Annotated in this window: 55 protein-coding genes (2 of these 55 running past the window's edge); 31 read left to right on the forward strand and 24 right to left on the reverse strand. The window is 56.3% G+C overall.

Translation table 11 applies throughout. From position 1 onward, the window contains the following. The 4 genes in view from gsiA to gsiD are tightly spaced (at most 52 nt apart) and all read left to right on the forward strand, a layout consistent with a single transcriptional unit that may run on beyond the window. Positions 1-628, forward strand: the end of a protein-coding gene (gene gsiA, locus K2184_RS11815; RefSeq protein ID WP_004100530.1) for a glutathione ABC transporter ATP-binding protein GsiA. Its footprint begins 1,226 nt before the window's first position; the window shows 628 of its 1,854 coding nt (coding positions 1,227-1,854); its start codon lies beyond the left edge, outside the window; its stop codon occupies positions 626-628. A 37-nt stretch (positions 629-665) separates the two neighbouring features. Further along, positions 666-2,204 (forward strand): glutathione ABC transporter substrate-binding protein GsiB, encoded by a 1,539-nt coding sequence (gene gsiB / locus K2184_RS11820; protein ID WP_004100531.1) that lies wholly within the window; start codon positions 666-668, stop codon positions 2,202-2,204. A 52-nt stretch (positions 2,205-2,256) separates the two neighbouring features. Further along, complete coding sequence (gene gsiC, locus K2184_RS11825) at positions 2,257-3,177, forward strand: glutathione ABC transporter permease GsiC (protein WP_163525161.1); 921 nt, start codon at positions 2,257-2,259, stop codon at positions 3,175-3,177. A gap of 1 nt (position 3,178) precedes the next feature. After that, positions 3,179-4,090 carry a glutathione ABC transporter permease GsiD gene (gsiD, locus tag K2184_RS11830; RefSeq protein ID WP_017146287.1) on the forward strand — a complete coding sequence of 304 codons (912 nt, stop codon included), beginning with the start codon at positions 3,179-3,181 and terminating at the stop codon, positions 4,088-4,090. Positions 4,091-4,216: 126 nt separating this feature from the next. Here gsiD and rimO read toward each other — a convergent pair whose 3' ends face one another. After that, positions 4,217-5,542, reverse strand: coding sequence for a 30S ribosomal protein S12 methylthiotransferase RimO (gene rimO, locus K2184_RS11835; RefSeq protein ID WP_004100537.1), 1,326 nt, complete (start codon positions 5,540-5,542; stop codon positions 4,217-4,219). Between the two features lie 299 nt (positions 5,543-5,841). Here rimO and K2184_RS11840 point away from each other — a divergent pair, with 299 nt between their 5' ends. Next, entirely contained in the window at positions 5,842-6,321 is a 480-nt protein-coding gene (locus K2184_RS11840) for a hypothetical protein (protein ID WP_026055890.1), read from the forward strand. A gap of 34 nt (positions 6,322-6,355) precedes the next feature. Here K2184_RS11840 and K2184_RS11845 read toward each other — a convergent pair whose 3' ends face one another. Further along, on the reverse strand, positions 6,356-7,597 hold the full coding sequence (locus tag K2184_RS11845; protein ID WP_162098348.1) for an oligosaccharide MFS transporter: 1,242 nt from the start codon (positions 7,595-7,597) through the stop codon (positions 6,356-6,358). Between the two features lie 380 nt (positions 7,598-7,977). Between K2184_RS11845 and bssR the strand changes: the two genes are divergently transcribed. Together bssR and K2184_RS11855 are read left to right on the forward strand one after the other, a co-directional pair. Next, a complete protein-coding gene (gene bssR, locus K2184_RS11850) occupies positions 7,978-8,361 on the forward strand; it encodes a biofilm formation regulator BssR (protein ID WP_023320626.1) in 384 nt (127 codons plus the stop codon). A 103-nt stretch (positions 8,362-8,464) separates the two neighbouring features. After that, positions 8,465-9,577, forward strand: a complete 1,113-nt coding sequence (locus K2184_RS11855) for a PQQ-dependent sugar dehydrogenase (RefSeq protein WP_163525159.1) — start codon at positions 8,465-8,467, stop codon at positions 9,575-9,577. Positions 9,578-9,579: 2 nt separating this feature from the next. Here K2184_RS11855 and K2184_RS11860 read toward each other — a convergent pair whose 3' ends face one another. Further along, positions 9,580-10,206, reverse strand: a complete 627-nt coding sequence (locus K2184_RS11860) for a glutathione S-transferase family protein (protein ID WP_049593369.1) — start codon at positions 10,204-10,206, stop codon at positions 9,580-9,582. Positions 10,207-10,463: 257 nt separating this feature from the next. On the opposite strand from K2184_RS11860, the gene dacC reads away from it, so the two are divergent. After that, the gene (gene dacC, locus K2184_RS11865; RefSeq protein ID WP_016808089.1) at positions 10,464-11,666 is read left to right on the forward strand and encodes a serine-type D-Ala-D-Ala carboxypeptidase; all 1,203 of its coding nucleotides are present in this window, start codon (positions 10,464-10,466) and stop codon (positions 11,664-11,666) included. 30 nt (positions 11,667-11,696) lie between these two features. Here dacC and deoR read toward each other — a convergent pair whose 3' ends face one another. Then, a complete protein-coding gene (deoR, locus tag K2184_RS11870; protein WP_004100552.1) occupies positions 11,697-12,455 on the reverse strand; it encodes a DNA-binding transcriptional repressor DeoR in 759 nt (252 codons plus the stop codon). A 124-nt stretch (positions 12,456-12,579) separates the two neighbouring features. After that, positions 12,580-13,173, reverse strand: a complete 594-nt coding sequence (ybjG, locus tag K2184_RS11875) for an undecaprenyl-diphosphate phosphatase (protein ID WP_004100554.1) — start codon at positions 13,171-13,173, stop codon at positions 12,580-12,582. A 319-nt stretch (positions 13,174-13,492) separates the two neighbouring features. Here ybjG and K2184_RS11880 point away from each other — a divergent pair, with 319 nt between their 5' ends. After that, positions 13,493-14,728: an MFS transporter gene (locus tag K2184_RS11880; protein ID WP_016808088.1), complete on the forward strand. Its 1,236-nt coding sequence runs from the start codon at positions 13,493-13,495 to the stop codon at positions 14,726-14,728. A 47-nt stretch (positions 14,729-14,775) separates the two neighbouring features. On the opposite strand, the gene K2184_RS11885 is transcribed toward K2184_RS11880, so the two are convergent. Together K2184_RS11885 and K2184_RS11890 are read right to left on the reverse strand one after the other, a co-directional pair. Continuing rightward, complete coding sequence (locus K2184_RS11885) at positions 14,776-15,591, reverse strand: Cof-type HAD-IIB family hydrolase (protein ID WP_016808087.1); 816 nt, start codon at positions 15,589-15,591, stop codon at positions 14,776-14,778. Further along, on the reverse strand, positions 15,591-16,793 hold the full coding sequence (locus tag K2184_RS11890) for an MFS transporter (RefSeq protein WP_017146224.1): 1,203 nt from the start codon (positions 16,791-16,793) through the stop codon (positions 15,591-15,593). The genes K2184_RS11885 and K2184_RS11890 overlap by 1 nt, the downstream gene beginning before the upstream one ends. Positions 16,794-16,974: 181 nt before the next feature. On the opposite strand from K2184_RS11890, the gene K2184_RS11895 reads away from it, so the two are divergent. Beyond that, positions 16,975-17,517 carry a TetR/AcrR family transcriptional regulator gene (locus K2184_RS11895; protein ID WP_004100562.1) on the forward strand — a complete coding sequence of 181 codons (543 nt, stop codon included), beginning with the start codon at positions 16,975-16,977 and terminating at the stop codon, positions 17,515-17,517. A gap of 158 nt (positions 17,518-17,675) precedes the next feature. Here K2184_RS11895 and K2184_RS11900 read toward each other — a convergent pair whose 3' ends face one another. Further along, positions 17,676-19,361: an aspartate:alanine antiporter gene (locus K2184_RS11900; RefSeq protein WP_004100564.1), complete on the reverse strand. Its 1,686-nt coding sequence runs from the start codon at positions 19,359-19,361 to the stop codon at positions 17,676-17,678. Between the two features lie 267 nt (positions 19,362-19,628). On the opposite strand from K2184_RS11900, the gene ybjM reads away from it, so the two are divergent. Continuing rightward, entirely contained in the window at positions 19,629-20,012 is a 384-nt protein-coding gene (ybjM, locus tag K2184_RS11905; RefSeq protein WP_004100565.1) for an inner membrane protein YbjM, read from the forward strand. Positions 20,013-20,018: 6 nt separating this feature from the next. Here ybjM and K2184_RS11910 read toward each other — a convergent pair whose 3' ends face one another. Next, positions 20,019-20,282 carry a GrxA family glutaredoxin gene (locus K2184_RS11910; protein ID WP_004100567.1) on the reverse strand — a complete coding sequence of 88 codons (264 nt, stop codon included), beginning with the start codon at positions 20,280-20,282 and terminating at the stop codon, positions 20,019-20,021. A gap of 203 nt (positions 20,283-20,485) precedes the next feature. Between K2184_RS11910 and K2184_RS11915 the strand changes: the two genes are divergently transcribed. The 12 genes from K2184_RS11915 (at position 20,486) to K2184_RS11970 (ending at position 31,555) form a co-directional block, all read left to right on the forward strand. Next, positions 20,486-20,776: a YbjC family protein gene (locus tag K2184_RS11915; protein WP_004100569.1), complete on the forward strand. Its 291-nt coding sequence runs from the start codon at positions 20,486-20,488 to the stop codon at positions 20,774-20,776. After that, positions 20,760-21,482, forward strand: coding sequence for a nitroreductase NfsA (gene nfsA, locus K2184_RS11920; protein ID WP_133497275.1), 723 nt, complete (start codon positions 20,760-20,762; stop codon positions 21,480-21,482). Before K2184_RS11915 ends, nfsA begins: the two co-directional genes overlap by 17 nt. 116 nt (positions 21,483-21,598) lie before the next feature. Continuing rightward, positions 21,599-22,501 carry a 30S ribosomal protein S6--L-glutamate ligase gene (gene rimK / locus K2184_RS11925; RefSeq protein WP_004100575.1) on the forward strand — a complete coding sequence of 301 codons (903 nt, stop codon included), beginning with the start codon at positions 21,599-21,601 and terminating at the stop codon, positions 22,499-22,501. 88 nt (positions 22,502-22,589) lie between these two features. After that, positions 22,590-23,069: a YbjN domain-containing protein gene (locus K2184_RS11930; protein WP_004100577.1), complete on the forward strand. Its 480-nt coding sequence runs from the start codon at positions 22,590-22,592 to the stop codon at positions 23,067-23,069. Between the two features lie 348 nt (positions 23,070-23,417). Then, positions 23,418-24,530 carry a spermidine/putrescine ABC transporter substrate-binding protein PotF gene (gene potF, locus K2184_RS11935; RefSeq protein ID WP_163525155.1) on the forward strand — a complete coding sequence of 371 codons (1,113 nt, stop codon included), beginning with the start codon at positions 23,418-23,420 and terminating at the stop codon, positions 24,528-24,530. Positions 24,531-24,632: 102 nt separating this feature from the next. Then, a complete protein-coding gene (gene potG, locus K2184_RS11940) occupies positions 24,633-25,766 on the forward strand; it encodes a putrescine ABC transporter ATP-binding subunit PotG (RefSeq protein ID WP_004134592.1) in 1,134 nt (377 codons plus the stop codon). Positions 25,767-25,776: 10 nt separating this feature from the next. Further along, positions 25,777-26,730, forward strand: a complete 954-nt coding sequence (gene potH, locus K2184_RS11945) for a putrescine ABC transporter permease PotH (RefSeq protein WP_163525153.1) — start codon at positions 25,777-25,779, stop codon at positions 26,728-26,730. Continuing rightward, a complete protein-coding gene (potI, locus tag K2184_RS11950; protein ID WP_004100585.1) occupies positions 26,727-27,572 on the forward strand; it encodes a putrescine ABC transporter permease PotI in 846 nt (281 codons plus the stop codon). Before potH ends, potI begins: the two co-directional genes overlap by 4 nt. A 57-nt stretch (positions 27,573-27,629) precedes the next feature. Next, a complete protein-coding gene (locus K2184_RS11955; protein WP_004100588.1) occupies positions 27,630-28,118 on the forward strand; it encodes a YbjO family protein in 489 nt (162 codons plus the stop codon). A 42-nt stretch (positions 28,119-28,160) separates the two neighbouring features. Next, positions 28,161-29,291, forward strand: a complete 1,131-nt coding sequence (rlmC, locus tag K2184_RS11960) for a 23S rRNA (uracil(747)-C(5))-methyltransferase RlmC (RefSeq protein WP_163525151.1) — start codon at positions 28,161-28,163, stop codon at positions 29,289-29,291. Positions 29,292-29,369: 78 nt separating this feature from the next. Next, on the forward strand, positions 29,370-30,086 hold the full coding sequence (locus tag K2184_RS11965) for a response regulator transcription factor (RefSeq protein WP_163525150.1): 717 nt from the start codon (positions 29,370-29,372) through the stop codon (positions 30,084-30,086). After that, entirely contained in the window at positions 30,083-31,555 is a 1,473-nt protein-coding gene (locus K2184_RS11970; RefSeq protein ID WP_004100593.1) for a sensor histidine kinase, read from the forward strand. The genes K2184_RS11965 and K2184_RS11970 overlap by 4 nt, the downstream gene beginning before the upstream one ends. 216 nt (positions 31,556-31,771) lie before the next feature. Here the strand turns inward: K2184_RS11970 and artJ are convergent, their stop codons facing one another. The 6 genes from artJ to K2184_RS12000 all read right to left on the reverse strand — a co-directional run bounded on the left by artJ (position 31,772) and on the right by K2184_RS12000 (position 36,386). Further along, complete coding sequence (artJ, locus tag K2184_RS11975) at positions 31,772-32,503, reverse strand: arginine ABC transporter substrate-binding protein ArtJ (protein ID WP_004100595.1); 732 nt, start codon at positions 32,501-32,503, stop codon at positions 31,772-31,774. A gap of 172 nt (positions 32,504-32,675) precedes the next feature. Further along, the gene (artM, locus tag K2184_RS11980) at positions 32,676-33,344 is read right to left on the reverse strand and encodes an arginine ABC transporter permease ArtM (RefSeq protein ID WP_004100597.1); all 669 of its coding nucleotides are present in this window, start codon (positions 33,342-33,344) and stop codon (positions 32,676-32,678) included. Further along, positions 33,344-34,060: an arginine ABC transporter permease ArtQ gene (artQ, locus tag K2184_RS11985; RefSeq protein WP_004100599.1), complete on the reverse strand. Its 717-nt coding sequence runs from the start codon at positions 34,058-34,060 to the stop codon at positions 33,344-33,346. The genes artM and artQ overlap by 1 nt, the downstream gene beginning before the upstream one ends. Before the next feature lie 6 nt (positions 34,061-34,066). Continuing rightward, positions 34,067-34,798 (reverse strand): arginine ABC transporter substrate-binding protein ArtI, encoded by a 732-nt coding sequence (gene artI / locus K2184_RS11990; protein WP_004111833.1) that lies wholly within the window; start codon positions 34,796-34,798, stop codon positions 34,067-34,069. A 19-nt stretch (positions 34,799-34,817) separates the two neighbouring features. After that, entirely contained in the window at positions 34,818-35,546 is a 729-nt protein-coding gene (gene artP / locus K2184_RS11995; RefSeq protein ID WP_004100602.1) for an arginine ABC transporter ATP-binding protein ArtP, read from the reverse strand. Between the two features lie 324 nt (positions 35,547-35,870). After that, positions 35,871-36,386 carry a lipoprotein gene (locus K2184_RS12000; protein WP_004100604.1) on the reverse strand — a complete coding sequence of 172 codons (516 nt, stop codon included), beginning with the start codon at positions 36,384-36,386 and terminating at the stop codon, positions 35,871-35,873. A 117-nt stretch (positions 36,387-36,503) separates the two neighbouring features. Here K2184_RS12000 and K2184_RS12005 point away from each other — a divergent pair, with 117 nt between their 5' ends. Together K2184_RS12005 and K2184_RS12010 are read left to right on the forward strand one after the other, a co-directional pair. Further along, complete coding sequence (locus K2184_RS12005; protein WP_004100606.1) at positions 36,504-36,827, forward strand: heavy metal-binding domain-containing protein; 324 nt, start codon at positions 36,504-36,506, stop codon at positions 36,825-36,827. Continuing rightward, positions 36,824-37,654, forward strand: coding sequence for an N-acetylmuramoyl-L-alanine amidase (locus tag K2184_RS12010; protein WP_016808078.1), 831 nt, complete (start codon positions 36,824-36,826; stop codon positions 37,652-37,654). The genes K2184_RS12005 and K2184_RS12010 overlap by 4 nt, the downstream gene beginning before the upstream one ends. On the opposite strand, the gene K2184_RS12015 is transcribed toward K2184_RS12010, so the two are convergent. The 4 genes from K2184_RS12015 to poxB all read right to left on the reverse strand — a co-directional run bounded on the left by K2184_RS12015 (position 37,651) and on the right by poxB (position 43,079). Next, positions 37,651-38,664 (reverse strand): NAD-dependent epimerase/dehydratase family protein, encoded by a 1,014-nt coding sequence (locus tag K2184_RS12015; protein WP_004100611.1) that lies wholly within the window; start codon positions 38,662-38,664, stop codon positions 37,651-37,653. The two genes, K2184_RS12010 and K2184_RS12015, sit on opposite strands and share 4 nt — an antisense overlap. Positions 38,665-38,760: 96 nt before the next feature. Then, positions 38,761-40,194: a DUF2867 domain-containing protein gene (locus tag K2184_RS12020; RefSeq protein ID WP_115239794.1), complete on the reverse strand. Its 1,434-nt coding sequence runs from the start codon at positions 40,192-40,194 to the stop codon at positions 38,761-38,763. Positions 40,195-40,204: 10 nt separating this feature from the next. After that, positions 40,205-41,206: a low-specificity L-threonine aldolase gene (ltaE, locus tag K2184_RS12025; protein WP_004111844.1), complete on the reverse strand. Its 1,002-nt coding sequence runs from the start codon at positions 41,204-41,206 to the stop codon at positions 40,205-40,207. Positions 41,207-41,360: 154 nt separating this feature from the next. Beyond that, entirely contained in the window at positions 41,361-43,079 is a 1,719-nt protein-coding gene (gene poxB, locus K2184_RS12030; protein ID WP_163525148.1) for a ubiquinone-dependent pyruvate dehydrogenase, read from the reverse strand. Between the two features lie 152 nt (positions 43,080-43,231). Here poxB and K2184_RS12035 point away from each other — a divergent pair, with 152 nt between their 5' ends. After that, positions 43,232-43,666 carry a DoxX family protein gene (locus K2184_RS12035; RefSeq protein ID WP_004100617.1) on the forward strand — a complete coding sequence of 145 codons (435 nt, stop codon included), beginning with the start codon at positions 43,232-43,234 and terminating at the stop codon, positions 43,664-43,666. 452 nt (positions 43,667-44,118) lie between these two features. Here K2184_RS12035 and hcr read toward each other — a convergent pair whose 3' ends face one another. The 4 genes from hcr to aqpZ all read right to left on the reverse strand — a co-directional run bounded on the left by hcr (position 44,119) and on the right by aqpZ (position 48,612). Beyond that, positions 44,119-45,087, reverse strand: coding sequence for an NADH oxidoreductase (hcr, locus tag K2184_RS12040; protein WP_016808077.1), 969 nt, complete (start codon positions 45,085-45,087; stop codon positions 44,119-44,121). A gap of 10 nt (positions 45,088-45,097) precedes the next feature. Next, a complete protein-coding gene (gene hcp, locus K2184_RS12045) occupies positions 45,098-46,750 on the reverse strand; it encodes a hydroxylamine reductase (protein WP_049593362.1) in 1,653 nt (550 codons plus the stop codon). 143 nt (positions 46,751-46,893) lie between these two features. Then, positions 46,894-47,793, reverse strand: a complete 900-nt coding sequence (locus tag K2184_RS12050; protein ID WP_004100620.1) for a lysine exporter LysO family protein — start codon at positions 47,791-47,793, stop codon at positions 46,894-46,896. 123 nt (positions 47,794-47,916) lie between these two features. After that, positions 47,917-48,612 (reverse strand): aquaporin Z, encoded by a 696-nt coding sequence (gene aqpZ, locus K2184_RS12055; RefSeq protein ID WP_004100621.1) that lies wholly within the window; start codon positions 48,610-48,612, stop codon positions 47,917-47,919. Between the two features lie 381 nt (positions 48,613-48,993). Between aqpZ and K2184_RS12060 the strand changes: the two genes are divergently transcribed. The 3 genes from K2184_RS12060 to macB all read left to right on the forward strand — a co-directional run bounded on the left by K2184_RS12060 (position 48,994) and on the right by macB (position 53,885). Then, entirely contained in the window at positions 48,994-50,652 is a 1,659-nt protein-coding gene (locus K2184_RS12060) for an ATP-dependent endonuclease (RefSeq protein ID WP_004111853.1), read from the forward strand. A 174-nt stretch (positions 50,653-50,826) separates the two neighbouring features. Continuing rightward, positions 50,827-51,942 carry a macrolide transporter subunit MacA gene (macA, locus tag K2184_RS12065; protein ID WP_004100624.1) on the forward strand — a complete coding sequence of 372 codons (1,116 nt, stop codon included), beginning with the start codon at positions 50,827-50,829 and terminating at the stop codon, positions 51,940-51,942. Beyond that, a complete protein-coding gene (gene macB, locus K2184_RS12070) occupies positions 51,939-53,885 on the forward strand; it encodes a macrolide ABC transporter ATP-binding protein/permease MacB (RefSeq protein WP_004111855.1) in 1,947 nt (648 codons plus the stop codon). Before macA ends, macB begins: the two co-directional genes overlap by 4 nt. 68 nt (positions 53,886-53,953) lie before the next feature. On the opposite strand, the gene cspD is transcribed toward macB, so the two are convergent. Continuing rightward, entirely contained in the window at positions 53,954-54,184 is a 231-nt protein-coding gene (cspD, locus tag K2184_RS12075) for a cold shock-like protein CspD (RefSeq protein WP_004100627.1), read from the reverse strand. Between the two features lie 324 nt (positions 54,185-54,508). On the opposite strand from cspD, the gene clpS reads away from it, so the two are divergent. Both clpS and clpA read left to right on the forward strand, forming a co-directional pair. Continuing rightward, on the forward strand, positions 54,509-54,826 hold the full coding sequence (gene clpS, locus K2184_RS12080) for an ATP-dependent Clp protease adapter ClpS (protein WP_004100628.1): 318 nt from the start codon (positions 54,509-54,511) through the stop codon (positions 54,824-54,826). 30 nt (positions 54,827-54,856) lie between these two features. Beyond that, on the forward strand, positions 54,857-57,000 hold the 5' portion of the coding sequence (gene clpA / locus K2184_RS12085; RefSeq protein ID WP_004100629.1) for an ATP-dependent Clp protease ATP-binding subunit ClpA. Its footprint extends 139 nt past the window's final position; only the first 2,144 of its 2,283 coding nucleotides appear in the window; its start codon is at positions 54,857-54,859; its stop codon lies off the right edge, out of view.

The raw sequence follows: 57,000 nt of genomic DNA on the forward strand, positions 1-57,000 counted from the left end.
CGACCCACGGCAAACGGTGGGCTATTCGATTATGGAGCCGCTGCGGGTGCATCGACTGCTGGAGGGCGATGCCGCCCGTGAACGGGTCAGCTGGCTACTGGAACGCGTCGGGCTGGAGCCGGAACATGCGTGGCGCTACCCGCACGAGTTTTCCGGCGGCCAGCGGCAGCGCATCTGTATTGCCCGCGCGCTGGCGCTCAATCCGAAAGTGGTGATTGCCGATGAATCGGTATCGGCGCTGGACGTGTCGATTCGCGCGCAAATTATCAATCTGATGCTCGATCTACAGCGTGAGATGGGCATCGCATTTCTGTTTATCTCCCATGACATGGCGGTGGTTGAGCGCATCAGCCACCGCGTGGCGGTGATGTATCGCGGGCGTATTGTCGAGATTGGCCCGCGCCGCGCCGTGTTTGAAAACCCGCAGCACCCCTATACCCGTAAACTGATGGCCGCCGTTCCGGTGGCTGACCCTGCGCATCACCGTCCGCAGCGCGTGCTGCTCTCCGACGAGCTGCCGGGTAACATCTTCAAGCGGGGCGAAGAGGGGATCAGTACACCGTTACAGCAGGTGGGGCCGGGGCACTTTGTCGCCAGAGAGTCCGCCGCCGACGTGCTGGCGCGCTAACAACGACACCAATAATGCAGCATTTCAGGAGAACAACATGACTCAACGCGTATCAGGCAAATGGCTGTTGGCGCTGGGCGTCGCCTCGGCGCTGACAGCCGCTCCGGCTCTGGCCGCAAAAGATGTGGTGGTGGCGGTCGGTTCTAATTTTACGACCCTCGACCCGTATGATGCTAACGACACGCTGTCGCAGGCCGTCGCCAAGTCCTTCTATCAAGGGCTGTTCGGCCTCGATAAAGAGATGAAGCTACAGAACGTGCTGGCGGAAAGCTATACCGTTTCCCCGGACGGCCTGGTGTATACCATTAAGCTACATCCGGGGGTGAAGTTCCAGGACGGTACCGAGTTTAATGCCGAAGCGGTTAAGGCGAACCTCGATCGCGCCAGCAACCCGGAAAACCATCTCAAGCGTTATAACCTGTATAAAAATATCGCCAGCACCGAAGCGGTAGACCCGACCACGGTGAAAATTACCCTCAAACAGCCTTTCTCGGCGTTCATTAATATTCTGGCCCATCCGGCGACGGCGATGATTTCTCCGGCGGCGCTGAAGAAATATGGTAAAGAGATTGGCTTCCATCCGGTTGGCACCGGGCCTTATCAGCTCGATACCTGGAACCAGACCGATTTTGTGAAAGTGAAAAAATTCGCCGGTTACTGGCAGCCAGGGCTGCCGAAGCTGGACTCCATCACCTGGCGCCCGGTCGTGGATAATAATACCCGCGCGGCGATGCTGCAGACCGGCGAAGCGCAGTTTGCGTTCCCGATCCCCTACGAGCAAGCGCCGCTGCTGGAGAAAAACAGCAAGCTAGAGCTGGTAGCCAGCCCGTCAATTATGCAGCGCTATATCAGCATGAACGTGACGCAGAAGCCGTTCGATAATCCCAAAGTGCGCGAAGCGATTAACTACGCTATCAACCGTCAGGCGCTGGTAAAAGTCGCTTTTGCCGGCTACGCCACACCGGCGACCGGCGTGGTGCCGCCGTCTATCGCCTATGCTGAAAGCTACAGCGCCTGGCCGTACGATCCGGCTAAAGCTCGTGAGCTGCTGAAAGAGGCGGGTTATCCGAATGGCTTTACCACAACGCTATGGTCATCGCACAACCACAGCACGGCGCAGAAAGTACTGCAGTTTACCCAGCAGCAGCTGGCGCAGGTGGGCATTAAGGCGCAGCTGACGGCGATGGATGCGGGCCAGCGCGCGGCGGAAGTTGAAGGTAAGGGACAGAAAGAGAGCGGCGTACGCATGTTCTACACCGGCTGGACGGCGTCGACCGGGGAAGCTGACTGGGCGCTGTCGCCGCTGTTTGCGTCGCAAAACTGGCCGCCGACCCTGTTTAATACGGCTTTCTACAGCAATCCGCAGGTCGATAAAGATCTCAATGACGCGCTGAAAACCACCGATGCGCAGGAAAAAACGCGGCTGTATAAAGACGCGCAGGATACTATCTGGAAAGAGTCGCCGTGGGTGCCGCTGGTCGTAGAAAAGCTGGTCTCGGCGCACAGTAAAAATCTGACCGGTTTCTACATCCAGCCGGATACCGGATTTAGCTTTGAACAGGCGGATCTTAAGTAGAGAGTTGTGGGTCCCCGGGCGCAGGCTGCGGGGAATTTGCGCAAGGAGAAGCATGCTCAATTATGTGATTAAACGCCTGCTGGGGCTGATCCCCACGCTGCTGATTGTAGCGGTGCTGGTGTTTCTGTTCGTGCATATGCTGCCCGGGGATCCGGCTCGGCTGATTGCCGGACCGGAAGCCGATGCCCAGGTGGTGGGAATGGTGCGCCAGCAGCTTGGGCTCGATCGCGCGCTGCACGTGCAGTTCTGGCACTATATCAGCAACATTTTGCAGGGCGACTTCGGCACCTCGATGGCTTCCCGCCGCCCGGTGAGCAGCGAAATCGCCAGCCGTTTTATGCCCACTTTCTGGCTGACGATTGCCAGTATGGGCTGGGCGGTCATCTTCGGGATGGCGGCAGGGATCGTGGCGGCCGTGTGGCGCAATCGCTGGCCGGATCGTATAGGCATGGCGCTGGCGGTCACCGGCATCTCGTTCCCGGCCTTTGCGCTCGGTATGCTTTTGATGCAGATCTTTTCCGTTGAACTGGGCTGGCTGCCAACGGTGGGCGCCGACAGCTGGCGGCACTATATTCTGCCTTCGCTCACCCTGGGCGCGGCGGTGGCGGCGGTGATGGCGCGTTTTACCCGCGCCTCGTTCGTCGATGTTCTGCATGAAGACTATATGCGCACCGCGCGGGCGAAAGGCGTCAGCGAAACGCTGGTGGTGCTCAAGCACGGCCTGCGCAACGCGATGATCCCGGTCGTCACTATGATGGGACTACAGTTCGGCTTTTTGCTCGGCGGTTCAATCGTGGTGGAAAAGGTCTTTAACTGGCCTGGTCTCGGACGTCTGCTGGTGGACTCGGTGGAGATGCGCGATTACCCGGTGATTCAGGCGGAAGTGCTCCTGTTTTCGCTGGAGTTTATTCTTATTAATTTAGTGGTGGACGTACTGTATGCCGCCATTAATCCGGCTATCAGGTATAAGTAAGGTGCGATTGCTCAACTGGAGAAGACAAGCGGTTATCAACGCGATGCCGGGGGTTAAACCCGGGCAGATACGTACCCCGTGGCACGAGTTCTGGCGGCGGTTTCGCGGCCAGCCGGTGGCGATGGGCGCGGGGATATTTGTGCTGCTGCTGATTGCGGTGGCGATCGTGGCGCCGTGGATCGCGCCGTTCGATGCGGAAAACTATTTTGACTACGATCGGCTCAATGATGGCCCGTCGATGATGCACTGGTTCGGCGTTGATTCGCTGGGGCGCGATATTTTTAGCCGGGTGCTGGTCGGCGCGCAGATTTCGCTGGCCGCCGGGGTACTGGCGGTATTGATCGGCGCGGCTATCGGCACCGTACTTGGGCTACTGGCCGGGTATTACGAAGGCTGGTGGGATCGCATCATTATGCGCATCTGCGATGTGCTGTTTGCTTTCCCTGGCATTCTTCTGGCGATTGCCGTCGTGGCGGTGATGGGCAGCGGAATGTCGAACGTCATCATCGCGGTGGCGATCTTTTCGATCCCGGCATTTGCGCGTCTGGTGCGCGGCAATACGCTGGTGCTTAAGCAGCAGACTTTTATAGAGTCGGCGCGCAGCATTGGCGCCAGCGACGCTAACATTCTGTTTAACCACATTTTGCCCGGAACGGTATCATCGATTGTTGTCTACTTTACGATGCGTATCGGGGTGTCGATTATCTCTGCCGCCAGCCTGTCATTTCTGGGGCTTGGCGCGCAGCCGCCGACGCCGGAGTGGGGGGCGATGCTGAACGAGGCGCGGGCGGATATGGTGATGGCGCCGCACGTGGCGCTGTTCCCGGCAATCGCGATTTTTCTGACGGTGCTGGCGTTTAACCTGCTGGGTGACGGCCTGCGCGATGCGCTGGATCCGAAGATAAAAGGTTAGGCGTTCGAGGATTGTGCAGCCCGGACAGGTGTCCGGGAAAGCACACCGCACGTTAATCCTGTGCGGTTTTGTCGCCCGGATAGGGCGCATGAGCGCCGCTATCCGGGACAGGTTCAGCGGGCGGAATTAAACCCGGCTGCCCCACAGATCGTATTCGTCGGCGTGTTCGACTTTCACCCGCACAACGTCGCCCGGTTTGACTTTACTTTCGCCGTTGAGGTACACCGCGCCGTCGATTTCTGGCGCATCGGCCATGCTGCGGCCAATGGCTCCTTCTTCATCGACTTCGTCGATCAGCACCATAATTTCGCGGCCAACTTTCTCCTGCAGACGCTCGGCGGAGATCTGCTGCTGAAGCTGCATAAAGCGGTTCCAGCGCTCTTCTTTAACGTCTTCCGGTACCTGATCCGCCAGTTCGTTGGCGGTCGCGCCTTCCACCGGGCTGTACTTGAAGCAGCCGACTCGGTCGAGGCGGGCTTCCTTCAGGAAGTCCAGCAGCATCTGGAAATCTTCTTCCGTCTCGCCCGGGAAGCCGACGATAAAGGTCGAGCGCAGGGTGAGTTCCGGGCAGACTTCGCGCCACTGCTTGATACGCGCCAGCTGACGGTCGGCGGAGCCGGGACGCTTCATCATCTTGAGAATGCGCGGGCTGGCGTGCTGCAGCGGGATATCGAGGTAGGGCAGAATTTTGCCTTCCGCCATCAGCGGGATCACATCATCAACGTGCGGATAGGGATAGACGTAGTGCAGGCGCACCCAGATGCCAAGCTTAGCCAGTTCTTCGCACAGGCTAACCATGCTGGTTTTAACCGGCATACCGTTGTGGAAGCCGCTGCGATGTTTAACATCGACGCCGTAGGCGGAGGTGTCCTGAGAAATCACCAGCAGCTCTTTTACCCCCGCGTCGGCCAGGCGTTTGGCTTCTGCCAGCACTTCACCAATCGGACGGCTGACGAGATCGCCGCGCATGGACGGGATGATGCAGAAGGTGCAGCGATGGTTGCAGCCTTCAGAAATTTTTAAGTAAGCGTAATGACGCGGCGTCAGCTTCACGCCCTGTTCCGGCACCAGGCTCAGGAACGGATTATGTTTAGGCTTCGGCGCGTAGTGGTGGACGTGCTCAAGCACCTGTTCATAGCTGTGCGGGCCGGTAATTTCCAGCACCTTCGGATGCACTTCGCGGATCTGATCTTCTTTTGCGCCCAGGCAGCCGGTGACGATCACTTTGCCGTTTTCTTTCAACGCTTCGCCAATCGCTTCCAGCGACTCCTGCACGGCGCTATCGATAAAGCCGCAGGTGTTAACGATAACCATATCAGCGTTATCGTAGGAGGGAACCACATCATACCCTTCGGTACGCAGTTCAGTCAGGATACGTTCTGAGTCCACCAGATTTTTCGGGCAGCCCAGAGAGACAAAGCCGATCTTCGGCTGAGGGGTGACATTGCTCATAGCTTAAAAAGTGTTCAATTATTGGGATGGTCAGGGCAGGGATTCTACAGAGATCGGCGGAAAGTTTATACTCCTTTTCTTGTTAGCCCGCAGACAGCAGCATCTCTTTTTACGGCGTTGATTATCCGTATTGTTGAGGAAAATAACGCCGTTATTCATCTTTTACCGCCGGAGCCAGCGCAGGGTGGTTTAAATCAGGTTTAAGCCAGAAACAGTAAAATAGTCACTGCTTTGGATTTTCATTTTTTATCAGGTTTCCGATGTTTAAAAAGTTGGGTGGTTCAGCGTGCGCGCTGGTAATGATTGGCACAGCGCCAGTTTATGCCGACGAGCTGGCGTTATATTCAGTGAATACCGGTTCATTTGTCTATCATATGACCGGCAATCACGGCCAATATAACGAAAAATTCAATAATCAATTTTTTTCCGTTGAGCGCAAGCTGTCGGCAGATTCGAAGTACAGCCTGTTAGTCGGGACCATGAAAAATAGTTTTGACGATCGCTGCCTCTCTCTGGGGGCAAGGAGAGACTGGTATGCGGGGACAAATGGCTGGACGTTTAAGGGCGTCTATGCCTACACCGGGGAGTTCTTCTTTAAAGCTTTTAGCGATTGCGGCGATTCAGGTACCTATCGAACGGCGAAGAAACTGACCGGCGTCGGTTTCTCTCCCTATATTTATCATGGCCTGCAGTACAATTTTACCCCTTATTTCGGCGTAGAAACCGGGATTATTATCCCGGCGATATTTGTGGTGAGCGTGCAGTGGAGTTTTCGTTGATTCGCCCGAAAGCCGCTTCCGGGCGAATTGATGATTAATGGCTTTGCGCAACGCCAGCGCCTGGCGCAGACCCCGGCGCGGTCGGTTCTCTATTATCGCGAAGCGTAAATACCGAAATTAACGTAAATACCCCGGCAACACCGCCCAGGATATAATACGTCTGCGCGAAGCCGATAGTGTCATACAAATACCCCGCCAGCGGCGAGTAAACGGCGGTGGCGATGGAGGCGACAAACAGCACCAGCAGGTAAACCGTCGATGACAGCTTGTTGTCGAAGTTGGCGGCAATGAATTTAAATACCGACACCAGGATCAGCGGTTTTTCCAGCGCATGCATCATTTTGACTGCGCCGATCCACACCGGACCCAGCGGGATCGCGGAGCCTACGATACGGACCGACATGATCAGTCCGGCGATGATCAGCGCCCACTTCGCGCCGGTGCGGTTTACAAACCACGGCATCAGGCATAAAAACAGCGTCTCCCCGCACACCTGAATGGAGGCCAGAATGCCGTACCAGCGATTCCCCTCCTCGGGCGTCGGGAACTGCAGGGAAAAGTACTGGGCAAACTGCTGATCGTAGGTATCGTAGATTTGCGTGACGAAAAGGGTGAAGACCAGCAGCATCCAGAACTGCCCGTTCTTCGCCAGCTCAAGGGCATGGGAAACTTTCAGCGCGCTGGTTTTCTGCATCTCCGCTTCGCTCAGTTCGATTTTGGTCAGCATAAAACAGATCGCGGCAATCACAATGGCGATGCTGGCCAGCCAGAAAGCAAGGTTCGGATTGCTGTCGATATACTTACCGACGATCCACGCCGCGGCGGCCCAGCCTAACGATCCCCACATCCTTACGCGGCCATATTCGAACTGGTAGCGCCGCGAAATTTTATCGATATACGAATCGATCACCCCGCAGCCGGAGTTAAAAATAATCCCCAGGTATACCCCGCCGAGTAGCGCGCCCAGCCAGAAGCTGTGCACCAGCAGCGGTGCATATAAATAAATAAAGAACGGACCCACCGGTAGCAGCATGGCGACGAGAAACCAGATGAGTCGTTTTTTCAGGCCGAATTTATCGGAAATAAAGCCAAAGAAGGGCTGCATCAGCAGGGCAATAAAGGCGTTAACCGAGTAGAGCAGGCCGGTTTTCGTGGCGCTAATCCCGAGATGCTGGGTCGTCCAGATAACAAAGAATGCCATGGTCGAGGACCAGGCGAAGAGGTAGAGGAAGTCGAAAAGACTCAACAAGATATAGTTTCTTCTGCCGGGATTAATCATTTCTGTTCCTTCAAGCGATAGCGTCAAAGGTTACAAGCAAGATAGAGCAACCTGCTGCGACCTGTTTTGTTATACGTATTACATATTTGTGAGGTGATATGACACCCGGCGACATTTTCAGGCAATGTGAATGGCGCTAATTTGTGATCATTGCAGCAAAAAAATAATTTTTCATCACATGAAAAAGAATTGATCTTGATTGAGAGCGTATAACATTTTTGCTTGAAGGGCGCAGGTTGAGCAGGCGAGGATTATAATCTTAGTTGTAACATTGTAAATAATGTTAATGACCTGAGAATTATTGATCTCACACAGCGTTTTGTACAAAAAATAACCATATTATAATTATGGTGAAGGACGATAGAGGAGGAACTGAGATGAACGTTGACAGACTGTATCGTAACCTGATGAATAAGCTGATTAATGCCTCCATTGATCTTGATGCTTATTTACAGTTGCGTAAAGCAAAAGGCTATATGTCAGTCAGCGAAAACGACCATCTACGTGATAACTTGTTTGAACTGTGCCATGAAATGCGTGAATACGCGCCGCGCCTGCAGCATGCCGTTGCGCCGGAGGAAAAGGAAGCCCTGCGCCTTGCGGGCGAAGCCGTCGCTTCCGCGGCGGTATGCCTGCTAAGCGGACATCATGATTGCCCGTCCTACATTGCGGTCAACGTAGATAAACTGGAAAGCTGCCTGGCGGTATTGCGGCTAAACATTCAGAAATTGAATGATTTTGCCCCCATTACCCACGCCTGAGACAGGGGGAGCCTGCTCCCCCTGATTAATGTTATGTAAAAATCCCTTCCCGCTTCCCCACGCTGGCTACCCTTATCAGCATTGCTGACAAAAGGAGTATGCCATGCACCAGACCGTCACCCTGATAGCGCTTACCACGCTGTTGTTACCCACTGCCGTCCTTGCCGCCCGGGAGCGCGTGGAGGTGTTGCAGAACCAGCTCGAACACCCGTGGGCGCTGGCCTTCCTGCCGGACGATCGCGGTATTTTGATTACCCTGCGCGGCGGCGAACTCAAGCTCTGGCAGCGCGACAAAGGCCTCTCGTCGGCGATCCCGGGCGTACCGCAGGTCTGGGCTAACGGGCAGGGCGGTTTGCTGGACGTGGCGCTGGCACCGGACTTTGCCCAGTCGCGCCGGGTCTGGCTGAGCTATGCCGAGGGCGGGGATGAGGATAAAGCCGGGACCGCGGTGGGCTATGGCCGATTGAGCGAGGATCTCCAGCGTCTGGAAAACTTCCAGGTGGTGTTCCGCCAGCAGCCGAAGCTCTCGACCGGCAATCATTTTGGCGGACGGCTGGCGTTCGACGGTCGTGGTCATCTGTTTATCGGTCTCGGAGAGAATAACCAGCGTTCAACCGCTCAGGATCTCGATAAGCTGCAGGGAAAAGTGGTGCGGCTAACGGCTGATGGCAAGGTCCCGGCCGATAATCCTTTTGTCGGCCAGTCTGGCGTCAGGCCTGAAATCTGGTCTTACGGAATTCGTAACCCTCAGGGATTGGCGATGAACCCGTGGAGCGATACGCTGTGGTTATATGAGCACGGGCCGCGCGGCGGGGATGAGATCAATATCGTGCAAAAAGGTAAAAACTACGGCTGGCCGCTGGCGACGCACGGCATTAACTACAGCGGCCTGCCGATCCCGGAAGCCAAAGGCAAAAAGGCGGAAAACACCGAAGCGCCGCTATTTGTCTGGGAGAAGTCGCCGGCGGTGAGCGGTATGGCGTTTTACAACGCGCAGGTTTTTCCGCAGTGGCAACACAGGCTGTTTATCGGCGCGCTGAAGGATGAATCGCTCATTGTGCTCAAGGTTGATGGCAATAAAGTCACGGAGCAGGAGCGCATTCTGACCGATCGCGGTAGACGCATTCGCGACGTACGCGTTGGACCCGATGGTTATTTGTATGTGTTAACCGACGAATCCAACGGTGAGCTGCTGAAGGTGAGTCCGGCGGGTTAAAATCAGGTGACCGGGATCATCACCACGTTGCGCCAGGCCTGACGTTCGCCGATCTGCTGGTACCAGCGCTGCAGATGCGGGCGCGGCTGCCAGGTTTTTACCGTTTCCAGCAGGTTGTAGACGAACGGCGCGACGGCGATATCGCCGAGGCCGAAGGCATCGCCAGACAGCCACTGATGGCGCGACAGCTCGTCGTCCAGAATAGCGAACAGCGTCTCGCAGGCGGCAATACCGGCTTCAATGGCGGCAGGATCGCGTTTTTCTACCGGCGTTCTGACCAGGCCCATTAAAACGGGTCGATGGGCAGGCGAGAGCGAACCGTTGGCCCAGTCCATCCATTTTTCTCCCTGGGCGCGCTCGGCTGGCGACTCCACCCACAGGCGATTCTGACCATACTGCGCGGCCAGATAGCGGATAATTGTGTTTGATTCCCAGAGTACGATATCGGTCGTTGCATCTTTCAACAGCGGTACCAGACCGTTGGGGTTCATGGCCAGATAGGCCGGATCGTGATTCAGACCGAACTCCAGGCCTGCCAGAATTTGCTGATACGGGAGGTCGAGTTCTTCCAGCACCCAGCGCACTTTCTTCACATTGGTTGAGTTATTTCTGCCCCACAGCGTAATCATATCCGCTCCTGCTTTTTATTTCGCCGCCATTGCGGCGTAGTGAGCATTCATGTTGGAATAAAGTTAATATTTAGGCAACCGCGATCAAAAAAATTGCGCTGTTTGCAGCGCCGCGCGAGGTTATTGCGTAAACTTTAAAAACTTTACCAACTCGCTGTTTCTTTAAGGTCATTTGTACGCTTTACTCACCGGCTGCTGCGGCGCGGAACGAGTGTGGCGGCATATTTTTGTTTGGAAAGGATACTTGGGTGGCTCTTATGACGCATGATGCTTTTTCCCTTCGCGGCCTCGCGGCAGGCTGCGCGCTTTTATTTCTCGTCGCGCCTGCGGTGCAGGCTGCGGAACAACTCCCCGATGCGCCATCCATTGACGCGCGCGCCTGGATCCTGATGGACTATGCCAGCGGCAAAGTACTCAGCGAAGGCAATGCCGATGAAAAACTCGATCCGGCAAGCCTGACCAAGATCATGACCAGCTACGTTGTCGGCCAGGCGCTAAAGGCGGGTAAGATTAAGTCTACGGATATGGTGACCATCGGGCGCGATGCGTGGGCCACCGGTAACCCGGCGCTGCGCGGCTCCTCGGTGATGTTCCTCAAGCCTGGAATGCAGGTGTCGGTGGAAGATCTTAACAAGGGCGTTATCATTCAGTCCGGCAACGACGCCAGCATCGCGATTGCCGACTACGTGGCGGGCAGCCAGGACGCCTTTGTCAGCCTGATGAACGGCTATGCGCAGAAGATGGGCCTCACCAATACCACCTTTAAGACCGTGCACGGGCTTGATGCGCCGGGTCAGTTCAGTACCGCCCGCGATATGGCGCTGCTGACCAAAGCGATGATCCATGATGTGCCGGAAGAGTATGCGATCCACAAAGAAAAAGAGTTCACTTTCAACAAAATCCGTCAGCCGAACCGTAACCGCCTGCTGTGGAGCACGAACCTTAACGCTGACGGCGTGAAAACCGGAACCACTGCCGGTGCGGGCTACAATCTGGTCTCTTCCGCGACGCAAAACGACATGCGCCTGATTGCCGTCGTGCTCGGCACCAAAACTGACCGTATCCGATTTAACGAATCTGAAAAATTGCTGACCTGGGGCTTCCGCTTTTATGAAACCGTGACGCCGATTAAACCTGATGCCACCTTCATTACCCAGCGCGTCTGGTTTGGCGATAGCAGTGAAGCGAAGCTTGGCGCGGGCGATGCCGGTTCCATCACGCTGCCGAAAGGCCAGTTGAAAAACCTGAAGGCCAGCTACACTTTGAATGATACGCAGCTGACCGCACCGCTGACTAAAGGGCAGGTTGTCGGCACCATCGACTTTAAACTGAATGATAAAACCATTGAACAGCGGCCGCTGATTGTTATGGAAGCGGTCAATGAAGGCGGGTTCTTTAGCCGGATGATCGATTTCGTGCTGATGAAACTGCACGGCTGGTTCGGCGGCTGGTTCTCGTAAAATGCAGGCCGCGCCCTGCGGGGCGCGGTTTTAGTAAAGGAGTGAAATTTGTTTTTCTTTCGCCAGCGTAAGCAGCTCGTCATCCGGACACACGTCGCTGGCAATCACGTCAAACTGCGATAAATCGCCCATCCGCGCCGGCCGAACTTTGCCAAATTTACTGTGATCGACGACCAGCACGTGGTAGCGCGCGCTTTTCATCGCCCAGTGTTTAACCGGCAGCTCCTCGAGGTTAAAGCAGGTCGCTCCCTGCTCGCAATCGACGCCCGCGGCGGAATAAAACGCGATATCCGGGCAAAGATGGCTTAGCGTATCCTGCAGGCTCAGCGGTTTAAAAATGGCGTTGCTGGCGTGGAACTCGCCGCCGCATAAAATCGCGCGGCACTGTGGCTTTTCCTGCAAGGAAAGGAAGGTGTTGAGCGAATAGCAGACCCCGGTAAACGGCAGGGCGTTGTCGATGGCATCGATAATCCACGGCGTGGTGGTCCCGCAATCGAAAAAGGCCATCTGATGAGCCTCAAGCAGCTTTGCCGCATGGCGGGCGGCGCGGCGTTTTTCATCAACAAGGCGCGTTTTCTGGTCGCTTAGCAGATAGTGCGTCGCGCTGCGCGGCTCCAGAACGATATAGCCGCCCAGCAAAACGACCGGGCCGCTGTGGCCGTTGAGGTCGCGACGAATAGTCATCTCCGACACCCCAAGCAGGGTGGCCGCTTCTTTTAGATGCAGTTTATCACTGCGCTTGAGTGCCTGAATAAGCTGGCTGATGCGTTCGTCACGACGAGTTTCCATATTCCCTCTAGGCTAAAGCGCCCTGCATCGACAGGGCGTCAGCGGCGATTTTACCTGCCGAAAGAGGGTTAGTCACGCGCAGGCGTTGGGCTCTGCCGCATTTTACCGGCGGCTGAGAAACAGGTTATTCGCGCACCCAGCCTTTGCGAATCGGTAGCGAAAAGAACAGGCGGTACAGCCGCTGCAGATGCTGATAAAGGGTCTTTCCGCCGCTTTGCCACAAAAGCTGGGCGCTTAGACAGGCGCTCATCGCGGTGAGAAGTCCGCCCAGCATATCCATCGGCCAGTGAACGCCGAGATAGACCCTGGACCAGGCAATTGCGCAGGCAACGGCGAAAAGCAGGACTCCCGACCACAGGCGGTGCCAGAACATAAAGGCCAGCGCAAAGGTAAAGCAGATGGTGCCGTGATTGCTCGGGAAGGAGTTGTTGGGCGAGTGGTGCAGGAAGTTATAACCCATACCGGCGGCGAACGGCCGTTCGTGCGGAAAAAGCGCGCCGAATATCCATGACAGCGTAAGACTAATGGCTAATGCCATCATCACCTTAAATACTAGCTGACGCTGGTTTGGACCCCAAAGCCATAAGGCTAATACTAATAATGGCACAATAATAATCAGGTCTTTGGCGATAAACGTCGCGATCTCTATCGCCCACCACGGGGACGAGGGAGTGGCATTGAGTAATGCAAACAGCGAGTAGTTAATATTTTCCAGCATACGTCCGGGCTCTTTAATCCGTTATCAACAAGCCGCCCACCCTAAGAAACGGTGGCGCTAAGGTAAAGCAGTATTTTCTTAATTATCAGTTTGTTATGAGTGAAATCTTGCATGTATCTTCGTTAACAGACTGAATAAAGGAGTATATAGTGTGTAATCTAATTGAAACATAAACGAAATACATACAGCGGGATTTTTTATTCGCTGGTGGCGAAGAGGTTGCAGAATGGCGATATTTTTCGTCATCGCTCACAATTCGCTATCTCCCCGGCACGACTTTCATTAAACTTTGCGCGGTTTTATTTAAATAAGAGATTTCATGCACAATTCTTCACTTTCAGGCAAACGCCTCGGACGTCAGGCGCTGCTCTTTCCACTGTGCCTGGTGTTATACGAATTCGCCACCTATATCGGCAATGATATGATCCAGCCGGGCATGCTCTCGGTCGTGGAAGAGTTTGGCGTTGGCAATGAATGGGTTCCGACCTCCATGACCGCCTATCTCGCCGGCGGTATGTTTTTACAGTGGCTGCTGGGCCCGCTTTCGGACCGCATCGGCCGCCGTCCGGTCATGCTGACCGGGGTGGTGTGGTTTATCGTGACCTGCCTGGCGACGCTGCTGGCGCAAACTATTGAGCAGTTCACGCTGCTGCGCTTTTTGCAGGGTATCAGCCTGTGCTTTATTGGCGCGGTTGGCTATGCGGCGATACAGGAGTCTTTTGAAGAGGCGGTATGCATCAAGATTACCGCCTTAATGGCCAACGTCGCGCTGATTGCGCCGCTGCTTGGGCCGCTGGTGGGCGCGGCCTGGGTACATATCCTGCCGTGGGAGATGATGTTTGTCCTGTTTGCCGTACTGGCCGCTATCGCCTTCTTCGGCCTACAGCGGGCGATGCCGGAAACCGCCACCCGCATGGGCGAGAAACTCTCGGTCAAAGAGCTGGGGCGTGATTATCGTGAAGTGCTGAAAAACCTGCGCTTTGTCGCCGGCGCGCTGGCCACCGGTTTTGTCAGCCTGCCGCTGCTGGCGTGGATAGCCCAGTCGCCGGTGATTATCATTAGCGGCGAGCAGGCGACCAGCTACGAATATGGCTTGCTGCAGGTGCCAATCTTTGGCGCGTTGATCGCCGGTAACCTGGTGCTGGCGCGCCAGACTTCCCGCAAAACGGTGCGTTCGTTGATTATCCTCGGCGGCTGGCCAATTATGCTTGGCCTGCTGATCTCCGCCGTCGCTACGGTCGCCTCGACGCACGCTTATTTGTGGATGACCGCCGGGCTGAGCGTTTACGCCTTCGGCATTGGGCTTGCTAACGCCGGGCTGGTGCGCCTGACGCTGTTTGCCAGCGAAATGAGCAAGGGGACGGTATCGGCGGCGATGGGGATGCTGCAAATGCTGATCTTTACCGTGGGTATTGAAGTGAGCAAGCACGCCTATGAGTCTGGCGGCAGCGGACTCTTCAGTTTGCTGAATTTGCTTAGCGGGGTGCTCTGGCTGGCGATGACGGTCTACTTCCTGAAGGACAAACGCGTAGGCAGCTCCCTCGAACCGCAGTAACTCTCCAATGACCTGCTGCGACGTTACGCGCCGCAGCAGGCGCTGTCTCAGACGAACGGCGCTTCGCGATTAAGCACTTTATCAATGATATGGAGTACGCCCTCTTCGTTATTGTGCGGCGCACGATAGCCAGCAACGGCCTTCACCGGCGCGGCGGCGTTGGCCATCGCGTAACCGAATCCGGCATGCTGCAGCATTTCAATATCGTTGCCGCTATCGCCAAAGGCGACCACTTCATGATTCTCGATCCCCCAGCGCTCCTGCAGGATGCGCAGGCCGTTAGCCTTGTGTACCCCAGGAATAATCAGGTCAATGCTGCCGTAGCCGGTAGCGACTGCGGTTACCATATCGCCAAGCGCGGCGTGCAGCTTAGGCTGTATCTCAGGGATCAGCTGGTCCGGGACGTTGAGGCCAAATTTCAGAATCGCATCATCAGCAATATGATTAAAGTCGTCGACCAGTTCGAGGCGATGATAGTACTTCGCCGCGACCGCTTTCAGCTCATCATTATACTGGTTGAGGGTATAAGCGCTGCGCTTACCGCAGGCGATGATTTCAATGTTGGTCAGCGTCTGGAGATGATCGATGACGGTATTGAAATGTTCCTGCGGCATCCGGCAGTTAAATACATCTTCTCCGGCGCTGACCACCCAGCCGCCGTTTTCGGCGACAAAGGCGATCTCGTGCGCTACCTCCGGGAAGAAGGAGATAAGCTGGTAATACTGGTTGCCGCTGGCGACGACGAAGCGGATGCCCTGCTCGCGCATCCGCTGATACTGGGCGAGGAAGCGCTGACGGTTATAGGTTTTGGCATCGCTCAGAAAGGTGCCATCCATGTCTACCGCAATCAATTTGATGCTCATTAACTGTTCTCCATCACGGGTTCAGAGTGTGGCTTCGCAACCGCCCGGGCGACGATGGCCGCGACCAGTACCAATGCCAGCACTACCATCATGGCGCTACGCAGGCCGAAGTGCTCGCCGAGGAAGCCCAGCAGCGGCGGCCCGACGAGGAAGGCGAGGTAGCCGGTAATCGCCACCACGCTGACGCGCTTCGGCGCATCCGGGCCAGTGTCGCTGGCGGCGGAAATGGTCAGCGGGAAGCCGAGCGATGCGCCGAGGCCCCATAATAGTACGGAGAGGCCGGCGACCCACGGGTTATCGACAAAAATAATCAGGCCAATGCCCAGCGCGCCCATGACCGCGCTGGCGCGAACCACCGTCACCCGGCTGTAGCGGTCAATAAACCAACCGCCGGTAAAACGGCCGAGGGTCATACCGAGGGTGAAGCCCGCGTAAATCAGCGACCCGGAAGTCGGGCTGAAGCCGTGGCCGTCCACCATCAGCAGCGGCAGCCAGTCGTTGGCGGAACCCTCGGCAAAGGCCATGGCCAGGACGATGACGCCAATCAGCAGCAATTGAGCATCTCGCCATATCGGCAGGCCTTTGCCTTCATGGCGCGCCGCTTCCGCTGCATTCTTGCCGGTACCTTCCGGAATTGCGCGAATGGCGATAGCGATGGGGGCGACAGCCACCAGCGCCGCCAGCAGAATGTGCGGCGCGGCGGGCAGGCCGAAGCCGGTGACCGCCATGCCTATTCCGGCGCCGACGAGCGTGCCGAAGCTGTAGAAACCATGCATCATCGGCAGCACGGTTTTATTCATTTCGCGTTCAACGGCGGCGCCTTCAACGTTAATCGCCACTTCCGCTGAACCAAAGCTGGCGCCGAAGATGGCTAAGCCAACAGCAAACAGCACCGCCGAGGTAAACCATAGCGCGGCGCTGAGGACCAGCATGCCGACCACCGCGCAGGACATGGTGGTACGAATCACTTTTCGGGTGCCGAATCGATTGACCAGCCACGCTGAGCAGAGGATACCGCTCATCGAACCTATTGATAGTCCAAATAATACAATCCCCATTTCCGCCGTCGAGAGCGCGAGCAGATCGCGAATCGCCGGCGTGCGGGTCGCCCATGAGGCCATGAGTAATCCAGGGATAAAAAAGAACATGAAGAGCGCCCACAGCCTTAGCTGAAGGGCTCTGCGGGAGGTTTGCGCTGTCATCCGTAAATGCCCGAGAGTGGAGAGATGCAGACAACAGTAGCAAGGTTGTGTACATTTGTACATCCAGGCTGCTTGCTGAAGAATGTTTTTTTATTGACCTCTATGATTCGATTCAGCCTGAGGAATGCGCCCAGCATCCGCTAAGGGATTAAGCGCCTATTTAAATGAGAGAGGAACACTGATGGCCCGTCGACCAAACGACCCGCAGCGTCGGGAGCGGATTTTGCAGGCGACGCTGGACACGATCGCGATACACGGCATCCACGCGGTCACGCATCGGAAAATCGCCACCTGTGCGGGCGTACCTTTGGGCTCGCTGACCTACTATTTCAGCGGTATCGAGGCGCTGGTCGAAGAAGCGTTCAGCCTGTTTACCGGCCAGATGTCGGCGCAGTATCAGCTGTTTTTTGCCGATGTGCATAGCCGCGAAGAGGCCTGTGACGCGATTGCCGAGCTGATATTTAGCGCCCAGGTGACCACCGCACGCAATATGGAGCTGATGTATCAGCTGTATGCTTTTTGCAGCAGCCAGCCGAATTTAAAAGCAGTCATGCAAAACTGGATGCTGCGCAGCCAGCAGACTCTGGAACAGTGGTTTGAACCAGCAACGGCCCGCGGGCTTGACGCCTTTATCGAGGGTATGACGCTGCACTTCGTGACCGACAGAGCGCCGCTATCCAGAGAAGCAATTCGACTGATGGTGGGAAGGCTGGCGGGAGAGTGAGCGGGGCGCAGAAAACAAAAAACCCATCAACCTTGAACCTAAGTGGCGGGGTTGATGGGCTCCACAAAATGGGGACATCAAAGAAAAGCAGTGGCACTACTTATGACTGATGCCAGCAAAAAAAGTTCTGCGTATGCGCGTTTTTTTTCTTAAAAAATTCACTGTAGTCCCGGCCAGATGATGACAATCAGCGTACCTGCCAGGGTTAACAATACGTTAGCGATGGCGTAGGTCCCCGCGTATCCCAGCGCCGGAATATTGCTGCGGGCAGTATCGCTGATGATTTCCATCGCCGGCGCGCAGGTACGGGCGCCCATCATGGCGCCGAAGAGCATCGCGCGGTTCATGCGCAGGATGTACGCGCCGAACAGGAAGCAGATAACCACCGGTACCAGGCTGACGATCAGGCCCGCCGCCAGCATCTGACCGCCGACGGCGCCGAGGCCGTTGTTAATCCCGGCGCCCGCGCTGAGCCCCACGCCGGCCATAAATACCATCAGGCCGAACTCTTTCACCATATTCAGCGCGCCCTGCGGGATGTAGCCGAACGTCGGATGGTTGGCGCGCAGGAAGCCGAGCATAATGCCGGCAAACAGCAGACCGGCGGCGTTACCGATGCCGAAGCTGAACGAACTGAACTGGAAGGTGATCATGCCGATCATCAGGCCAACGATAAAGAAGGCGCAGAAGGCGAGCAGGTCGGTCACCTGGCTGTGAATGGAGATGAAGCCGATACGATCGGCGACGGTTTTAACGCGACGCGCGTCGCCGCTGACCTGCAGCACATCGCCCTTGTTGAGCACCACGTTATCGTCGATAGGCATTTCGATCTGGCTGCGAATGACGCGGTTTAAGAAGCAGCCGTGGTCGGTCAGCTTCAGCTGCGCCAGGCGACGGCCGACGGCATTGTGGTTTTTGACCACGATCTCTTCGGTGACGATGCGCATATCAAGCAGATCGCGGTCGAAGACCTCTTTGCCGTTACGGAAGCTTGGGTCGAGGCGGGCATGGGCATCCGGGTAGCCCACCAGGGCGATATCATCACCCATCTGCAGCACCGCATCGCCGTCCGGGTTCGCGAGAATGCCGTTGCGGCGGATGCGCTCAATGTAGCAGCCGGTCTGGCGGTAAATACCCAGCTCGCGCAGATTTTTACCATCAGCCCACGCCACCAGCTCCGGACCGACGCGGTAGGCGCGGATCACCGGCAAATAGACCTTACGCCGGGAGTCGGTATCGAGACCGCGCTCGCGGGCGATTTGCTGGGCGCTGGTCTGCAAATCCTGATGCTGCAGCTTCGGCATATAGCGGGCGCCGACGATCAGGCTGACCAGGCCAATCAGATAGGTCAGCGCATAGCCGAGGCTCAGATGATCGAGCGAAAGGGCGAGCTGATCGCTGGGCATGCCGAAGTGGCGAAGCGTATCCCCGGCGCCGACCAGCACGGGAGTAGACGTCATCGCGCCGGCGAGCATCCCGGCCGTCAGGCCGATATCCCAGCCGAAGAGCTTACCCAGTCCCATGGCGATCAGCATTGCGCTGCCGACCATCACCAGCGCGAGCATCAGGTAATTTTTCCCATCGCGAAAAAAAATAGAAAAAAAGTTGGGTCCCGCTTCTACGCCGACGCAAAAAATAAACAGCATAAAGCCGAGATTGAGGGCGTCAGTGTTAATACTGAAATGCTGCTGCCCTAATAATAGGGAAACCACTAAAACGCCAATGGAATTACCAAGTTGTACCGACCCGAGACGCAGTTTCCCGAGGCAGAGTCCCAGTGCAAGTACAACGAACAATAACAGGATGTAATTCCCGTTTAACAAATCTGCGACGTTTATATTCACGAAAGCCAACTTCTCATTTACTAGTAAGTTGTTGAAGGAAATGGTTATTTGGTCTAAGGTTGGTCCAGTGTTCGCGTTGTCCCGAACGCTATTCTGGCATCCCGTTATAACCAGCAAAATATAGTCGATAGTTTAATCTTTCCTGGGGGCTGCGGCTAGCAACAATCGTTATTACCTTGACGGGATCTTTTATTGGCATGGATTGCCAGAATCTTTATCTGACTGGGCGAAGTGGAAGTTGGTTAGAGGCAAAATCAGGAGGATGTCGTGAAATCTGAGCGTGCTTGGGCCGGTATTATCTGTGGGTTCTTTCTATTTATCGTGGTTTGCTTATCGCTGCTGTTACATATGAAAGGCGCCTTTCGGGCTACCGGTAACCCTGAGCTCGGGCTGCTGTTCTTTTTGCTACCCGGTGCGGCGGCAAGCTGCCTCTCCCCGGGTCAGCGGGTGCTGCGTCCGCTTATCGGCGCTATGCTGGCTGCGCCTATTTGTCTGGTCGTCATGCGGTTATTCTTCGTCACTCAACGATCTTTCTGGCAGGAACTGGCGTGGCTATTTAGCGCGGTGTTCTGGTGCGCGCTGGGCGCGCTGTGCTTTTTATTTATTTGCGCCTGGCTTGATACCAGACGCAAGCCCTCGTCAGAGGAGTGAGTCGTCTCAGGCAAACAGACCGAGATTCTCTTTCGCCCAGGCTTCAAAGTCGGTGCAGCCGCCAATGTGCTTCTGATCGACAAAAATCTGCGGTACGGTTTCAACCGGTTTACCCACGGTTTTCTCCAGATCGGCTTTGCTGATGCCTTCAGCGTGGATATCAATGTAGCGATAGTTAAAATCATCGCGCTCGTTGCTCAGTTTTTCCGCCAGTTCTTTGGCGCGAACGCAATATGGGCAACCTGGACGACCAAAAATTACCGTAAACATACTCTCTCTCCTTAAACCTCAGCCGGATGGCGAATGGGGCGTATCATGCCGCGTTATGGCGACGAGGAAAAGAAGGTTCTGCCTTTTGCTTTGATGGCTTAAGGCTATGTTTGTTAAATATTCTGCTGATGAAACCGCTATACTCCCTCTGATACGCGACTTTTTTACCCGGTTGCGTGATTGCTTTGGACCGGAGGAGCGTTATGCGATCGCCCGCAGCATTACCCAAAAGCGTTCTGGTAGTTGAGTTTATCGGCATGGTGCTGTTGACCCTGGCCTGGCTCTCGCTTAATCAGTACGTCAGCCTGCCTGCGCCGTTCTCCAGCCCGACAGCGGCGCTGCTGATGATCTTCGCGGGGATCCTGCTGATGCTTCCGGCCGCCGTGGCGTTAATCTGGCGTGTGGCGAAAGTTGTTGCCCCGCAGTTGACGCAAACGAAAAATTCCCCTTCATCATTGCCTGACAGAGAAAAACGAGATGACGCCGACCATTGAGCTGCTGCGTAGCCACCGTTCTATTCGCCATTTTACCGACGCGCCGATCAGCGAAGAACAGCGCGCCGCAATTATCGCCAGCGCGCAGGGAGCCTCCAGCTCCAGTTTTTTACAATGTACCTCAATTATTCGCGTTACCGACCCGGAAATACGTCAACAGCTGGTGCCGCTGAGCGGCGGACAGCAGCACGTGGCGCAGGCTGCGGAATTCTGGGTATTCTGCCCTGATTTTAACCGCAATCTGCAAATCTGCCCGGACGCTCAGCTGGGTCTCGCCGAACAGCTCCTGCTGGGCTGCGTCGACACCGCGATTATGGCGCAGAATGCGCTGGTGGCGGCGGAATCTCTTGGCCTGGGCGGCGTCTATATCGGCGGGCTGCGTAACAATATTGATGCGGTGACCCAGCTGCTGAAGCTCCCACAGCACGTAATGCCGCTGTTTGGCCTGTGCCTTGGCTGGCCTGACGATAATCCGGAAGTGAAACCGCGCATGCCGTCGGCGATGCTGGTTCATGAAAATCACTATCAGCCGCTGAATGAGACGGTCCTTGCTGAATATGACGAGCAGTTGGCGCACTATTATCTCTCTCGCGGCAGCAACACGCGTCGCGATACCTGGAGCGACCATATCCGCCGGACTATCGTCAAAGAAAGCCGGCCATTTATTCTGGAATATCTGCATAAGCAGGGATGGGCTACGCGCTGATTGCGTGTAAACTGCACCCGGTCTGACGCAAGGAAATTCCGCAGGTCAGCGCTAATTTAAAACGTTGTTTGCTACTCAGAGGCCCGCCAGAGCGGGTCTTTTCGCAGAGGTGCAGGGTGAAAATTGCCATATTATCCCGGGATGGAACGCTTTATTCATGTCGACGCCTGCGCGAAGCCGCGCAAAAACGCGGTCATCAGGTGGAAATCCTCGATCCGCTTTCCTGCTATATGAACGTCAGCCCGGTGGCCTCGTCAATTCACTATAAAGGCCGCCAGCTCCCGCATTTTGACGCCGTGATCCCGCGTATCGGCACGGCGATCACCTACTACGGCACCGCGGCGCTGCGTCAGTTTGAGCTGCTCGGCAGCTATCCGCTGAATGAATCGGTAGCCATCACGCGCGCCCGCGACAAGCTGCGTTCGCTCCAGCTGCTGGCGCGCCAGGGCATCGACCTGCCGCTCACCGGTATTGCCCACTCGCCGGACGACACCAGCGATCTGATCGCCATGGTTGGCGGCGCGCCGCTGGTGGTCAAGCTGGTGGAGGGGACGCAGGGGATCGGCGTTGTGCTGGCCGAAACGCGCCAGGCGGCAGAGAGCGTTATTGACGCTTTTCGCGGCCTGAATGCGCATATTCTGGTTCAGGAGTATATCGCCGAGGCGAAAGGCCGGGACGTGCGCTGCCTCGTGGTGGGTAATGAAGTGGTCGCGGCGATTGAGCGGCGGGCGAAGGAGGGCGATTTTCGCTCCAACCTGCATCGCGGCGGCGTAGCCTCGGTGGCGCTTATCAGCGAGCAGGAGCGTGAAATGGCCATTAAGGCGGCGCAAACGCTCGGGCTGGACGTGGCGGGCGTGGATATACTGCGCGCCACGCGCGGACCGCTGGTGATGGAAGTGAACGCTTCTCCGGGGCTGGAGGGGGTTGAAACCACCACCGGCGTCGATATTGCCGGCAAGATGATCGCCTGGATTGAACGACAAGCGACGCCCGGATTTTGTCTGAAAATGGGGGGATAGCTGCCTTTCGCGACACCGTCATGGAATACGGCGCTTTTTTTGCGTAAGCTATGGCGTCGCATTTTCACAGTAAGAGGTCACAGGTCATATGGATTCACTGGTCGTTCCGGGTCTTGATACGTTACGTCAATGGCTCGACGAATTGGGCATCAGCTTTTTTGAGTGTGATTCCTGCCAGGCACTGCACCTGCCGCATATGCAAAATTTCGAAGGCATTTTTGATGCCAAACTTGACCTGGTTGATAACGTGGTGCTTTTCTCCGCGCTGGCTGAGGTGAAACCCTCCGCGCTCCTGCCGCTTTCCGCCGATCTTTCTGCGATTAACGCCAGCTCGTTGACGGTGAAAGCTTTCCTCGATATTCAGGATGATAATCTGCCGAAACTGGTGGTTTGCCAGGCGTTGACCGTCGGCGTCGGCGTGACGATCGATCAGTTTGCATGGTTTTTCCGTCAGAGCGAAGAACAGATATCGATGGTCATCCTTGAAGCCAGTGCTAACCAGGTGCTGTATAAGTCTGAGGAAGAAGAGCCGATAGCTGAGAATATTCAGTACCATTTTCTTCACTGAGGCTGGCGAAAAATAGCGCAGTCACTGCCATGGTGGCTGCGTATTACCCGCGATTATTCTGTTGTTAACCTTCCTGTAAAGAATTTTTCACCGCCATTCCGCCGTTTTCGGCTTATCACATAGACCCTTATTGCATAAAAAATTGATAAAAGCCGTTTTTTCTCCTGGGCTATAGCCTCTTATTCTGGCTACAGTTATTCTGACGCTGCTTCCAGTTGCGGGCAACCATTCCGGGAGAGGTCCTCTCTCCTTTTCTTAGGCATTGAAAAAAAATGCATGATTATTGCATGCGAACAAGTGCGTATATTCAGCCCGCTTGTTAACGGGCATTGAGAAGGAATAAGAGATATGACCGCCTTTGGTAAAAAATGGTTAACAGGTCTGGTTACGGGTGCGCTGATGGCCGTCTCTGCCGGTTCGCTCGCAGCCGAACAAAAAACCCTGCATGTATATAACTGGTCTGATTATATTGCCCCGGATACGGTGGCGAATTTTGAAAAAGAGACCGGTATTAAAGTGGTGTATGACGTTTTTGACTCCAATGAAGTGCTGGAGGGTAAGCTTATGGCGGGCAGCACCGGATTTGACCTGGTGGTGCCGTCGGCCAGCTTCCTCGAGCGCCAGCTGGCGGCAGGGGTGTTCCAGCCGCTGGATAAGAGCAAGCTCCCCAACTGGAAAAATCTCGATCCGGAAGTGCTGACGCTGGTCGCGAAGCACGACCCGGACAATAAATACGCGATTCCCTACCTGTGGGCGACAACCGGCATAGGCTATAACATCGATAAAGTGAAAGCCGTGCTGGGCAAAGATGCGCCGCTGGACAGCTGGGATCTGGTGATGAAGCCGGAAAATCTGGAGAAACTGAAAAGCTGCGGCGTCTCCTTCCTTGATGCCCCGGAAGAGATTTTCGCCACCGTGCTGAACTACCTCGGTAAAGATCCTAATAGCGCCAAAGCCGATGACTACACTGGCCCGGCAACCGACCTGCTGCTGAAGCTGCGTCCGAATATTCGCTACTTCCACTCTTCGCAGTACATCAACGACCTGGCGAACGGCGATATCTGCGTCGCGATCGGCTGGGCGGGCGACGTATGGCAGGCGGCTAACCGGGCGAAAGAAGCGAAGAACGGGGTCAACGTTTCCTACTTTATCCCGAAAGAGGGCGCGCTGGCGTTCTTTGACGTCTTCGCTATGCCGGCAGATGCGAAAAACAAAGAAGAGGCTTATCAATTCCTGAACTATCTGATGCGTCCGGACGTTATCGCGCATATTAGCGATCATGTCTATTACGCTAACGGCAACAAAGCATCTACGCCGCTGGTCAGCGAAGCGATCCGCAGCAATCCGGCCATCTACCCGCCGGCTGACGTCTTCGCCAAGCTGTTCACCCTGAAAGTCCAGGATCCGAAAATCGATCGCGTGCGTACTCGCGCATGGACGAAGGTGAAAAGCGGTAAGTAATTCTCCGTGAGTTGTAGGCCGGATAAGCGTCGCGCTGCCGGCAACAGGCGCACCGTTATGGTGCGCCTGCACCATGATTTGATTTCTGCCGGAGAACACCCCGTGAATGATGTAATTCCTCGCCCGCAGGCGAAAACCCCCAAAGCGCTGACCCCGCTGCTCGAAATCCGTAATTTAACGAAGTCCTTCGATGGCCAGCACGCCGTCGATGATGTCAATCTCACCATTTATAAAGGCGAAATTTTTGCCCTGCTGGGCGCATCCGGCTGCGGCAAGTCAACCCTGCTGCGCATGCTGGCGGGATTCGAACAGCCTACCGCCGGGCAGATTGTCCTGGATGGCGTCGATCTGGCGCGGGTGCCGCCGTATCAGCGGCCGATTAACATGATGTTTCAGTCCTATGCGCTCTTTCCCCATATGACGGTGGAGCAGAACATCGCCTTTGGCCTCAAGCAGGACAAATTGCCTAAGGCTGAAATCACCAGTCGGGTGCAGGAGATGCTGGCGCTGGTGCATATGCAGGAGTTCGCAAAGCGTAAACCGCATCAGCTCTCCGGCGGTCAGCGTCAACGCGTGGCGCTGGCCCGCAGCCTGGCGAAAAGACCGAAACTGCTGCTGCTTGACGAGCCGATGGGCGCGCTGGATAAGAAGCTGCGCGACAGGATGCAGCTGGAAGTGGTCGATATTCTTGAGCGCGTCGGCGTCACCTGCGTGATGGTGACCCACGATCAGGAAGAGGCGATGACCATGGCGGGGCGTATCGCCATTATGAACCGCGGCAAGTTCGTACAGATCGGCGAGCCGGAGGAAATTTACGAGCACCCAACTACCCGCTACAGCGCGGAGTTTATCGGCTCGGTTAACGTCTTTGAAGGGCTGGTAAAAGAGCGCCAGGAAGATGGCCTGGTGCTGGATTCCCCGGGCCTGACGCATCCGCTGAAGGTCGATCCCGATGCCTCCGTCGTCGATAACGTCCCGGTGTGGGTGGCTCTGCGCCCGGAAAAAATTATGCTCTGCGAGGACCCACCGGCGGATGGCTATAACTTCGCGGTAGGTGAGGTTATCTATATTGCCTATCTCGGTGACCTGTCTATCTACCATGTGCGCCTGAAAAGCGGGCAGATGCTCAGCGCTCAGCTGCAGAACGAGCACCGTTACCGCAAAGGTGCGCCAACCTGGGGCGATGAAGTCCGTTTATGCTGGGACGCCGATAGCTGCGTCGTGCTGACGGTGTGAGGAGAGGGCAATGAGTACATTAGAACCCCCGTCAGGCGTAAACAAACCGGGCGGTTTCGCGCTGTGGCTGGCGCGGCTGCAGATGGCCCACGGGCGCAAGCTGGTGATTGCGCTGCCTTACATATGGCTGATCCTGCTGTGCCTGCTGCCATTTCTGATCGTCTTTAAAATCAGCCTGGCGGAGATGGCGCGGGCGATCCCGCCCTACACCGAGCTGCTGGAGTGGGCCGACGGCCAGCTAACGTTAACGCTGAATCTCGGTAATTTCCTGCAGCTTACCGACGATCCTCTCTATTTTGAGGCGTATCTGCAGTCGCTCCAGGTGGCAGGGATCTCGACGTTCTGCTGTCTGCTGCTGGGTTATCCGCTGGCGTGGGCGGTGGCGCACAGTAAGCCATCGACCCGGAATATCCTGCTGCTGCTGGTCATTCTGCCGTCATGGACGTCGTTTCTGATCCGCGTCTATGCCTGGATGGGGCTGCTGAAAAGCAACGGCGTGCTGAACAACTTCCTGCTGTGGCTGGGGGTTATCGACCAGCCTCTGGAGATCCTGCACACCAACCTGGCGGTCTATATCGGTATTGTTTACGCCTATCTGCCGTTTATGGTGCTACCGATTTATACCGCCCTCACGCGCATCGATTACTCGCTGGTTGAGGCGTCGCTGGATCTGGGTGCCCGGCCGCTGAAGACCTTCTTCCAGGTGATCGTCCCGCTCACCAAAGGCGGCATTATTGCCGGGTCGATGCTGGTGTTTATTCCGGCGGTAGGGGAGTTCGTTATCCCGGAACTGCTGGGCGGCCCGGACAGTATTATGATTGGCCGCGTGCTGTGGCAGGAGTTCTTTAACAACCGCGACTGGCCGGTGGCCTCGGCGGTAGCGATCGTGATGCTGCTGTTGCTGATCGTACCGATCATGTGGTTCCACAAGCATCAGCAAAAACAGGTGGGGGAACACGGATGAATAATTTACCGGTAGTCCGTTCGCCGTGGCGAATCGTCATTTTGCTGCTTGGCTTTACCTTTCTGTATGCGCCGATGCTGATGCTGGTAATTTACTCGTTCAACAGCTCAAAGCTGGTGACGGTATGGGCCGGGTGGTCGACGCGCTGGTATCGCGAGCTGTTTCATGACGATGCGATGATGAGCGCGGTAGGCTTAAGCCTGACCATTGCCGCCTGCGCCGCGACGGCGGCGGCGATCCTCGGTACCATTGCCGCAGTGGTGATGGTGCGTTTTGGCCGCTTCCGCGGTTCAAACGGCTTTGCTTTTATGATCACCGCGCCGCTGGTGATGCCCGATGTGATTACCGGCCTGTCGCTGCTGCTGCTGTTTGTCGCGCTGGGGCATTCAATTGGCTGGCCGTCGGATCGCGGCATGCTGACCATCTGGCTGGCGCACGTGACCTTCTGTACCGCGTACGTCGCGGTGGTCATTTCATCGCGCCTGCGTGAGCTGGACCACTCTATTGAAGAGGCGGCGATGGATCTGGGCGCCGCGCCGCTGAAGGTCTTTTTCGTCATTACGCTGCCGATGATTATGCCGGCGGTGGTCTCCGGTTGGCTGCTGGCCTTTACGTTGTCGCTCGACGACCTGGTTATTGCCAGCTTTGTTTCCGGGCCGGGGGCGACGACGCTGCCGATGCTGGTCTTCTCCAGCGTGCGCATGGGGGTTAACCCGGAGATTAATGCCCTGGCAACGTTAATCCTCGGCGTGGTCGGCATTGTTGGTTTTATCGCCTGGTATTTGATGGCCCGCGCGGAAAAGCAGCGGGTGCGCGATATCCAGCGTGCAAGAAGCGGCTGAACCACCTAAAATCTGCAATAGAGTTAACATCGGCGCCGCATTTGTGGCGCCGTTTTCATGGAAGACTTTACGTTGGGATTGTTTACTAAAACGCGTTCGTCTCATGCTCGTCTTAACGTTCCTGCGCTGGTGCAGGTGGCGGCCTTCGCCATTATTTTAATCCGCGGCCTGGATTTGCTGATGATCCTCAACCAGCTTGGCGTTCAGGGAATCGCGGATTTTGTCCATCGCAGCGTGCAGACGTGGGCGCTCACCCTGGTGTTTCTCTCAAGTCTGGTGCTGGTATTTATTGAAATCTGGTGCGCGTTTTCGCTGGTAAAAGGGCGCAACTGGGCGCGTTGGCTGTTCTTGTTGACGCAGATTATTGTGATTGGCTACCTGTGGGCCGCTTCTTTGGGCTACGGTTATCCTGAGCTGTTTAGTATTGCCGGGGAATCGAAGCGCGAAATCTTTCGCTCCCTGGTGCTGCAAAAACTACCGGATCTGCTGGTGCTGGCGATGCTGTTTGTGCCGGCCCCGTGCCGACGCTTTTTCCGTTTACAGTAACGGTGATACAATCCCCGCCCCTGTTTTTTTGAAGGTCTTGTTATGCACTGCGCACTCTATGACGCGGGCCGCTGTCGCTCCTGCCAGTGGCTGGAACTGCCGGTATCGCAACAGCTCGCCGATAAAATGGCCGATTTGCGCACGCTTCTCGCCGATGCGCCCGTCGCTGACTGGTGCGCGCCGGTTTGCGGCCCGGAAAGCGGGTTTCGCAACAAAGCGAAAATGGTGGTCAGCGGTAGCGTAGAGCGCCCGCTGCTCGGAATGCTGCACCGTGATGGCGCCCCGGAAGACCTCACCGATTGCCCGCTCTATCCGCCAGGCTTCGCCCCCGTCTTCGCTGCGCTCAAGCCGTTTATCGCCCGCGCCGGACTCACGCCCTATAACGTTGCCCGCAGGCGCGGAGAGCTGAAGTACATTCTGCTGACCGAAAGCCGGCTCGACGGCGGGATGATGCTGCGCTTTGTTCTGCGTTCGGAGACCAAGCTGGCCCAGCTGCGCGCCGCGCTGCCGGCGCTCCAGGCGCAGCTGCCGAAGCTGAAAGTGATTACCGCCAATATTCAGCCGGTGCATATGGCCATCATGGAAGGAGAGCGGGAAATTTTCCTCACCGACCAGCAGGTGCTGGCGGAAAACTTTAACGGCGTGCCGCTCTGGATCCGCCCGCAAAGCTTCTTTCAGACCAACCCGGCGGTGGCCAGCCGGCTGTATGCCACCGCTCGCGACTGGGTGCGCCAGCTACCGGTTAATCATATGTGGGATCTCTTTTGCGGCGTTGGCGGCTTTGGTCTGCACTGCGCCACGCCGGAGATGCGCCTGACCGGGATTGAGATCGCCGCTGAGGCCATCGCCTGCGCCAGACAATCGGCGGCGCAGCTCGGCCTGCAGAATCTGCATTTCCAGGCGCTCGATTCTACGCAGTTTGCTACCGGCGAAGGCGAAATTCCCGATCTGGTACTGGTGAATCCGCCGCGTCGCGGTATCGGCGACGGCCTGTGCGCCTATTTAAGCCGTATGGAGCCGGAGTTTATTATCTACTCCAGCTGCAACGCCCGAACGATGGCGAAAGATATCGCTCGCCTGGCCGGTTATCGTATTGAGCGCGTCCAGCTGTTCGATATGTTCCCGCATACCGCCCATTATGAGGTGCTGACCCTGCTGGTTCGCGAAGTATAAACAAAATGTGAACTCTTCAGGCGGCGAAGATCGGGTAAGCTTGGCTAATCAGAACGTAAGAATAGCGGAGTGCTGCCGGTGGCAAAAAAAATTCTGTTGGTTGAAGATGATGAAGATATCGCTGCGCTGCTGCGCCTGAATCTGCTCGATGAGGGATATCAGATTGTTCACGTAGCGGACGGGGCGCAGGCCCTGCGGCAGCTGGAAAAGGATCTCTGGGATGCGGTGATCCTCGACCTGATGCTGCCGGGCGTTGACGGTCTGGAAATTTGTCAGCGTATTCGTCAGCAAACCCGCTATTTGCCGGTGATTATTATCAGCGCCCGCGCCAGCGAAACCCAGCGGGTGCAGGGCCTTGAAATGGGGGCGGATGATTATCTGGCCAAACCCTTTTCGATTCTCGAACTGACCGCCCGGGTCAAAGCGGTGTTTCGTCGCCAGGAGGCGATGGGGCAAAATTTGTTAATGGATGCCGGGCGTATCAATAGCCACGGCTTGAGCATCGATCCTCTATCCCGCGACGTTAAGCTGCGCGGCGAGATGGTGGATCTCACCCCGCGCGAGTTCGATCTTTTATACTATTTTGCTCGTCACCCCGGGGAGGTCTTTTCCCGTCTTGAGCTGCTCGATCGGGTGTGGGGCTATCAGCACGACGGCTATGAGCATACGGTCAATACCCATATCAACCGTCTGCGCACCAAAATTGAGCGCGACCCGGCGGAGCCGGACATCATTTTGACCGTCTGGGGTAAAGGCTATAAATTTGCCGTGGAGCGCAAAGAGGCGCAGCCATGATCCGCCGTCTCAGCCTCAGCCAGCGCCTGGCGCTGGTGTTTACCTCGTTACTGCTGCTTTGTGCGTTAGCCGTTTGCCTGATCCAGCTCTACAGCAGCGCGCAGTACGGCAACGTGATGGTCCAGCGTCTTTCCGCCGGGCTGGCGCAGCAAATCGCCGCTCGCGAGCCGCTGCTGGACGCTCAGGGGCAGGTTGACCGCCGGATGCTGAAACCGCTTTTCGACCGGCTGATGACCTTCAACCCCAGCGTGGAACTGTATCTGCTTTCGCCCGACGGCGAGCTGCTGGCCGACGCCGCGCCGCCCGGTCATATCAAACGCCAGCGCATCGATCTGGCGCCGGTGCAAACGTTCCTTTCCGGCGGCGCGTGGCCGGTATACGGCGATGATCCGCGCAGCCTTGATAAACAAAAAGTATTTAGCGTGGCGCCGCTGCGCCAGGACGGTCAGCTGCGCGGCTATCTGTATATCATTCTGCAGGGCGAAACCTTTAATGAACTGGCGGCAAGCGCCTGGCTGAAAACACTGTCCAGCCTGCTGCTGTGGACTCTGCTGCTGGTGGCCGCTCTCGGCCTGCTGGCGGGACTGCTCGCCTGGCGGTGGGTCACGCGCCCGGTGCGTCAGCTCACCGCGCTGGTGGCTACGAATGAGCAGGACAGCATCCATGCGATTAAGGCGCTGGCGGCGCAAACCCCGGAGGCGAATCCGGGAAACGAAGTCGCCGTACTGCATAACCGCTTTATTGAACTGGCCCGCCAGATTGCCGGGCAGTGGGATCGTCTGGCCGATAGCGACCGTCAGCGGCGGGAGTTCGTTGCCAATATCTCCCATGATTTACGCACGCCGCTCACCTCCTTGCTGGGATATCTGGAAACGTTAAGCCTGAAGGCCGATCGCCTGACGATGGAAGAGAACAAGCAGTATTTGAATATCGCGCTGCGCCAGGGCAATAAAGTGCGCCATCTTTCTCAGCAGCTGTTTGAGCTGGCCCGCCTGGAGCACGGTGGGATTAAGCCGCAGCCGGAAACGTTCGTGCTGGCCGAGCTGGTGCAGGATGTGGCGCAAAAATTCGATCTGCCCGTCGCGACGCGCAATATCGGTTTGCAGCTGGAGCTGGCTGCCGGATTACCGCCGGTCACCGCCGATCTCTCAATGATTGAACGGGTGTTGACCAATTTGCTCGATAACGCCATTCGTCATACGCCGGAGGGGGGGGTTATTCGCCTGGCGGCTCGGCGGGCAGGGCCAGAGATTATCGTCGAGGTGGCCGATAGCGGGCCGGGCATCGCCGGCGAGCTGCGGGCAACCTTGTTTGAACGACCTTCGGTGCTGGAACCTGGCGCGCAAAGCGCATCGAGAGGAGGGTTGGGATTAATGATTGTCCGGCGGATGCTGCAGCTGCACGGCGGCGATATTCGCCTGCTTGAAGCGCCGGCAGGAGCCTGTTTCCAGTTTACCCTGCCGGTTTAAGGTGGCGGATTGGTTGCTCGGGATATAGGTTTAGCGCTGTCTGCTCAACGGTAGCCCGGAGAAGGCGTTTACGCCGCAACCCGGGGAATGCGCCGGGATGGAGACTTTGGCGCGGCTTCTTCCCGGGCTGCGCTGCGCTAGCCCGGGCTACGGGGCCACGGCTGTCTGCGGGCCGGTAGCCCGGACAGGCGCGTCAAGCGCCGCCTCCGGGAGGGTTTACTCCGGGAACCACTGCTTGCTGATTTTCTCGTAGGTGCCGTCGGCTTTAATCGCCTTCAGCGCGGCGTTCAGTTTTTCCAGCAGCGCTTTGTTATCCGGGCGTACCGCAATGCCGAGGCCGGTACCGAAGTACTGTGCGTCGGTGACCTTCGGCGTTGCCGCGCCCAGCTGCGGGTTGGTTTTCAGCCACTCGTTGACCACGGCGGTATCGCCAAACACCCCATCAATACGGCCATTTTTCAGGTCGATGAACGCATTCTGGTAGCTATCGTAAGCCACGGTTTTCACTTCCGGATGTTTATCCTGGAGGTATTTCTGGTGCGTGGTGCCGTTTTCCATCCCGATGCGCTTGCCTTTCAGATCGGCGAAAGAGTGGAAAGCATCTTTCTTCGAGATAACCAGCGCGGAGTTAGCGTAGTACGGGTCGGTAAACGCCACCTGCTTGCTACGCTCCGGGGTAATGTCCATGCCGGAGATGACCGCATCATATTTCTTGAATTTGAGCGCCGGGATCAGGCTGTCGAAGGCATGGTTGGTAAAAGTACACTCGGCCTGCATCTGTTTGCACAGCGCGTTGGCCAGGTCGATGTCGAAACCGGCGATTTGGTTATTGGCGTCCATCGATTCAAACGGTGGGTAAGTTGCAGAAACGCCAAAGCTGATTTTTTCTGCGGCAGCGGCGCCAAAGGCGAAAGAACTAAGCAGTGCGGCCAGAACTAACTTTTTCATCGTGGAACTCCCGTCGGTCAATCTTATGTTGTTGTGCCGTGTCTGCGGCTGGCAGTAACAATGCCACTAAATGAATTTATATTCAATAAATATGGATATTTATTTTGGTTGGAATAAAAAAAGACGGGTAATTCAGTGAACTACCCGTCTTGATTTGGCTGGATATGCGTTTTTAATTGCGTCGCTCAAAGGCCAGCGCTTTATGTTCCACCAGACGCATCAGTAGCGTCAGCAGGCCATTGACCACCAGATAAACGATGCCTGCGGCGCCGAACACCATTACATCATAGGTGCGTCCATAGAGCAGCTGGCTGTGGCCCATCACTTCCATCAGGGTAATGGTGTAGGCCAGGGACGTGCTCTTGAACACCAGCACCACTTCATTGGAGTAGGAGGAGAGGGCGCGTTTAAAAGCGTACGGCAGCAGGATCGCCAGCGTATCCTTCTTACTCATCCCCAGCGCGCCGCAGGATTGCCACTGGCCGTCCGGAATGGCGCGGATTGCGCCATAGAACAGCTGGGTGGTATAAGCGGCGCTGTTAAGAGAAAGGGCAATCAGCGCGCAGAGCCAGGGCTCGGAAATCAGATGCCAGAGCAGCGGATACTCCTGCAGCGACGGAAACTGGCCCGGGCCGTAGTAAATCAGGAAGATCTGCACCAGCAGCGGCGTGCCGGTAAACAGCGTGATATAGCCGCGCACGACCCACACCAGCCCCGGGGTTTTTAACGTCAGGATGATGGTGAAGATTAGCGACAAAATCAGCGCCACGACGATCGAGGCCGCGGTCAGCGTCAGGCTGGTATGCAGCCCTTTTAGCAGTTCGGGTAAGTAATCAAGCATCAGCCTGGTCTCCGTTCGAAGCGCGTCGCTCGCTGATCAATACGTTTCAGAATGTACTGACTCAACAGGGTGATGACCAGATAGATTGCTGCCGCGATGATATACCAGTTAAACGGCTCCTGGGTTCGGGTAGCGATACTTTTGGTTTGCAGCATCAGATCGTTGACGCTAATGAGGCTCACCAGTGCGGTATCCTTCAGCAGCACCAGCCACTGGTTGCCGAGGCCCGGCAGCGCGTGGCGCCACATCTGCGGCATCACCAGGCGGAAGAAAATAGCGGCTTTTGATAATCCCAGCGCCTGACCGGATTCCCATTGCCCCTGCGGAACGGCTTTAAGCGCCCCGCGCAGCGTTTGCGATGCGTAAGCGGCATACAGCAGAGAAAGCGCGATAGCCCCACACAGGAACGGGCTGACGTCAAAATTTTCAATCTGCATCTGTACCGGGATCTGCACAATGCCGAGATTAATAGTAAAGCCGTCAGAAAGGGTCAGCAGCAGCTGAGAGGAACCAAAATAGATAAACAGAACTACCAGGATTTCCGGTAGTCCGCGCAAAAGGGTGACAATGCCGGTTGCGAGCCAGGCGACCGGACGCAGCTTCACCGACTCGAGGACGGCAAACAGCATCGCCAGCACCAGACCGATGATCAGGGCGCAAACGGCAAGGCCGACGGTCATCCCGGCGGCGCTTGCTAATGGAAAAAATTCGTTCATTCAGCGTTACTTCTGGAACCATTTGTTATAGATAGACTGGTAAGTCCCATCGCTCTTCACTTTTTCCAGCGCAGCGTTAAATTTCTGCTGCAGCTCGGTATTGCCCTGGCGCAGCGCAATGCCGAGACCGGTGCCGAAGTAGTCTTTATCGGTAACTTTGTCGCCGACTGCTCCCAGCTTCGGATTGCTCTTCAGCCATTCTGTCACCACTGCGGTATCGCCAAACACGGCGTCAATACGGCCGTTCTGCAGGTCCAGCTTCGCATTCTGGTAGCTGTCGTAAGGAACGGTAGTGATTTCCGGATGTTTGTCGGTGATGAATTTCTGGTGAGTGGTGCCGTTCTGCACGCCGACTTTTTTGCCTTTCAGCTGATCGATGCTGGTGAATTTACCCTGCTGGCCGACAAACAGCGCAGAGTTTTCATAGTACGGGGTCGTGAACAGCACCTGCTTTTCACGCTCAGGGGTGATATCCATCCCGGCCATTACCGCGTCGAAACGGCGGAACTTCAGGCTGGGAATCAGGCTGTCGAAAGCCTGATTGGTAAAGGTGCAGGTCGCATCAATCTCTTTACACAGCGCGTTCGCCAGATCGACGTCAAAGCCGACAATTTTGTTATTAGCGTCGATCGATTCAAACGGAGGGTAAGAGGCCTCGGTGGCGAAACGAATGGTCTGGGCAGCGGTAGCGGAGAGGCTCATGCCCGCAAGAAGAGCGGCAATCAGTACTTTTTTCATCGTCATTTCCCCGAAAACATCAATGTGAAAGATAGTTTTTAAACGCGTCGGTCTGCGGATGCGCGAAGCAGCCGGCATCACCTTGTTCAACGATATGGCCGTTTTCCATATACACCACGCGGCTTGCCGTTTTACGCGCCACTTCCACTTCGTGGGTGACGATGACCTGCGTAATGCCGGTTTCAGCCAGTTCGCGGATAATACTGACGATCTGGGCGGTGATTTCTGGATCGAGCGCCGCCGTAGGTTCATCAAACAGCAGAACCTGCGGTTCCATCATCAGGGCGCGGGCAATGGCGACACGCTGCTGCTGGCCGCCGGAAAGATGCAGCGGGTAGCGATCGCTATAGGGTTTCAGGCGCAGACGTTCGAGCAGCTTTTCTGCGCGCGCTAAAGCCTGATCTTTGCTTAAACCGAGCACGCGGCAAGGCGCTTCAATCAGGTTTTGCTGCACGGTCAGATGCGGCCACAGATTGTACTGTTGGAACACCATACCGACGTTCTGGCGCAGCTCGCGGATAGCTTTGTCAGAAGGCGCTTTGGTAAAGTCGAAATGGTTCCCGGCGATGTTCAGCGTGCCGGAACGCGGCATCTCCAGCAGGTTAAGAACGCGCAGCAGCGAGCTTTTTCCGGCACCGCTTGGGCCGAGCAGCACCAGCGTTTCCCCCTGCGGGCAATCCAGCGTGATGTCGAACAGCGCCTGGTGCGCGCCGTAGAAGCAATTAATGCCGTTTAATTTAATGCTCATCTGGGCAGTCTGATACAAATAGCAATTGAGGCCGCAAATAGTACCTTTGGCAGAATAGTTATGCAATATTTATGCGTTAAAAGTTAAATGTAAACCACGTTTACATTTAAAGTTAGCACAAAATATGGCTTCGTGGAGGCGGGGGGAGTAAATGTCGGCAATACCAGAGTAATTACCGACATTTTACCGGGTTATACCCGTCATACTTCAGGCCGCAGAAGCGTTGGCTTTGTTACCCGGCTCAGCCATGAGCCTCGCCTCTACCGGCCCCCGGTCTGCGCCTTGAAGGAGACCGGGGATTCTTTGCCAGGTGCCAGCGGCCGGTTAGCGTTTTTCCAGACTTTGACGCAGGGTGCCTGCCGGCGCATGGCCGTTATTGCCGAGGTAGCGGACGTCATCTACCGCCCAGCACTGGCCTTCCTGAATCATCAGCACTTCATCCTTCCAGCTTTGGGTGCCCTGTTTTAGCTCCACGCGCAGCGGAATGTTGCGCGCATCGCGGTTGGGGATCGTGGAGGCGCTGGCGACCTCGGCGCTGTCGGCCGGGGTACTGCTGCTGGAGAACAGATTAGACTGCAGCAGGGCGTTGTTCGACGGATCCTGACGCGCGTCGTTCAGCAGTTTTGCCAGACCGTCGCTCAGGTACGGACGCAGCGCGGTTAAATCGCTATTGCGATTCTGCAGCTGGTAGTCATAAAACTTCTGCGCCACGTCATCCGGGCCGCCTTCGATGCAGGGGCCGCTACGGGTGCCGTTATCTTTGTAGGCAGGCGTGACGGTAGTACAGGCGCTGAGCGCCAGCGCGCAGGGGAGGACGAGTGCAAGAACTTTGTAGCGCATGATGATTTCCTTATGAGCTCACTACGTTAGAATATCTTTTCAAGCATAGTGTATCAGATAGGGATTGTGCTTGACCCTTAGAGCTAACGCATTGAACGCTAAAGAAGGAGTTTCATCATGCAATTTTCCACTACTCCGACCCTTGAAGGTCAGCCCATCATTGAATACTGCGGCGTCGTCACCGGGGAAGCGATTCTCGGCGCCAACGTATTCCGCGATTTTTTCGCCAGCATTCGCGATATCGTCGGCGGTCGTTCCGGCGCCTATGAAAAAGAGCTGCGCAAGGCCCGCGAAATTGCGTTTGAAGAGCTGAGCGAGCAGGCGAAGGCGCTGGGCGCCAATGCGGTGGTCGGGATTGATATTGACTACGAAACCGTGGGAAAAGACAGCAGTATGCTGATGGTCAGCGTCAGCGGCACCGCGGTGAAGACCCGCCGATGAAACGATGCCGGGCAGGCGTACTGCTGGCGCTGCTGCTGGCGGGCTGCGCCAGCGAAAAAGGTATTATCGATCGCGATGGCTATCAGCTGGATACGCGCCATCCGGCGCAGGCCGCTTATCCGCGCATCAAAGTGCTGGTGATCCACTATACCGCCGATGATTTCGACGTTTCCTTAGCGACGCTGACGGATAATCAGGTGAGCTCTCACTATCTGATCCCGGAGAAACCGCCGCTGCACGGAGGCAAACCGCGGATCTGGCAGCTGGTGCCGGAAGAGGATCTGGCCTGGCATGCGGGGGTCAGCTTCTGGCGCGGCAGCACGCGCATTAACGATACCTCGATTGGCATTGAGCTGGAGAATCGCGGCTGGCAAAAAACGGCGGGGGTGAAAAGCTTTACGCCGTTTAATCCGGCGCAGATTGACGCCCTGATCCCGTTGGCGAAGGACATCATCGCTCGCTATCAGATCCTGCCGCAGAACGTAGTCGCGCATGCCGACATTGCCCCGCAGCGCAAAGACGATCCGGGGCCGCTGTTCCCGTGGCACAGGCTGGCGGAGCAGGGGGTTGGCGCATGGCCGGATGCCCGGCGCGTGGCGTTTTATCTGCAGGGGCGTCCGTCATACGAGCCGGTAGACACTGCCGAGCTGCTGGACGTCCTGGCGCGCTACGGCTATCAGGTGACGCCGGAAATGACCCCAGCGCAGCAAAAGCGGGTGATTATGGCTTTCCAGATGCACTTCCGCCCCGCGCGCTGGGACGGCGTTGCCGATGCGCAAACGCTGGCGATTGCTGAAGCGCTGCTGGAAAAGTACGGGCGCGGTTAATAGTGCAGCTTGCCGTGGTCCTTCAACCACGCGGCGGTGCGGATAATCCCTTCATCCATGTTCACCACCGGCTGATAGCCCAGCTCCTGCTGAGCGCGAGAGATATCAAGGGTAAAATCGAAGTTCAGCTTGGAGACACCGTAGTGGGTAAAGGCGGGCTCTTTAGCTGACTTATTGCCAAAGCGCTCCATGCTGCGGGCGATAATATCCAGCATAGGATAGGGAACCGATCGGATGCGGCACTTAATCCCCAGCTCATCGATGAGTTTCAACACGATGCTGTGCAAGGTTTGCGGTTCGCCGTTAGTGATGTTGTACGCCCGGGCCGAGGGCAGAAGGTCGCACTGTGGCTGGCTGGCGAGCCACATCGCGTGCACCGCGTTTTCATAATAGGTCATGTCCACCAGCGCGCTGCCGCCGCGCGGTAACAGAACGCTGCCATAGTGCTGCATCATCTGCGCCAGACGCGGAATAAACACTTTATCATGCGGGCCAAACAGGCTTTGCGGACGCAGGATCGTGAAGCGGGTATTCGGGTTGGCTTGCGCCAGAAGATGGATCACGTCTTCGCTTGCCGCCTTGCTGCGGGCGAATTCGTTGGCGAAACGCTGCGGACGAAAATCTTCCTGAACATCGCGATGATGGTGGTAATCAAAATAGAGCGACGGTGAGGAGATATGTACGAAGTTGCGTACGCCCCAGGCAACCGCCCATTCGCCGAGGCGACGGGTTGCGCGGACGTTGGCTAAATCGAAAGCCTGCTGAGTGCCCCAGGGTGAAGTAAAGCTGGAACAGTGCCACAGGGTATCGATACCGGCGAGCATCACTTTGGCCTGCGAAGAGACCAGCTCGGTTAAGTCCGCAGGGACGAACTCTGCGCCCATTTTGCTCAGAAGCTTGCCCATCGCTTCGTTGCGCCCGGTCGCTCTGACGCTAATGCCCCTGTTACGCAGATATTCCACCGCGTTGCGGCCTAATCCGCTGGTCGCACCGGTAACCAGTACCTTCATATCGATCCACTGTTTAACAAAAGAATTTCGTGCGCATTTTTCCGTGATTCTGACTACGATGCAATGAGAATCATGAAAGAATTCTGTACCTATACTCTATTTGATGGTGATTTGCTCCGCCAGGTGCGCGATGCGTCGGGCCATACCGCGAAAAATAAACAGATGCGCCGGGATCATCAGCAACCAGTAGCAGAGCCCCGGCATACCGTGCGGGTGCCACCAGGCGCGGACGTCCAGTTCGCGATGGTCGCCTTTATCGCACAGGGTAAAGCTCAGGCGGCCCAGGCCGGGCGCTTTCATGCCGAATAACAGCGTCAACTGCTTTTCCGGCTCGACGATAATCACCTTCCAACTGTCCACCGCATCGCCGGTCTGCAGATATTCATTTTCCGGGCGACCTTTTGCCAGCCGGTGACCGACCAGTAGATCCATCGCGCCGCGAGTTTTCCACAGAGCGTTGCCGAAGAAATAGCCCTCTTTGCCGCCAATTTGGTTGACCACCTTCCACAGCGCAGCAAGGCTGGCGGAAGTGTTAACGGTGCAGCCCGCCTGTTTCGGGTAGTAACCGTACTCTGGGCGCCAGCGGGCAAAGGCCTGCGCATCGTAGCCCCAGTCGCTGGAGTTCACCAGCTGCTCCTCTTCCTTTAGCGTGCGGCGCACCGCTTCATCAAAAGCGATGAGAGGTTGCGGGATGAGCGCCCGCAGGGCGCGGTCGTCGGCGATCAGATCGTGCTTTAGCCCCTGAATTAGCGCCCTGGCCGTGGTTGACGGCACTGAAGTAATGATGTTGAGAAACCACACCGAAATCCAACGGGTCGGAAAAGGAATGGGGATCAACGGCCGACGTTTGCCGCTGACTGCCATAAAGCGGATAAACTGCTGCTGATAGCTCAAAATTTCCGGCCCGGCGGCTTCAAAAATGCGATGCTCTGCCGCAGGATGGTTCAGCAGCTGCAGCAGATAATAGAGTAAGTTTTCCAGCGCAATCGGCGTGGTGCGCGAGCGCACCCAGCGCGGCGGCGTCAGTACCGGCAGGTTGTAAACCATATCACGCATCACTTCGAATGCGGCGGAACCGGCGCCGACGATAATGCCGGCGCGAACTTCCGCTACCGGTATGCCCGATTCGCGCAGCAGATCGCCGGTGATCTGGCGGGCGCGCAGATGATCGGATTGCTCCTCTTCTGCAACCTGTAACGAACTGAGAAAAATGACTTCGTTCACCGGCGTTTTGCGCAGCGCGTCGCGGACGTTAAGGGCGACCTGCCGCTCGTGGCGGATAAAGTCGCCGCCTTCGCCCATCCCGTGTACCAGATAATAAACGGTGTCAACCTGCGCCAGCAGGGCGGGTAGCGCGTCAGGCTGGTTTAAATCGAGCGAGTAGCACTCGACGCCGGGGAGATGCTGCTTCTTGAGTCTGTCGATCTGGCGCGCCGCCGCCAGCACGGTGAAGCCCTGCTCGCTGAGCCTTGTCACCAGATGCTGGCCGATATAACCGCTGGCGCCAAGCACCAGAATTCGCTGCGACACGCCGGTCTCCTTAACGATTTAAAAATGTCTGCCAGTGGCTAACCACCTCGGCAAGCTGCTGACGGTTCACGTCAATATGCGTCACCAGGCGCACGATGGGCGAGGCGTTGATCAGCACTCCGCGTTCGCGCAGATACTCGCCCAGGGCGGCGGCGCGCGCTTCACCGACGCGAACAAAAAGCATATTGGTGTCATGACGCATTACTTCCGCGCCGGCGGCGCGCAGCTGTTCTGCCATCCATGCGGCGTTATCATGATCCTCTTTTAAACGCTCGACGTTGTTCTGCAAAGCATACAGGCCCGCCGCGGCCAGAATCCCGGCCTGACGCATCCCGCCGCCGACCATTTTCCGCCAGCGGATGGCGCGGCGAATATACGCTTCGCTCCCCACCAGCAGCGAGCCTACCGGCGCGCCGAGACCTTTAGACAGACAGATGGTGAAAGAGTCGCAGTAGCGGGTGATCTCACGCAGCGCGCAGCCGTATTCCACGACGGCGTTAAAGATACGCGCCCCGTCGACGTGCAGCCCCAGGCCGCGCTGACGCGTAAACTCCCAGGCATCTTTAAGATATTCACGCGGCAGCACTTTGCCGTTGTGGGTGTTTTCCAGCGACAGTAGCCGGGTAGGGGCGAAATGGATATCGTCCGGTTTGATTTTGGCTGCGACTTTATCGAGCGGCAGGGAACCGTCAGCTGCGGCGTCGATAGGCTGCGGCTGGATACTGCCGAGCACCGCCGCGCCGCCGGCTTCGTAGAGATAATTATGCGCGCCCTGGCCGACAATATACTCTTCGCCGCGCTGGCAGTGGCTGAGCAGAGCGACCAGGTTGGCCTGAGTGCCGGTCGGCAAGAAGATCGCGGCCTCTTTGCCCGCCAGGTCGGCGGCAAAGCGCTGGAGTTCGTTAACGGTCGGGTCATCGCCATACACGTCATCCCCGACCGGGGCGGCCATCATCGCTTCCCGCATGGCGCGGCCCGGGCGGGTGACGGTATCACTGCGTAAATCTATCATGACATATCCTTATACACTTCATCCTTCGCGCTGCCTCTGCGTTGGCTGCACCCTCAAACCCCGGTCACATCGTTATTTCTGCTTCCGGGGATTTTCGGGCTTGCCGCCTTGATGCGACACGAATGTTTTTGCGTATGAATTGAAAAGGATATTTTTACCTTAGCCAGTTAGTTTTCGCCAGTTCGATAACCTCATCGCCGCGGCCGCTAATAATCGCGCGCAGCATGTAAAGGCTGAAACCTTTGGCCTGCTCCAGTTTGATCTGCGGCGGCATCGCCAGTTCTTCACTGGCGACCACCACATCCACCAGGACCGGGCCGTCGGTACTGAAGGCGGTTTGCAACGCCTGGTCTACGTCAGCCGCTTTTTCGACACGGATGCCCTTAATGCCGCAGGCCTCGGCGATGCGGGCAAAGTTGGTCGCATGCAGCTCGGTGCCGTCTGTCAGATAGCCGCCGGCCTTCATCTCCATCGCGACAAAGCCCAGGACGCTGTTATTGAAGATAACGATCTTGACCGGCAGCTTCATTTGCGCCAGCGAGAGAAAATCCCCCATCAGCATACTAAAGCCGCCGTCGCCGCACATTGCCACGACCTGACAGTCGGGGGCGGTGGCCTTCGCGCCGATGGCCTGCGGCATGGCGTTAGCCATCGAACCGTGGTTGAACGATCCGATCAGGCGGCGCTTGCCGTTCATCTGTAAATAGCGCGCAGCCCACACGGTTGGCGTTCCGACGTCACAGGTAAAAATGGCGTCGTCGTCGGCAAAGTGGCTGATCCGCTGCGCCAGATACTGCGGATGAAGGGTTTTATCGCTTGGCTTCGCCAGGTCATCGAGCCCCTTGCGCGCGTCGCGATAGTGTTCCAGGGCTTTGTCGAGGAACTTGCGGTCGGTTTTCTCTTCCAGATGCGGCAGCAGCGCGCTGAGGGTGGATTTGATATCGCCGATCAGCGCCATGTCCACTTTACTGTGCGCGCCGATACTGCCGGGGTTGATATCGATCTGAATAATTTTTGCGTCCGTCGGGTAGAAGGCGCGATAGGGGAACTGGGTGCCGAGCAGCACCAGGGTGTCAGCGTTCATCATGGTATGGAAACCGGAGGAGAAGCCTATCAGCCCGGTCATCCCAACATCATAAGGGTTATCGTATTCAACGTGCTCTTTGCCGCGCAGCGCGTGAACGATAGGCGCTTTCAGCTTCGCGGCGAACTCTACCAGCTCTTTATGCGCTCCGGCGCAGCCGCTGCCGCACATCAGCGCGATATTGCTCGAATAGCGCAGCAGCTGGGCCAGTTTTTTCAGTTCTTCTTCTGCCGGCGTCACCTGCGGCAGCGGGGCGTGGTACCAGTGGCTGCTGGCGCTTTCCGGCGCGGGTTTTAGCGCAACGTCGCCGGGGAGCACCACTACCGAGACGCCGCGGTTAATCACCGCTTTGCGCATAGCGATGGCCAGCACCTGCGGGATCTGCTCCGGCGAGGAGACCAGTTCGCAGTAGTGGCTGCATTCGCGAAACAGCTCCTGCGGATGCGTTTCCTGAAAGTAACCGCTGCCGATTTCGCTGGAAGGAATATGGGCGGCGATGGCCAGCACCGGAACATGGTTGCGGTGGCAGTCGAAAAGACCGTTAATCAGATGCAGGTTGCCCGGCCCGCAGGAACCGGCGCACACCGCCAGTTCGCCGGTAAGCTGCGCTTCCGCTCCGGCGGCGAAGGCGGCAACTTCTTCATGGCGCGTGGGCATCCAGTCGATGGTCCCCATGCGGTTCAGGCTGTCGCTTAAGCCATTAAGAGAATCCCCGGTCACGCCCCAAATACGTTTAACGCCAGCCTGTTCTAGAGTTTTGGCAATGTATGCCGCCACGGTCTGTTTCATGGTTTTCCATCTCCTTAAGTGATAACGCATACAAGCTTAGATGAAAATGACCATTACGCCCGCCGTTGGCCCCTCATTTTCAGCTGCTTTTATTCGTCGGATATTGCGCATACGCTGTGTTCACCTTCGGTGGTAAACAGGAATCATTTCAAATGGTTAAATCTCTGTTAAATGGTGTTAATAAACTGCTGTCGCATGATGATTTTGGCAAACTTTTGTTACGACTTGCCGTTGGCGGCCTGATGCTGTTTCACGGATTACACAAGCTATTCGATGGCGTGGGGGGCATCAGCAGCATGCTGGTCGCGAAAGGTCTGCCGGGCTTTATCGCTTATGGGGTTTTAGCTGGAGAAGTGGTTGCGCCATGTCTGCTGATTGTGGGGATCCTGACGCGCCCTGCGGCGCTGGTGCTGGCATTCACGATGGTTGTGGCCTGGCTGATGGTCGGGACGGGTAAAACCTTCGCGCTGGATGCGGTAGGCGCGTGGGCGATTGAGAGTCTGGTCTATTTCTTTGTTGGCGCGCTGGCGATTGCCTTCCTCGGGGCAGGGCGCTATTCCATTGGCGGAAACTCGGCCTGGCGGTAAGTGCACCAGTGTTTTCTGCCTCACCCTGGCCACATCTTGTTTGCCGGGGTGTCGCCGCTCGTTTTTCAGACCCTTTTCTGGGGCGTTATTTTAAGATATTGATTTTTTAATATTTTTATTCTTGCCTAAAAAAGGGTAAAAGGGCCTTTTATTGATTATTGCATGATAAAACAATGAGGCAGGTGCGCCGGGCTAGTGTTCACTGCCGTACAGGCAGCTTAGAAATTTGCCAGCGTCTTCAATAGTTGCACAGCATTGTTCACTGCCGTACAGGCAGCTTAGAAACATCATGGCATCCCAGGCGCCGCTGGCAGCATGTTCACTGCCGTACAGGCAGCTTAGAAAGGATGACCGATCGCATCGGCATTTTTGAATTGGTTCACTGCCGTTCCGGCAGTTCAGTAAGAGCCATGCTACCCGACGATTACCGCGTAGCATGGCCAGCAACAACATTAAGCCAGTACCAAATCTCCCTGCGGCTGGCAGGAGCAGGCCAGCACGTAGCCTTCAGCGATTTCCGCATCGGTTAACGTCATGGTGCTGCTGACGGTATATTCACCGGAAACTACTTTCGTTTTGCAGCAGCCGCAAACGCCCGCGCGGCAGGCGACGGTAACCGGCACCTTATTGCTTTCCAGCGCTTCGAGCAGCGTGGTGCCGACCGGGGCATAAAACGTTTTCGCCGGCTGCAGTTTGGTGAACTTCAGACCGCTGGTGGCCGCGACGGCGACTGGCGTAAAGAACTGCTCTTTAAAGAAGCGCGTCGCGCCCAGCGCTTTCACTTCCTGCTCGACCAGATCCATATACGGCGCCGGACCGCAGGTCATCACGGTGCGCGATGCCAGATCCGGCACGCTTTGCAGTAGTTCAGTCGTTAAACGTCCTGCCACGAAACCGTGGGTAGCGTTATTTTCTGCCACCAGCGTCACCGGATACTGACGCCACTCCTCAGCGAAAATCACATCCTGCGGCGAACGAACGTTAAAAATCACCTGCACATCAGCCTGCGGGCGATATTTTGCCAGCCAGCGGCGCATCGACATGATCGGCGTGACGCCGCAGCCTGCGGCCAGCATCAGGAACTTATCGTCCGCTTTATCATCGCAGGTGAAATCCCCCATCGCGTCGGACAGCCAGATATAGTCGCCGCGCTTTACGTCGCGGGTGAGCCACTGTGAGCCCGCGCCATCGTCAATACGGCGAACGGTCAACGTAATATATTCGCTGACGCCCGGCGTGGACGAAATAGTGTAAGCGCGCAGGGTCTCTGCCGAATTACGCACGCTCACCAGCGCGTACTGCCCGGCACGGTACGGATAATAGTCATGGCAGAGCAATGAAATGGTCCACACATCCGGCGTTTCCTGATGGATGTGATGCACCTGCATCCGCCACGGGCATTGTGAGGTTGGCATGGTCATGGATAGCTCCTTACGCGCTCAGCAGTTGCTTCATGTCTTCTTCTACGGTGGTCACAGAGCGCAGACCGAATTTCTCATTGAGCACGGCCAGCAGATCCGGGGTGAAGAAGCCTGGCGCGGTCGGGCCGGTTACGATGTTTTTCACGCCTAGTGAGAGCAGGGTCAGCAGAATGACAATCGCTTTCTGCTCGAACCAGGAAAGCACCAGCGATAGCGGCAGATCATTGACGCCGCAGCCCAGTTTTTCCGCCAGGGTCACCGCCAGGATAATCGCCGAGTAAGCGTCGTTGCACTGACCGGCATCGACCAGACGCGGCAGGCCTTCAATATCGCCGAAATCGAGTTTATTGAAGCGGTATTTACCGCAGGCCAGGGTCAGGATCAGGCAGTCGTCCGGTACGCTGGTGGCAAAATCGGTGAAGTAATTACGCTCGCCCCGCGCGCCGTCGCAGCCGCCAACCAGGAAGATGTGGCGCAGTTTTTCCCGGCTCACCAGATCGATAAGGGTATCAGCAGCGCCCAGAAGGGTCTGACGGCCGAAACCTACGGTGATGAGATGCGGGATCTCGCTGTACGGGAAGCCTGCCATCTGCTGCGCCTGGGCGATAACCGGGGCGAAATCTTCGCCTTCCAGATGGTTCACGCCCGGCCAGCCAACGATGCTACGGGTCCAGATACGATCGTCATAGGCGCCGACGGTTGGGTCGATGATGCAGTTAGAGGTCATGACGATCGGCCCCGGGAAACGGGCGAACTCCACCTGCTGGTTCTGCCAGCCGCTGCCGTAGTTCCCAATCAGGTGTTTGAATTTACGCAGCTCCGGATAGCCGTGCGCCGGCAGCATTTCCCCGTGGGTGTAGACGTTAACGCCGGTGCCTTCGGTCTGCTCCAGCAGGTTATAGAGATCTTTCAGGTCATGGCCGGAGATCAGGATGCACTTGCCCTCGGTCGCTTTAACGTTGACCTGGGTTGGGGTCGGATGACCGTATTTGGTGGTCTCACCGGCGTCCAGAATGCTCATGACTTTGAAGTTCATCTGGCCGATTTCCATTGAGCGCTCCAGCAGAGCGTTCATATCGTCAGGCCAGGTACCCAGCCATGCCATGATTTTATGGTACTGGGCGTAGATGTCGTTGTCGTACTGGCCCAGAACGTGCGCGTGCTCCATATAGGCCGCAGCGCCTTTAAGGCCGTACAGGCACAGCAGGCGCAGGCCGAGAATGTTCTCGCCGATGGCCGCTTTGTCTTTGTTCGGAGTAAATTCTGCCGCCTGACGCTGCAGGTCGCCCAGATCGTCGCTGGCCAGTTGCAGAGCGGCCATCGGATTGTTAACCGTCGCGTGGGCATCAATGTTCAGGCACTGAGCTTTAAGCGCTTCACGCATGGCGATAGCCTGGCGCGCATAGCCAACGATACGCGGGGAGTCGAAGTTAACGTTAGTCAGCGTAGAGAAAAAAGCGCGCGGCGCAAAGCTATCGACGTCGTGGTCGATGATGCCATATTCACGAGCTTTAAGCGCCCAGGCGGAGAGGCCCTGCAGAGAGGCAATCAGCAGATCCTGCAGATCGGACGTTTCGGCCGTTTTCCCGCACATACCCTGCGCGTAAGAGCAGCCGTTTCCTGCCGGAGTACGGATGGTTTGTTCACATTGCACACAAAACATGGTCACACCTTTTAAAGTTATATTTAATATACATGTTTAAGGTTATGCCCGAGCGCGTGAGGAGAAAAGGTATTTCTGATACAACTTACAGGGAGATTGATTTAGCGCAAAATTGGCGGTAGAGGGCTACCGCCTGAGAGGTATTAAGCGGAGAAAAAGGCCATCAGGATGGGCACCAGCAGGCTGAGAATGAAGCCATGAACAATAGCTGCCGGCACGATCTCCACGCCGCCTGAGCGCTGCAGTACCGGCAGCGTAAAATCCATCGATGTTGCGCCGCACAGGCCTAGCGCCGTTGAACGGCTGCGGCGTACCAGCCCCGGGATCAGCATAATCGCCAGCAGCTCTCGTGCCAGATCGTTAAAGAAGGCGGCGCTACCAATCACCGGGCCATAGGATTCTGTTAACAGGATGCCGGAAAGCGAATACCAGCCAAAGCCGGAGGCCATGGCCAGGCCGGTTTTTAGCGGCAGGTCGAGAATAAAGGCATTAATGATTCCGCCCAGCAGTGAGCTCACCATCACCACCACCGCAACCATCATTCCGCGGCGATTCAGAACAATTTGCCGCAGGGTCATGCCATTATTACGCAGCTGAATACCGATCAGGAACAGCAGGAAAATCAGCGTATATTCACTGGCCTCGGTGGCGTGTTGTAAAAAAGGCAGGCCGCTCAGGCCAATAAGAAAACCAATAAGGACTACGCCGCATAGCTGAAGGGATTCCAGCGCCATTGCCAGACGCGAGGGTAATTTTTCCTGGCGATGATGATTTTGCCAGGGCATTTTCTGCTCAAGCCACATCAGAGCCGCAATATTACACAGCAGGATAATGACGACGCTGACCGCTGCGTAATGAAGTATCGACAACAGGTTGCTGGCCAGATTATCGAGGAACGCCAGGCTAATTCCCATAAAAAAGAGAATAACGTAAACGATCCAGCTCAGAAGTCGTGCGATAAGTTTAAGGGCTGACGGCCGATGGAGAGGAATAAGGTAGCCTGCGATTAACGGCAGCAGAATAATTAATAGTCCCGAAAACATGAACGACGTGGTCCTTGCAGAGTGAAAATAGCGTCCCTGACACTACCCAAATCGCCGGACTGAGTAAAGTAGTCGAAAAAAAGAAAGGCCCGGGAAACCGGGCCTTCAGAGAAGCGAGGGTGCTTAACTGCGTTTTTCCAGCAGAGTACGGTAGAGCACGCCGCCGAGAATACCGCCGATAATCGGCATCACCCAGAATAGCCACAGCTGCTGCAGCGCCCAGCCGCCCTGGAAAATCGCTACCGCGGTGCTACGAGCCGGGTTGACAGAAGTGTTGGTGACCGGAATGCTGATCAGGTGAATAAGGGTCAGCGCCAGGCCAATGGCGATAGGGGCGAAGCCCGCCGGAGCGTTTTTATCGGTGGCGCCGTGGATGACCAACAGGAAGCCGCAGGTCAGGACAATCTCAATCACAATTGCGGAGAGCATGGAGAAACCGCCCGGTGAGTGTTCGCCGTAACCGTTCGACGCGAACCCGCTGGCGGCGGCGTCAAAGCCCGCTTTACCGCTGGCGACGATATACAGAATAGCGGCGGCAATAATACCACCGACAACCTGGGCGATAATATAGCCAATCACCTCTTTAGCCGGGAAACGACCGCCGGCCCACAGGCCTAAAGTGACTGCCGGGTTAAAGTGGCCGCCGGAAATATGACCGACGGCAAACGCCATGGTTAATACCGTTAAGCCGAAGGCTAACGCGACGCCGGCAAAACCAATACCTAATTCCGGGAAGGCCGCCGCCAGAACGGCGCTGCCGCAACCACCAAACACCAGCCAGAATGTACCAAAGCATTCTGCTGCTAATTTTCTAAACATAACCACCTCAATAAAATAATGTTACGAGCGCGGAAAACCGCGCCGGTCTTTATTTATCGATATAAATAACGACGATAAAAATAAAGCGCCGCTATTTTATGGACGTTCAACATTGTCGCACTAGCAATATAAATCGAGGTAACTTGATTTAGGGCAAGGTGATGTGATTCCTTCAGTAATGTCTACCGAGTTGAAGTGTAGAACAGAACAAATTAAAAAACTGGCAACCCGGTAAGTAATTTGCAAGCTGAATAGTCACCGTGCGGATACATACGCTTAAGATTTATCCTGCAGCGCGGAGTAGCGGGTGTGTCATGTTCCTCCCCACCTCGCTATACTGCTGATAACTGAAGGAGAAAGTAGCCACCGAGCGGAGGGGATATGCATCTTGAGCGCGTCGAAATAGTAGGCTTTCGCGGCATCAACCGGTTATCGTTGATGCTGGAGCAAAATAACGTGCTGATTGGCGAAAATGCATGGGGTAAATCCAGCCTGCTGGATGCCCTGACGCTGCTCCTGTCGCCGGAGTTCGATCTGTATCATTTTGTTCGGGAAGATTTTTGGTTTCCACCCGGGGATGTTCAGGGGCGCGAGCGTCATCTGCATATTATTCTGACCTTCCGTGAAAATGAACCGGGCCGCCATCGGGTCCGCCGCTATCGGCCGCTCAGCAATTGCTGGGTACCCTGCGACGATGGCTATCAGCGAGTGTTCTACCGCCTGGAGGGGGAGCTTGCCGATGATGATAGCGTGATGACTCTGCGCAGCTTTATTAACGGCGAAGGGGAAGCGCTGGAGCTTGAAGATATTGATGAGCTCGCCCGTCACCTGGTGCGGCTGATGCCGGTGCTGCGCCTGCGCGATGCCCGTTTTATGCGGCGGATCCATAACGGTACCGTGCCGCATTCGCCGCAGATCGAAATTACCGCCCGCCAGCTCGATTTTCTCTCCCGCGAGCTGGTGCACCATCCGCAAAATTTAACCGACGGGCAAATCAGGCAGGGGCTGTCGGCCATGGTGCAGCTGCTGGAGCACTATTTTGCCGAGCAGAGCAGCGCGCAATCTCGTCACCGCCTGATGCGCCGCCATTCACATGATGAACAGCGCAGCTGGCGCTATCTGGACATCATCAACCGTATGATCGACAAACCCGGCGGCCGTAGCCATCGGGTGATTTTATTGGGGCTCTTTTCCACGTTGTTGCAGGCGAAAGGGACCGTCAGACTCGATCGCGATGCGCGGCCGCTGCTGTTAATTGAGGATCCGGAAACCCGACTGCACCCCATTATGCTATCCGTGGCCTGGCATTTGCTCAATTTGCTGCCGCTGCAGCGGGTGACGACGACGAACTCCGGCGAGCTGCTGTCGCTAACGCCCGTCGAGCATGTGTGCCGACTGGTGCGTGAATCGTCACGAGTGTCGGCCTGGCGGCTGGGGCCTGGTGGAATGAATGCAGAAGACAGTCGACGCATCGCATTTCATATTCGTTTTAACCGCGCTTCATCGCTGTTTGCCCGCTGCTGGCTGCTGGTGGAAGGCGAGACGGAAACCTGGGTTATCAACGAACTGGCCCGCCAGTGCGGCCATCACTTTGATGCGGAAGGGGTGAAGGTGATCGAGTTTGCCCAGTCGGGTTTAAAACCGCTGATTAAGTTCGCCCGGCGAATGGGGATTGAGTGGCACGTGCTGGTGGATGGCGATGAAGCCGGGAAGAAATACGCCGCCACCGTTCGCAGTTTGTTGAATGACGATAAAATGCTGGAGCGAGACCATCTCACCGCGCTACCGGCGATGGATATGGAACATTTTATGTATCGTCAGGGATTCGATGATGTTTATCATCGGGTCGCGCAGCTGCCGATGAATATTCCTATGAATATGCGGCGGGTGATCACCAAAGCGATTCATCGCTCGTCTAAGCCAGACCTGGCGATTGAAGTGGCGATGGAGGCCGGACGTCGCGGCGTTGACGCCATTCCGACGCTGTTGAAAAAAATGTTTTCTCGCGTGCTATGGCTGGCGCGCGGGCGGGCGGATTAGCGGCGACCAACGTTTATCTCTTCGTGCCGGGAGCGATTCCGGCGCGTCTGCATCTGCACGTCACTCAACCTCAGTTAAACAAAAATTAAGCGCAGCTAAAAATGAACGTTATTCTGTTACCGCATTTAGATAGAATTGACGCCGGTTCTGCGGATTAAAACATCAGGAATGGTTATGAAATTAAATGGAAAGCGCAGGAAAATTTGGTGGCTGCTGGCGATTGTCGTGCTGGCCCTCGCCGTCTGGGGATGGCGAATACTGAATGCGCCGCTGCCGCAATATCAGACGCTGGTGGTGCGTAAAGGGGACCTGCAGCAGAGCGTGCTGGCGACTGGTAAGCTGGATGCGTTAAAAAAAGTGGATGTCGGGGCGCAGGTGAGCGGACAGCTCAAAACGCTGCGCGTCGAGATTGGCGACAAAGTGAAAAAAGACCAGCTGCTGGGGGTTATTGACCCGGAGCAGGCGGAAAACCAGATTAAGGAAGTTGAAGCGACGCTGATGGAGCTGCGGGCGCAGCTCAACCAGGCGCGCGCGGAGCGTAAACTCTCTGCGGCGACTTTAGCTCGCCAGCAGCAGCTGGCGCAGCGTCAGCTGGTCTCCCGGCAGGACCTGGACACCGCCGCGACCGACCTGGCGGTGAAAGAGGCGCAAATCGGCACGATTGAAGCGCAGGTCAAACGCAATCAGGCCACCCTGGATACGGCTAAAACCAACCTCGACTACACCAAAATTCTGGCGCCGATGTCCGGGGAAGTGACGCAAATCACCACCCTGCAGGGGCAGACGGTGATTGCCGCCCAGCAGGCGCCGAATATTTTGACCCTTGCCGATCTCAGCACCATGCTGGTGAAGGCGCAGGTTTCGGAAGCGGACGTTATCCATCTCAAGCCGGGGCAAAAGGCCTGGTTTACGGTGTTGGGCGATCCGCTGACGCGCTATGAAGGGACGCTGAAGGATATTCTACCGACGCCTGAAAAGGTTAACGACGCTATTTTCTACTACGCCCGTTTTGAAGTGCCGAACCCGCAGGGCATCCTGCGCCTGGAGATGACCGCCCAGGTGCATATTCAGCTTTCGGAAGTCAAAAACGTCATCACCATCCCGCTGAGCGCGCTGGGGGAGGCCATCGGCGATAACCGCTATCACGTGCGTCTGCTACGTACCGGTGAAGTTAAAGAGCGTGAAATCGTTATCGGTGCGCGGAATGACACCGATGTGGCGGTGGTGAAAGGGCTGGAAGAGGGGGATGAAGTCATTATCGGCGAAGGTGCGGCCGGAGCAGCGAAATGACGGCGTTACTTGAACTGCGTGATATTCGCCGCAGCTACCCCTCCGGCGATGGCAACGTTGAGGTGCTGAAAGGTATTACGTTGAGCATTGCCGCCGGCGAGATGGTGGCTATTGTCGGGGCCTCCGGCTCAGGGAAATCCACGCTGATGAATATTCTCGGCTGTCTGGATAAACCCACCAGCGGCACCTATCGGGTTGCCGGAACCGACGTGGCACGTCTCAACGGCGATGAGCTGGCGCGCCTGCGGCGGGAACATTTCGGTTTTATTTTTCAGCGCTATCATCTGCTATCGCATCTCACCGCGGCGCAGAACGTGGAAGTGCCGGCGGTCTATGCCGGAGCGGAGCGCAAAGCGCGGCTGGCCCGCGCCCATGAGCTGCTGGTACGACTGGGGCTTGGCGACCGGGCAGAATATCAACCTTCACAGCTCTCCGGCGGCCAACAGCAGCGGGTGAGTATCGCCCGCGCCCTGATGAACGGCGGGGAAGTGATTCTGGCGGATGAGCCTACCGGTGCGCTGGACAGCCGCTCCGGCGAAGAGGTCATGGGGATCCTTCACCAGCTGAAAGCGCAGGGACATACGGTCATTATCGTCACCCATGACCCGCAGGTGGCGGCTCAGGCTGAGCGGGTCATTGAGATACACGACGGTGAGATCGTGCGTAACCCGCCCGCGTTGAGCTCCGCGCAAGGCGGCGCGCTGCGCCAGCGCACGGCGGCCGAACCGTCGGCATGGCGTCAGTTCAGTAGCGGTTTTCGCGAGGCGCTGGTCATGGCCTGGCGCGCCATGGCGGCGAATAAAATGCGCACGCTGCTGACGATGCTCGGGATAATTATCGGCATTGCATCGGTGGTGTCGATTGTGGTGGTGGGCGATGCCGCGAAGCAAATGGTGCTGGCCGATATCCGCGCCATAGGCACCAATACCATTGATGTTTATCCCGGTAAGGATTTCGGCGATGACGATCCCCGCTATCAGCAGTCGCTGAAGTACGACGATCTGCTTGCTATTCAGAAACAGCCCTGGGTCAGCTCGGCGACCCCTGCGGTCTCCAAAAGCCTGCGTCTGCGGGCGGATAATATCGACGTTGCCGCTAGCGCTGAGGGCGTGGGGGCGCAGTACTTTAACGTTTACGGTATGACTTTTAGCGAAGGCAACACCTTCAACGAACTCCAGCTAAATAGCCGCGCGCAGGTGGTGGTGCTCGATAGCAACGCGCGTCGACAGCTATTTCCGCACAAAGCGCGGGTCGTTGGCGAAGTGATTCTTGTCGGCAACATGCCCGCGACGGTCATCGGCGTCGCTGATGAAAAACAGTCGATGTTTGGCAGCAGCAAAATTCTGCGCGTCTGGTTACCCTATACCACGATGGCCGGCCGGGTTATGGGGCAGTCGTGGCTGAACTCCATCACCGTCCGGGTCAATGAAGGTTACGACAGCGCGCTTGCCGAGCAGCAGCTGTTACGTCTCCTGGAACTGCGCCACGGTAAGAAAGATGTTTTCACCTGGAATATGGACAGCATCTTGAAAACGGCGGAACGGACCACACATACACTACAGCTGTTTCTGACCCTGGTGGCGGTGATTGCGCTGGTGGTCGGCGGGATTGGCGTGATGAATATTATGCTGGTCTCCGTTACCGAACGCACGCGAGAGATCGGTATCCGTATGGCTGTCGGGGCGCGGGCCAGCGACGTACTGCAGCAGTTTTTGATTGAGGCGGTGCTGGTTTGCCTGGTCGGCGGGGCGCTGGGCGTGACGCTTTCGTTGCTGATTGCCTTCGTGCTGCAGCTGTTTTTGCCCGGCTGGGAAATCGGCTTTTCGCCGCTGGCGCTGCTGACCGCATTTTTATGCTCGACGCTGACCGGAGTGTTGTTTGGCTGGCTCCCGGCGCGCAATGCGGCTCGTCTGGACCCGGTCGACGCCCTGGCACGGGAGTAGCGATAAAAAAATGCCAGTCAGAAGGACTGGCATTTTACTGGCGGGATGTACACAATGAAGCAAAAGAGTTATGCGGCTGTTTCTGTTTCTTCCGCTTCAACAGGGACGATCACGCTGGCGTGATTACCTTTTGGCCCCTGGTGAACATCAAACCGAACCGCTTGTCCGGCTTTTAGCGTTCTGTAACCATCCATCTGGATGGTCGAGTAATGGGCGAAAATGTCTTCGCCGCCGCCCTCAGGGCAGATAAAACCGAACCCTTTGGCATTGTTGAACCACTTAACAGTACCCATTTCCATACTTCGACATCCTTCGTAAATCTTATAAGTAAGATGGAATGAACCGGTAGTGGAGTGACGAGTTGTTCATTTGCTCGCCAACTCTCGCCACTACAATTTAGAGAAATCAGGAAATGCGTCAAGCGATTGACGACCGGGGACGGTGAAAAATGCGTCAAAATTTGAAGCAGTTAACGCTATTGCCGGGGAATGTGACAGACATCGCGGATGGAAGTAATAGATGATAATTATCTATGATCTATTGTAGATTTGTGATGTGCATAGCCTCTGGTCATCGACAGGCCACCGCCTGTTGGCAACAGCAACCGATGATGAACACTGACGATGAGTAAGAGAGACTGGTTGGACTTCGATCAGCTAATCGAGGACGAAGTTAAAGATGCGCTAAAACCGCCATCTATGTATAAAGTGATATTAGTCAATGATGACTACACTCCAATGGAGTTTGTTATTGACGTGTTACAAAAATTCTTTTCTTATGATGTTGAACGTGCAACGCAACTGATGCTGACGGTTCACTATCAAGGTAAAGCGATTTGCGGGGTGTTTACCGCTGAAGTCGCGGAAACCAAAGTATCGATGGTGAACCAATACGCGAGGGAGAACGAACATCCGTTGTTGTGTACGCTAGAAAAAGCCTGAATGCAGGCAATAAACTTGGGGGAGGTGCCTATGCTCAATCAAGAACTGGAACTCAGTTTAAACATGGCTTTCGCCAGAGCGCGCGAGCACCGTCATGAGTTCATGACCGTCGAGCACTTGTTGCTGGCGCTGCTTAGCAACCCTTCGGCCCGCGAAGCGCTTGAAGCGTGTTCAGTGGACCTGGTCGCGCTGCGTCAGGAACTTGAAGCCTTCATCGAACAGACCACACCCGTACTGCCTGCAACGGAAGAAGAGCGCGACACTCAGCCGACGCTGAGCTTCCAGCGCGTGTTGCAACGTGCTGTTTTCCACGTCCAGTCATCCGGTCGCAGCGAAGTGACCGGCGCCAACGTTCTGGTCGCGATTTTCAGCGAACAGGAGTCTCAGGCGGCATACCTGCTGCGTAAACATGAAGTCAGCCGACTTGATGTGGTGAACTTCATCTCTCACGGTACGCGCAAAGACGAGCCGAGCCAGTCTTCCGATAACAGCGGAAGCCAGCCTGGCAGCAGTGAAGAGCAAGCAGGCGGGGAGGATCGTATGGAAAACTTCACCACCAACCTCAACCAGCTTGCCCGCGTAGGCGGTATCGATCCGCTGATCGGCCGCGAGAAAGAGCTGGAACGTGCTATTCAGGTTCTGTGCCGCCGTCGCAAGAACAACCCGCTGCTGGTGGGGGAATCCGGCGTCGGTAAGACCGCAATTGCCGAAGGTCTCGCCTGGCGTATCGTGCAGGGCGACGTACCGGAAGTGATGGCCGACTGCACTATCTATTCACTGGATATTGGCTCGCTGCTGGCTGGCACTAAATACCGCGGCGATTTTGAAAAACGCTTTAAAGCGCTGCTTAAGCAGCTGGAGCAGGATACCAACAGTATTCTGTTCATTGATGAAATCCACACCATCATTGGTGCGGGCGCGGCTTCCGGCGGGCAGGTCGATGCCGCTAACCTGATTAAGCCGCTGCTTTCCAGCGGTAAAATCCGGGTTATCGGTTCGACGACCTACCAGGAGTTCAGCAACATCTTTGAGAAAGATCGTGCGCTGGCGCGTCGTTTCCAGAAAATTGATATCACCGAACCTTCCGTGGAAGAGACGGTGCAGATTATTAACGGTCTGAAGCCGAAGTATGAAGCGCACCACGACGTGCGTTACACCGCGAAAGCGGTACGTGCGGCGGTGGAACTGGCGGTGAAATACATTAACGATCGTCATCTGCCGGATAAGGCGATTGACGTGATTGACGAAGCCGGCGCGCGCGCGCGCTTGATGCCGGTGAGCAAACGTAAGAAAACGGTTAACGTGGCGGATATTGAGTCCGTGGTGGCGCGAATTGCGCGTATTCCTGAGAAGAGCGTTTCCCGCAGCGACCGCGATACGCTGAAAAACCTTGGCGATCGCCTGAAAATGCTAGTCTTTGGCCAGGATAAAGCGATTGAGGCCTTAACCGAAGCGATCAAGATGGCGCGCGCCGGGCTTGGCCATGAGCACAAACCTGTCGGCTCTTTCCTGTTTGCCGGGCCTACCGGGGTGGGTAAAACCGAGGTTACTGTACAGCTGGCGAAGTCGCTGGGTATTGAGCTGCTGCGTTTTGATATGTCCGAATATATGGAACGTCATACCGTCAGCCGCTTAATTGGTGCGCCTCCGGGATACGTCGGATTCGATCAGGGCGGGCTGCTGACCGATGCGGTTATTAAGCATCCGCACGCGGTACTGCTGCTCGATGAAATTGAAAAAGCGCATCCGGACGTCTTTAACCTGCTGTTGCAGGTAATGGATAACGGTACGCTGACCGATAACAACGGCCGCAAAGCGGATTTCCGCAACGTGGTGCTGGTGATGACCACCAACGCCGGCGTGCGTGAAACCGAGCGTAAATCGATTGGCCTTATCCATCAGGACAACAGTCCGGATGCGATGGATGAGATCAAAAAGATCTTTACGCCGGAGTTCCGTAACCGCCTCGACAACATTATCTGGTTCGATCACCTGTCCACGACGGTTATCCATCAGGTGGTGGATAAGTTTATCGTTGAGCTGCAGGTCCAGCTGGATCAGAAAGGCGTCTCTTTGGAAGTAAGCCAGGAAGCCCGCGATTGGCTGGCCGAGAAAGGCTACGACCGGGCCATGGGCGCGCGTCCGATGGCGAGGGTGATTCAGGACAACCTGAA

It is taken from the genome of Klebsiella sp. K5-306, from assembly GCF_051835185.1.
In the GTDB taxonomy this organism is placed as follows: Bacteria; Pseudomonadota; Gammaproteobacteria; order Enterobacterales; family Enterobacteriaceae; genus Klebsiella; species Klebsiella oxytoca.

Excerpts from the sequence above, each read along its gene's own strand:
- deoR (WP_004100552.1), bottom strand. The coding sequence starts at position 12,455 with ATGGAAACTCGTCGTGACGAACGCATCAGCCAGCTTATTCAGGCACTC.
- K2184_RS11895 (WP_004100562.1), top strand. The coding sequence starts at position 16,975 with ATGGCCCGTCGACCAAACGACCCGCAGCGTCGGGAGCGGATTTTGCAG.
- artM (WP_004100597.1), bottom strand. The coding sequence starts at position 33,344 with ATGCTTGATTACTTACCCGAACTGCTAAAAGGGCTGCATACCAGCCTG.
- potF (WP_163525155.1), top strand. The coding sequence starts at position 23,418 with ATGACCGCCTTTGGTAAAAAATGGTTAACAGGTCTGGTTACGGGTGCG.
- artI (WP_004111833.1), bottom strand. The coding sequence starts at position 34,798 with ATGAAAAAAGTACTGATTGCCGCTCTTCTTGCGGGCATGAGCCTCTCC.
- K2184_RS12005 (WP_004100606.1), top strand. The coding sequence starts at position 36,504 with ATGCAATTTTCCACTACTCCGACCCTTGAAGGTCAGCCCATCATTGAA.
- aqpZ (WP_004100621.1), bottom strand. The coding sequence starts at position 48,612 with ATGTTTAGAAAATTAGCAGCAGAATGCTTTGGTACATTCTGGCTGGTG.
- cspD (WP_004100627.1), bottom strand. The coding sequence starts at position 54,184 with ATGGAAATGGGTACTGTTAAGTGGTTCAACAATGCCAAAGGGTTCGGT.
- hcr (WP_016808077.1), bottom strand. The coding sequence starts at position 45,087 with ATGACCATGCCAACCTCACAATGCCCGTGGCGGATGCAGGTGCATCAC.
- K2184_RS11880 (WP_016808088.1), top strand. The coding sequence starts at position 13,493 with ATGCACAATTCTTCACTTTCAGGCAAACGCCTCGGACGTCAGGCGCTG.
- artP (WP_004100602.1), bottom strand. The coding sequence starts at position 35,546 with ATGAGCATTAAATTAAACGGCATTAATTGCTTCTACGGCGCGCACCAG.
- dacC (WP_016808089.1), top strand. The coding sequence starts at position 10,464 with ATGACGCATGATGCTTTTTCCCTTCGCGGCCTCGCGGCAGGCTGCGCG.
- artJ (WP_004100595.1), bottom strand. The coding sequence starts at position 32,503 with ATGAAAAAGTTAGTTCTGGCCGCACTGCTTAGTTCTTTCGCCTTTGGC.
- artQ (WP_004100599.1), bottom strand. The coding sequence starts at position 34,060 with ATGAACGAATTTTTTCCATTAGCAAGCGCCGCCGGGATGACCGTCGGC.
- gsiB (WP_004100531.1), top strand. The coding sequence starts at position 666 with ATGACTCAACGCGTATCAGGCAAATGGCTGTTGGCGCTGGGCGTCGCC.
- gsiC (WP_163525161.1), top strand. The coding sequence starts at position 2,257 with ATGCTCAATTATGTGATTAAACGCCTGCTGGGGCTGATCCCCACGCTG.
- rlmC (WP_163525151.1), top strand. The coding sequence starts at position 28,161 with ATGCACTGCGCACTCTATGACGCGGGCCGCTGTCGCTCCTGCCAGTGG.
- K2184_RS11955 (WP_004100588.1), top strand. The coding sequence starts at position 27,630 with ATGGAAGACTTTACGTTGGGATTGTTTACTAAAACGCGTTCGTCTCAT.
- nfsA (WP_133497275.1), top strand. The coding sequence starts at position 20,760 with ATGACGCCGACCATTGAGCTGCTGCGTAGCCACCGTTCTATTCGCCAT.
- K2184_RS12060 (WP_004111853.1), top strand. The coding sequence starts at position 48,994 with ATGCATCTTGAGCGCGTCGAAATAGTAGGCTTTCGCGGCATCAACCGG.
- K2184_RS11970 (WP_004100593.1), top strand. The coding sequence starts at position 30,083 with ATGATCCGCCGTCTCAGCCTCAGCCAGCGCCTGGCGCTGGTGTTTACC.
- bssR (WP_023320626.1), top strand. The coding sequence starts at position 7,978 with ATGAACGTTGACAGACTGTATCGTAACCTGATGAATAAGCTGATTAAT.
- K2184_RS11910 (WP_004100567.1), bottom strand. The coding sequence starts at position 20,282 with ATGTTTACGGTAATTTTTGGTCGTCCAGGTTGCCCATATTGCGTTCGC.
- hcp (WP_049593362.1), bottom strand. The coding sequence starts at position 46,750 with ATGTTTTGTGTGCAATGTGAACAAACCATCCGTACTCCGGCAGGAAAC.
- K2184_RS12015 (WP_004100611.1), bottom strand. The coding sequence starts at position 38,664 with ATGAAGGTACTGGTTACCGGTGCGACCAGCGGATTAGGCCGCAACGCG.
- clpS (WP_004100628.1), top strand. The coding sequence starts at position 54,509 with ATGAGTAAGAGAGACTGGTTGGACTTCGATCAGCTAATCGAGGACGAA.
- K2184_RS11860 (WP_049593369.1), bottom strand. The coding sequence starts at position 10,206 with ATGATTACGCTGTGGGGCAGAAATAACTCAACCAATGTGAAGAAAGTG.
- macB (WP_004111855.1), top strand. The coding sequence starts at position 51,939 with ATGACGGCGTTACTTGAACTGCGTGATATTCGCCGCAGCTACCCCTCC.
- rimO (WP_004100537.1), bottom strand. The coding sequence starts at position 5,542 with ATGAGCAATGTCACCCCTCAGCCGAAGATCGGCTTTGTCTCTCTGGGC.
- potH (WP_163525153.1), top strand. The coding sequence starts at position 25,777 with ATGAGTACATTAGAACCCCCGTCAGGCGTAAACAAACCGGGCGGTTTC.
- ybjG (WP_004100554.1), bottom strand. The coding sequence starts at position 13,173 with ATGCTGGAAAATATTAACTACTCGCTGTTTGCATTACTCAATGCCACT.
- ltaE (WP_004111844.1), bottom strand. The coding sequence starts at position 41,206 with ATGATAGATTTACGCAGTGATACCGTCACCCGCCCGGGCCGCGCCATG.
- K2184_RS11915 (WP_004100569.1), top strand. The coding sequence starts at position 20,486 with ATGCGATCGCCCGCAGCATTACCCAAAAGCGTTCTGGTAGTTGAGTTT.
- K2184_RS11890 (WP_017146224.1), bottom strand. The coding sequence starts at position 16,793 with ATGACAGCGCAAACCTCCCGCAGAGCCCTTCAGCTAAGGCTGTGGGCG.
- K2184_RS11930 (WP_004100577.1), top strand. The coding sequence starts at position 22,590 with ATGGATTCACTGGTCGTTCCGGGTCTTGATACGTTACGTCAATGGCTC.
- K2184_RS12050 (WP_004100620.1), bottom strand. The coding sequence starts at position 47,793 with ATGTTTTCGGGACTATTAATTATTCTGCTGCCGTTAATCGCAGGCTAC.
- potI (WP_004100585.1), top strand. The coding sequence starts at position 26,727 with ATGAATAATTTACCGGTAGTCCGTTCGCCGTGGCGAATCGTCATTTTG.
- K2184_RS12010 (WP_016808078.1), top strand. The coding sequence starts at position 36,824 with ATGAAACGATGCCGGGCAGGCGTACTGCTGGCGCTGCTGCTGGCGGGC.
- K2184_RS11885 (WP_016808087.1), bottom strand. The coding sequence starts at position 15,591 with ATGAGCATCAAATTGATTGCGGTAGACATGGATGGCACCTTTCTGAGC.
- K2184_RS11840 (WP_026055890.1), top strand. The coding sequence starts at position 5,842 with ATGATTGGCACAGCGCCAGTTTATGCCGACGAGCTGGCGTTATATTCA.
- poxB (WP_163525148.1), bottom strand. The coding sequence starts at position 43,079 with ATGAAACAGACCGTGGCGGCATACATTGCCAAAACTCTAGAACAGGCT.
- K2184_RS12000 (WP_004100604.1), bottom strand. The coding sequence starts at position 36,386 with ATGCGCTACAAAGTTCTTGCACTCGTCCTCCCCTGCGCGCTGGCGCTC.
- K2184_RS12035 (WP_004100617.1), top strand. The coding sequence starts at position 43,232 with ATGGTTAAATCTCTGTTAAATGGTGTTAATAAACTGCTGTCGCATGAT.
- macA (WP_004100624.1), top strand. The coding sequence starts at position 50,827 with ATGAAATTAAATGGAAAGCGCAGGAAAATTTGGTGGCTGCTGGCGATT.
- K2184_RS11855 (WP_163525159.1), top strand. The coding sequence starts at position 8,465 with ATGCACCAGACCGTCACCCTGATAGCGCTTACCACGCTGTTGTTACCC.